This is a genomic window from Arthrobacter sp. BE255, from assembly GCF_031457335.1.
Taxonomy (GTDB): domain Bacteria; phylum Actinomycetota; class Actinomycetes; order Actinomycetales; family Micrococcaceae; genus Arthrobacter.
Genome location: NZ_JAVDWK010000007.1, coordinates 1 through 57,671, shown reverse-complemented (window position 1 = coordinate 57,671; position 57,671 = coordinate 1). Strand labels below are relative to the sequence as shown.

Here is a 57,671-nt window from a genome sequence, read left to right as displayed (position 1 = left end):
CCAAGTCCCAGGGAGGCAGTCACCCGCCCGACGGCGTCGCGCGCGTCCGCGCACAGGTGACAGTCGGTTTTGGTGATGAGGACAACCTGCGGTCTTGCCATGCATTAACCGTATCGCCCTTTGGGGGCGGACAGCGCGGCGCACAGGTCCGCGACAGTTGGGGCCTCCTGCATTGGCTAGACTCGGGGACATGCCCCAGGAGAAGTACGTCGCTGTTGTCACGCAGCCGGTTGCGGCGCCGCAGACCGGCGAGGCGGCGTTCTTCGACGTGGACAACACCCTGATGAAGGGCGCCAGCCTGTTCCATGTGGCACGCAAGATGCACCAGCGCGGCGCATTTACGCTGACGCAGGCGGCAGGGTTCGCCTGGAAGCAGTTCAAGTTTGTGACACGCGGCGAGAACATGGACGACGTCCATGCGGTACGCGATTCGGCGCTGAACCTGGCCGCCGGGATTACGGTGGAAGACGTCAAGGCCCTCGGCGAGGAAGTCTACGACGAGATGATCGCGTCCAGGATCTGGCCCGGCGCCAAAGCCCTGGCACAGCAGCACCTGCGCGTGGGCCGCAGGGTCTGGCTGGTCACGGCCACCCCCATCGAAGTGGCAACCGTCATCGCTACGCGGCTCGGATTGACCGGCGCCCTGGGCACCGTGGGCGAGATAGCCGACGGGATGTACACCGGGCGGCTGGTGGGCGACATCCTGCACGGTTCGGCCAAGGCGGTGGCTGTCCAGGGCATCGCCGACGCCGAAGGTCTGGACCTCAAGCGCTGCTGGGCCTACAGCGACTCGTACAACGACATCCCGCTGCTGACCCTCGTGGGCCACCCGGTGGCCATCAACCCGGACGCCAGGCTCCGCCGGCACGCCCGCGACAACAACTGGCCTGTCTACGACTTCCGCTCCGGCCGCCGCGCCGCCACACTCGGTTTGAAGTGGGCCACGGTCGGCGGCGCCATCTACGGCCTGTGGCGGGGCTTCGCCCGCATCCGCGGCCCGCGGGCATAACCTGCCGCCACAACTGTCGCCGTCGGGGTTTCACGTAGGAGCGCATCGCCGCCGATCGCGGGACAGAGGTCGCCCAGCGACCGCCGGACCGCCTATCGGTGGTGTCTAAGCGACGGTGAAACGTCGATGGCGACCTCACCCGACAAAACAAAATGCCCGCTGCCGGGAAGGCAACGGGCATTTCACGCAGTTCGAAGTATCTCTACTTCTTATTGCGGCGCTGGTGGCGCGTCTTGCGAAGCAGCTTACGGTGCTTCTTCTTGGCCATACGCTTGCGACGCTTCTTAATAACTGAACCCACGAAAGTTCCTCACAAACTAGATGCAGTACCTGTCTGCTGGAAAGGTCCGTGGACAGAGCTACAGACTGAAACAACCGACAGATTCTTACAATGACGTAAAACGTTCCTTAACAGGGTACCGCTTATCCGGGGCACCCACTGACAGTGCGGTTCAGGCGGTCTCGGAATGGCCGTCCACAACAGCGCCCTTGAGGTACTGGTCGACGGCGCTTTCCGGCACCCGGTATGAACGGCCGAACCGCACTGCAGGCATTTCACCTGAGTGGACCAGCCTGTACACGGTCATTTTGGAGACGCGCATGACCTCGGCCACTTCGGCCACGGTCAGGAACTTCGCGTTTGAGAAGTTCTGTTCTGCGGACATTTCCCTATTCCTTTGCTGACGGATGGACAACATGACCCCAGGTTTATGCCATTGCGGTGTGCCGATGCTGAGCCATCCACCAACCATGTGCTAGATACTCTAGAGGTTCATGGGGCTATTGTGAAAGTCATCGCGGGTAATCATTTCGCCGTGCGGCGCTTGCGTGCCGAGGACGCGAGCTGGTCCAGGACCGACACCGAGACATCCCATTCCATGCAGGCATCAGTGACGCTCTGGCCGTAGACGAGTTCCGAGCGTCCGGCGGCGTGCTCGGCGACATCCAGGTTCTGCGCGCCGCCCACCAGGAAGCTCTCCAGCATGACCCCGGCGATGGCGTCGGCGGAGCGGCCCCCGTCCTCCAGCTGCGCACCGATTTCCAGCGCAACTTCGGCCTGCCGGTGGTGGCTCTTGCCGCTGTTGGCGTGGCTGGCGTCCACGATCAGCCGCGGGTTCAGGCCTTTGCCTGCCAGCTTTGCCGAGGCGCTTTCGACGTCGGCCGCCGAGTAGTTGGGCCCCTTGCGTCCGCCGCGGAGGATGACGTGGGTGTCCGGGTTGCCGGCGGTGGCCACCAGCGATGCCCGGCCGTCGCCGTCGATGCCCAGGAACGCCTGTGCGGCCGCGGCCGCACCGCAGGCGTCCACGGCGACCTGGAGGTCGCCGTCGGTCCCGTTCTTGAAGCCGATAGGCATGGACAGGCCGGAGGCCAGCTGGCGGTGGATCTGGCTTTCGGTGGTGCGTGCCCCGATGGCGCCCCAGGAAATCAGGTCCGCCATGTACTGCGGGCTGATGGGTTCCAGGAACTCAGTGGCGGTGGGGAGGCCCAGTGCGGTGACCTGCTGCAGGAACTGGCGGGCGGTCCGGAGCCCGGTGGCCATATCGTGGCTGCCATCCAGCCGCGGGTCGTTGATGAGGCCCTTCCAGCCGACCGTGGTGCGCGGCTTTTCGAAGTAGGCCCGCATCACGACCAGCAGGTCTTCCTTGTGCTTCTCAGCCTGGCTCACCAGCCGGCGGGCGTATTCCAGGCCGGCCTTGGGGTCGTGGATGGAGCAGGGGCCCACGATGACCAGGAGGCGGTCGTCCACGCCGTCCATGATGGCTCGGACTTCATCGCGTCCGCGTTCGACGACGTCGGTCACCCGGGCGTCCAGGGGCAGCTCGGCGATGAGTTCCTGGGGCGTGGGCAGCGCGGTGAATTCGCTGACGCGCAGGTTTGACGTGGATTTTGCGGCCGGTGTGGCTGTGGCGGCTGTTGCGGTGCTCATGTTTGGGTCCTGTTCCGGGAGTGGAAGCGGGCCCAAATCAGAACCCGCCGGGAAATGGCGAAGGGCAGAGAATGATCTCTGCCCTGTTGGCTCTGAAGGAAAGTTGGATGCGTGTCAGTTAGACGCGGGCCCCTCCAGAGCCAACGAAAAATACGCATACCAACGGTTAGTCATAGCCAAGACCATAACCGCGGCATCGCTCCGGACGCAAATCCGCCCTTAACCTCGGCGCGAACTGGCAGCTAATGACCCCAGAATCCGTCCGGAGGCGTCATTATCTGCCAGTTCGCGCGGTGCTGTTGGCCCGGATGGGCCGGCAGGTCAGCCCGCGAGCTTGCGCAGGAACTGCAGCTGCTTGATCCAGTGGTACTCCTGGCCGCCTTCGTGGTTGTTGAAGCGGTAGACCTCGATGTCTTTGGCGGCCCCCGTGCCGGAGGCGTCCGCGGTGCCCGAACCGTAGGCGTTGAAGCTGGCGAAAACCGTCGACGGCGGGCAGATGTCGTCCATCTGGGCGGCCGAGTACAGCGCCGGGGCAGTGGCCGACCGGGCAAGGTTGACGCCGTCGAAATAGTTCAGGACCGAAAGCATGTGCTCGTACCGGTCCCGGTGCCGGCCCAGGAAAGCGGCGATCTCCGGGTAGGGCCCGCGGGGCGTGATGTCGATGGCGCGGGGGAAGTCCTGCAGGAACGGGACGTCCGGCAGCGCGGCGATGACGCCGTCGAGCCTTCCTGCCACCAGGCCGGCGACGGCCACCACAATGCCGCCGCCCTGGCTGACGCCGGCGAGGACCACCCGGGAGGGATTCACCTCGGGGTGGGACTGGGCAGCCTCCACGGCCCGGAAGGCGTCAACGTACACGCGGCGGTAGTAGTAGTCCTCGCGGCTGCCCGCTCCCCTGGTCATCAGCCCGGCGTGGGCCACCTCGCCTGCGGACGGGTGCGGATCCGCCGTCTCCCCCAGCGTCCCGCCATAGCCCTGGCCGCGGGTGTCCATGATGAAGTGCGCGTAGCCCGCCTGGGCCCATTTGGTGTCCTGGTTGACCAGTCCGCGGCCGCCGGAATAGCCGATGTACTGCACAACGACGGGCAGCCGGCTTCCCTCCGGACGGTTCGCCGGGAGGTGCAGCCAGCCCTTGATGGGAGCCCCTCCGTACCCGGCGAACGTCACGTCGAACGTGTCGATGACCATCAGGTAGTTTTCCACGGGCTCGAACGTGGCGTTGAGCGGAAAGGCCCGGGCTTCGTCAATGGTGGCGTCCCAGAAGTCCTGGAAGTCGGCCGGCGGCGTGGCCGCGGACGTGTAGCCGCGGAGCTGGGCAAGGGGGAGGTCAAAAAGCGGCATGGTGCGGTCCTGTCAGATCTGGTGTGGCTGGAAGCTCCGGGAACTTTCGGTGATCCTATGTCATGCGGAAGCCCCCGCCGGGCTAAATAACGCGAGGTTCAGAACTGTTGCCCGAAGCGGCTCCAGGTGAAGGTCCTGGACGGCGCCGCCGTAGCGGATGCGCACGTTCCTGGCCGTCGCCGAGGTCAGGGTGGCGCCGGCCAGCTGGCCGTCCTTCCACTCCAGGTCCACCTCCACGCCCGGGCGGGCGCGCAGGCGGTGCGCGGCGCCGTCGGGCAGTTCCCGTGGCAGGGCCGGCAACAGTTCGATCTCGGGCACACCGCCGGACGTACGGTGGCTCTGCAGCAGGCATTCAGCCAGGCCGGCCACAAAGCCGAGGTTGCTGTCGATCTGGAACGGCGGGTGCGCCCCGAACAGGTTGGGATACAGTCCGCCGCTTTGGCCGCCTCGGTCCGTGGCCATGTCCCGGAAGTAGAGCCGGAGGAGGTCGCTGACCTTCCCGGGCTGGCGGAGGCGGGCCCGGAGCAGGATTTTCCATGTGAGTGACCACCCGGTGGATTCGTCGCCGCGGCCGTCCAGGCTGGCGCTGACGGCGGCCTCAAGTTCGGGCGTCAGGGGCGCGTCGCCGGGGTAGGCGAGGTAGAGATGGCTGACGTGGCGGTGCGTCGGCTCCCACTCCTCCGGGTCTGCCAGCCACTCGCGGAGCCTGCCGTTCCGGCCAGGTGTTGGCTCCGGGATCCGCGGAAGGGCCGCCTGGGCCTCGGCCACCACCGGGTCCGTTTCCAGTCCCAGCTCCCCGGCGAGGGAGCCCAGCATGAGGAACACGTCGCGGATGAGGGTGAGGTCCATGGTGGACGATTCGGCGGCGGCGGCCCGGCTGGTGCCTCCACCGGGGAGCGGCGCCGTGAAACTGTTTTCCGGCGACGTCGAAGGGCTGGTTCCCAGCGTTCCGTCCGGGAACTCCACCAGCAGGTCCAGGGCAAATTCGGCCGCGCCGCGGATGGCGGGCCAGGCAGTGTCGCGGGCGAAGCCCCGTGCGGACTCCGTGCCGTGCGCGCCGAACTGGAGGTGCTCCCACAGGTGGCGGACGAGCCACAGCCCGGCCACGGGCCAGTAGGACCATTCCGGCGAGTGCGCGCCGTGGCCCACGGGCTTGCTGTAACCCCAGATATCCGAGTTGTGGTGAACGGCCCAGCCGCGGGCACCGTAGTACTCCCGGGCAGTGGCCGCGCCGGTTTCCTGCAGGGCCCCGATGAGCGCGAACAGGGGCCCCGCGCACGCGGCCAGGCCTGTGGGCTCGGCTCCCCAGTAATTCATCTGCAGGTTGATGTTGGTGGTGAAGTTGGAGCTCCACGGTGCCTGCAGCTGGTCATTCCAGATGCCCTGCAGGTTTGCCGGCGTCCCGAGCCAGGCGCTTCCTTCACGGGAGCCCGGAGCCCCGGTCCGCGAGCTGGAAATCAGCAGGTAGCGCCCGTAGTTGAAGAGCAGTGCCGCCAGTCCCGGGTCCGCGGCGAGCGGCCCGTCCGGATGGGTGTTGGCCGCCTCCAGGCGGCGTGCGGTGTTGGCGCCCAGCCATGCCGGCGTGTCCACGGTGATGCTGCAGCTGTCGTAGAGCTCAGCATGGCTGTGTTCGTGGCGGGCGAGAAGCGCCTCCTGCCCGGCGGCCCTGGCGGCGGCCAGGGTGCCGCGGGCGGAGTTGGCCGCTGTTGCCACTGTTCCCCCGGGCTGCCGGCCCGGCCCGCGGAAGGTGGTCTCCGTGGTGACGTACACGACGGCGCGGCGGACGCCCGTGGCGGCCAGGCCGGCGTCGTCCGCTTCCGCCTCGGTGCCGTTATGCTCCCAGGCCGCCGCAACGGCGCCCTGCAGGCTGAGGGAATCGTCGTCGGAATACTCCACTGCGCCGCCGTCGTGCGAGGGTGGCACATCGCTGGGCAGCTTCAGTTCAAGGACGGCCGACGACGGGCCGGATGCGGGTGCTCCGGTGCGGCGGAGGATGCGCAGCTGCGAGTCGAGGCGGACGGCGAGGTCAAGGCCCTGCGGCGCGTCGGTTTCCACCGAAATCACCAGGACCGACGGCTCGTGGGACGCGAAGGCGTGCACGCTGACGGGGTGGCCGTCCACCTCATAGCGGGTGGAATTGACGGCGCGGGCGAAGTCAAGGGAACGGCTGTAGGCCGGATCCCCGTTGGTTGCGGGCCTCGCGGCTGCTGCACTGCCGGAGGGGGCAATGGTGAGGAAGAGGTCGGCGAACGGCAGGTAGGACTGCGAATGCCGGTGCTGCAGCTCCTTGAGGGCCTCGTGGGCAGCGGCGTAGTCGCCGTCGCGGATCAGGCGCCGGGATTCGGCGAGGATGCCGTCGGCCCGTTCTCGGCTGAAGTGTGGTTCGAGGTCCTGGCTGCGCGGCGAACCTGACCAGGCGGACCCGTCGTTGAGCTGGAAGCGGTGCTCGCGCGCCGGACTTCCCGGGAGCGCCCTCCCGCCGAAAACCATGGCTCCCAGCCTCCCGTTTCCGAGCGGCAGGGCCTCCAGCCAGTCGGCGGCAGGGGCATCGTAGACGAGGGTATGTTCTGTGCGCACGGGATTAGATCCTAGGGGAATAGACCAGCTGAAAACAGGGGTTTCGGGAAGCGATTTCCCGCCGCCGCTCCATGGCCCCGCGCATCCAACATTCCGGCGCCGGCCTTAACGCGCGAACGTACACTTGGCGCCCTGCGATGAGGGCGCCAAGTGTACGTTCGCGCCAAAATGGAGCGGTGTCCAAGGACCTACAGGCGCGAGAGCTCCGGGGTGAAAACCTGCAGCCCGTGCGAACCTGCCACGAGGCTTCGCAGTTCCGTGAGGCCTCCGGTGACCTGGCCGGCGGCGCGGGCCTGGACCAGGACGTTGCCGAGGGCGGTGGCTTCCACCGGACCGGCGATGACGCGTTTGCCGGTGGCGTCGGCCGTGAGCTGGCACAGCAGCCTGTTCTGCGAGCCGCCGCCCACCACGTGGACCACGTCAACGGTGCGGTCCGCGAGGCGTTCGGCGTCGCGGATGGTGCGGGCGTAGCCGGTGGCCAGGCTGTCCATGATGCAGCGGGTGATCGCGGCGGGGTCGTCCGGCAGGACGTCCCCGGTGCGGCGGACCGCGGCGCGGATGCGGTCAGGCATGTTGTCCGGGGCGATGAAGTACGAATCGTCCGGATTGATCTGCGGCCCGCCCGGTGGCAGAGCCGCAGCGGCCGTGAGGAGCGCCGTTAGTTCCGGGGTGAACCCTTCCGCGGCCCAGGTCCGCTGGCATTCGCTGAGCAGCCAGAGGCCGCCCATGTTGCGCAGGTAGCGGATGGTGCCGTCCACGCCGCGTTCGTTGGTGAAGTTCGCTTCCCGGCTGGCCTCGGTCAGGACCGGATGCTTCAGTTCCAGTCCCACGAGGGACCAGGTGCCGGAGGAGATGTAGGCGAAGTTCTCCTCCTGCGCAGGGACGGCGGCGACGGCGGACGCGGTGTCGTGCGAGCCGACGGCCACCACCTTGGTGCCGGCCGGCAGGCCCACCTGGGAGGCGACCGCCGGCAGGAGCGTGCCGACGGTTTCACCCGGCTGCACCAGCGGCGGGAACAGCTTTTTGGGCAGCCCCAGGGCGGTGAGGAACTCGGTGGCCCACTCCCCCGCGACGGCGTCGAACAGGCCGGTGGTGGAGGCGTTGGTCGCTTCCGTCCGGCGCTGTCCGGTCAGGAGGAACGCGATCAGGTCCGGGATGAGCAGCGCCTGCACACCGTCCAGGTCCGGCTCGGTGGCCAGCTGGTACAGCGTGTTGAACTGCAGGAACTGCAGGCCGGTGGTTCCGTAGAGCCGGGCCGGGTCCAGTTTCTGATGGACGGGCGCGACGGCGGCACGGCTGCGGTCATCCCGGTAGCTGTACGGCTGGGCCGTCAGCTCGCCGGCCTTGTTGACCAGGCCGTAGTCCACCGCCCACGTGTCGATACCGATGCTGGTGATGGTTTCGTCCTGCGCGGCAGCCACGGTGGCGGCGGCCGCGAGGCCTTTGAGCACTTCGGCGAACAGGGCGTCGAAATCCCAGCGGAGGCCGCCGTCGATCTCCACCACACCGTTGGGGAACCGGTGCACCACTTCCAGCTCCACGCTCCCGGCCGCGGCGGCACCGCCGTCGAGGACCCGGCCGAGGATGACCCGGCCGGAGGAGGCGCCGATGTCGACTGCGGCGAACACCGCCCCGGCGGTGGCCGGGGCGGTGTTCTGTGCTGCTGGGTCGGTCATCGCAGGAAGGCTGCTGCCACACCGGCGTCCACGGGGATGTGGAGTCCGGTGGTGTGGGACAGCTCTGCGCTGGTCAGGACCGCGGCGGCGTTGGCCACGTGCTCGGGCAGGACCTCGCGCTTGAGGAGGGTGCGCTGGGCGTAGTACTTGCCCAGTTCCTGCTCGTCCACGCCGTAGACCGCGGCGCGCTTGGCGCCCCAGCCGCCGGCGAAGATACCGGAGCCGCGGACCACCCCGTCGGGGTTGATGCCGTTGACGCGGATGCCGTATTCGCCCAGTTCGGCCGCGAGGAGCCGGACCTGGTGGGCCTGGTCTGCCTTGGTGGCGGAGTAGGCGATGTTGTTCGGCCCGGCGAACACGGAGTTCTTGGAGGAGATGTAGATGACGTCCCCGCCCATGTCCTGGGCAATCATGACCCTGGCCGCGGCCTTGGCCACCAGGAACGAGCCCTTGGCCATGACGTTGTGCTGCAGGTCCCAGTCCTTTTCCGTGGTCTCCAGAAGCGGCTTGGAGATGGACAGGCCGGCGTTGTTGACCACCAGGTCAAGACCGCCGAACGCCAGCACCGCGGCGTCGATGGCCGCGATGACCTGGGCCTCGTCCGTGACGTCGGCCTGGACGCCGATGGCGACGTCGGAGCCGCCGAGCTCCTCGGCGACGGCCTGGGCGTTCTCCAGGTTCAGGTCCGCGATGACCACGCAGGCGCCTTCCGCGGCGAGGCGGGTGGCGATGGCCTTGCCGATGCCCGACGCCGCACCGGTCACCAGGGCGATGCGGGTGGCGTGCGACTTGGGCTTGGGCAGGCGTGCCAGCTTGGCTTCCTCCAGCGACCAGTACTCGATCCGGAACTTCTCGGATTCCTCGATCGGTGCGTAGGTGGAGATCGCCTCGGCACCGCGCATGACGTTGATGGCGTTGATGTAGAACTCGCCGGCAACGCGGGCGGTCTGCTTGTTGGCGCCGAAGGAGAACATGCCCACGCCCGGGACCAGCACGATGGCCGGGTCCGCGCCGCGCAGCGCCGGGGACTCAGCGTCAGCGTGGCGGTCGTAGTAGGCCTGGTAGTCCTCGCGGTAGGCAGTGTGGAGTTCCTGCAGCCGGGCGACGGAGTCCTCGATCGAGGCATCGGCCGGCAGGTCCAGGATCAGGGGCTTGACCTTGGTGCGCAGGAAGTGGTCCGGGCAGGACGTGCCCAGCGCACCCAGGCGCGGGTGCTCGGCGGCTTCGAGGAAGTCCAGGACGACGGCGTCATCGCTGAAGTGCCCCAGCTGCGGCTTGTCCGTGGAGGCCAGGCCGCGGATCACCGGTGCGAGTGCGGCGGCTTTGGCCTTCCGCTCCGCTTCCGGCAGCGCGCCGAAGCCGGGCAGCTTGGGGCCGAAGGGTTCGGCCTTGCCGTTTTCGCGGAGGTACTTCTCGGCCTCGTCGATGATCCACAGTGAGTTCTGCTCTGCTTCTTCGGACGTGTCGCCCCAGGCGGTGATGCCGTGGCCGCCCAGGATGGTGCCGATGGCCTGCGGGTTGGCGTCCTTGATCGCGGCGATGTCCAGGCCAAGCTGGAAACCGGGCCGGCGCCAGGGCACCCAGACCACCTTGTTGCCGAAGATCTTGGTGGTCAGGGCCTCGCCGTCCACCGCGGTGGCAATGGCGATCCCGGAGTCCGGGTGCAGGTGGTCCACGTGGGCGGCGTCCACCAGGCCATGCATGGCGGTATCGATCGACGGCGCAGCGCCGCCCTTGCCGTGCAGGCAGTAATCAAAAGCGGCAACCATTTCGTCTTCGCGTTCAACGCCCGGGTAGACGTTCTTCAGGGCGTTCAGCCGGTCCAGGCGCAGCACCGCGAGGTTCCCCGCCTTCAGCGTGCCAAGGTCTCCGCCGGAGCCTTTGACCCACAACAGCTGGACGTCCTCGCCCGTCACCGGGTCCTTCTCCGTGCCCTTGGCCGAGGTGTTGCCGCCGGCGAAGTTGGTGTTCCGCTTGTCCGCGCCCAGGCGGTTGGAGCGGGAAATCAGGTCTTCAACAGTCTTGTTAGTCATGCTCTTATGCGCCCCATCCGGCTTGCTGGCCGCCGACGCGGTCCTCGTTGATCTGTTTCTGGTATCCGCTGGCCTTGAAGGCGGCCATCGGGTCCGCGGGCAGGCCGCGGGATTCACGCCATTCGGCCAGGATGGGCCGCACGTCGGTGTAGAAGGCATCGTTGAACACACCATTCGCGGCCAGGACGTCACCGGACCGCTGGGCTTCCGTCAGCGCAGCGGTGTCCACCAGCATGGCGCGGGCCGTCATTTCCTGGACGTTCAGGACCGAGCGGATCTGGCCCGGGATCTTCTCCTCCAGGTTGTGGCACTGGTCCAGCATGAGGGCCACACCGGAGTCCCTGCCGAAGCCGCCCCCGCGGATGACCTCGTACATGATGCGGAACAGCTGGAACGGGTCGGCTGCGCCCACGATCAGGTCATCGTCCGCGTAGAAGCGGGAGTTGAAGTCAAAGGAGCCGAGCTTGCCCAGGCGCAGCAGCTGCATCACGATGAACTCGATGTTGGTGCCCGGCGCGTGGTGGCCCGTGTCCAGGCAGACCATCGCCTTCTCGCCCAGGGCGAGGGTCTGTGCGTAGGAGGTGCCCCAGTCCGGAACATCGGTGTGGTAGAAAGCCGGCTCGAAGAACTTGTATTCCAGGACCAGGCGCTGCTCATCCCCCAGCGCTGCGTAGATCTCCTGCAGCGACTCAGCGAGCCGGTCCTGGCGTCCGCGCATATCATCCTGGCCCGGGTAGTTGGTCCCGTCCGCCAGCCAGACCTTCAGGTCCTTCGAACCCGTGGCGTGCATGATCTCGATGCAGTCCAGGTGGTGCGCGACCGCCCGGCGGCGCACTGTCTCGTTGGAGGACGTCAGCGAACCGAACTTGTACTCGTCATCCTGGAAGGTGTTGGAGTTGATCGTGCCAAGGCCAACGCCCAGGCCCGCCGCGTATTCCTTCAGGGCGGCGTAGTCGTCCACCTTGTCCCACGGAATGTGCAGGGCAACGGTGGGGGCGAGGCCGGTCAGCTCGTGCACCTTGGCGGCGTCCGCGATCTTCTCCTGCACCGTCCGCGGGGTACCCGGCGTGCCAAACACCTTAAAACGCGTGCCTGAATTTCCATAAGCCCACGAAGGGACCTCGATGGCAAGCTCCCCGAGCCTGCCCAGCGCCGTTGCTACGTCATTCATGATGGGTTCTTTCCGGTCTTTTGTTACTGCGGTATGGGTGGTGTTGCTGCGGCCCCGCTGCTGGAGCCTGTGGTCTCAGCTGGCGGTGGACTCCGCCGCCGCCAGCTGGTCGTCAAGGTTGAAGACTTCCTCGAGGACCTGGAACCCTTCGTCGGGTGCCTGGTCCGGGTTGTTGAACAGGGTGGCCATCTCGGCCTGCCAGCGGGCGTTGACCTCGGTCAGCGCCATCCGGGCCCGCACGGCGTCGAAATCGTCGCATTCGACGTAGCCCACCAGGAGCCCGTCCCCGCCCAGGAACAGCGAGTAGTTGGTCCAGCCGGCGTCCTTCAACGCACGGAGCATCTCCGGCCACACGGCGGCATGGCGTCGCTTGTATTCTTCGATCAGCCCTGGCTGGACCGAGGAGCGGAAACACACCCTCATCTGCGACTCTCCTGAACTTTCCAAACTTTGAATCGTTTCATTGTTACGATTCAAAGTACTCTTGAAGTCAAGTAGGTGTCAAGCAATTTCCAAACCACGATCCGGGACCGCGGAAAAGTGCTTCACACGGCATATAAGCCATGGAGAATTATGAATCGCTCAGCAAGCATCAAAGACGTCGCCAACCACGCCAGCGTTGCCGTGGGCACGGTCTCCAATGTCCTGAACTATCCGGACCGGGTGTCCCAGCGGACCAAGGAGCGGGTGCTGCGGGCCATCGATGAGCTGGGCTTCGTCCGCAACGATGCCGCCCGCCAGCTGCGCGCAGGCCAGAGCCGGACCATCGGGCTGATCGTCCTGGACGTGGGCAACCCGTTCTTCACGTCAGTGGTGCGGGCCGCCGAAGACGCCGCGGCCCTCCAGGGCAGCGCGGTGCTGCTGGGCGACAGCGGCCACAACGCCAGCCGCGAATCAAACTACATCGACCTGTTCCAGGAACAGCGCGTGCAGGGACTTCTCATTTCCCCCGTGGGTGACATCACCGATCGGCTGGATCTGCTCCGTGAGCGCGGCGTTCCCACCGTCCTGGTGGACCGGCTGGCCGACGAGAGCAAATACAGTTCCGTGTCAGTGGACGACGACGCCGGCGGTTACCTGGCTGCCCGGCACCTGCTGGACACCGGCCGCCGTCGGCTCGCCTTTGTGGGAGGCCCCACGTCCATCCGCCAGGTGGCGGACCGTCTGCAGGGCGCGCAGCGCGCCGTGAAGGAGGAACACGACGCCACCCTGGAGGTCCTTGATTCGGACGGACAGACGGTGCTGGCGGGCCGCAGCGTGGGCAACATGCTGGTGGAGCGCGGGGACCTGCCGGACGGCATCTTCTGCGCCAACGACCTCCTGGCCCTGGGCGTCATGCAGTCGCTGACCATGACGCACACCCTGAGAATTCCCGAAGACATTGCACTGATTGGCTACGACGACATCGATTTTGCCGTCTCCGCCGTGGTGCCGCTTTCCTCCATCCGCCAGCCCACCGAGGCGTTGGGGCGCACCGCCATTGAACTGCTGGCCGAAGAAGTGGAGTCCGAGAACCCGCGGCACCGCGCGGTGGTGTTCACGCCGGAGCTGGTGGTCCGCCAAAGCACAGGCCCGGCGAAGGGATCCTCCGCCGGCTGAGGTTCAACTTCGAGCAGTTCTGGAGAAGCCGCCGCGACGCACGGACACTAGCGTGGTTCCCATCAGACCATGACGGAAGGAACGCGCAATGACGGAGAAGCCAGCCTCCAACACCAAGTCCTACGAGGGATTCGATGCGGACGAACGCGCCGCAATGAAGGAACGGGCCCAGGAACTCAAGTCCGCATCGCGAAAAAGTGCCGGCGCCGCCAAGCCGGATGGCGAAAGCGATGTGCTGGGGAAGATCGCCGAGATGTCGGACTCGGACCGCGCCATTGCCGAACGGCTGCACGCCATCATCAAGGACAATGCGCCGGAGCTCGCGCCGAAGACCTGGTACGGGATGCCTGCCTACGCCAAGGACGGCAAGGTGGTCTGCTTCTTCCAGCCCGCGGACAAGTTCAAGGCACGGTACTCGACGCTCGGATTCAGCGACCCCGCGAACCTCGACGACGGCACCATGTGGCCCACTTCCTACGCCCTGACCAGATTGACGGCAGCCGATGAAGCGAAAATCATTGAGCTCGTGAAGAAGGCAGCCAGCTAGCGGCCCGCGCCTGGACGGGGCGCCCGGGCGCGATTTCCCCTTGCCAGTTCGCGCCAACGGTGGGACTCTGCTGGAAGAGCGAGAGGTCCGGGAGTCCCATGGCACAAAGCACCGAGATCGACGGCGTTGCTGTCGATGAGCTGCAGACATCGTTTCGGGGCGACCTCGTCCGCCCGGATGACGCTGGCTACGACCAGCATCGCAAGGTGTGGAACGGATCGATTGACCGCCGTCCGGCCCTGATTGCCCGCTGCACCGGCGTCGCAGATATTCGCGCCGCGCTCCGCCTCGCGCGCTCGCAGGACCAGCTGGTCGCCGTGCGGGCAGGCGGACACAGCTTCCCCGGATTGTCAGTGTGCGACGGCGGCATGGTCATAGACCTGGGACCCATGAAAGGGATCAGGGTGGACCCCGAGGCGCGCACGGTACGCGTCCAGGCCGGCGTCCTGCTCGGCGAGCTCGATCGCGAGACGCAGGAGTTCGGCCTCGCCGTTCCGTCCGGGATCGTCACCCATACCGGGGTGGCGGGCCTTGCCCTGGGCGGCGGCATCGGCTGGGTCATGCGCAAGTACGGACTCACCATTGACCAGCTGCTGTCCGTAGACGTGGTCACCGCCGACGGCGAACTGGTCAGGGCAAGCGAGGACCAGAACGCCGACCTCTTTTGGGGTGTGCGGGGCGGTGGCGGGAACTTCGGCATCGTCACCGACTTCGAGTTCCGGCTCTGCCCGGTGGGCCCGTACGTGATGGCGGGTCCGGTCTTCTGGGCGATGGAAGATGCCCCGGAAGTGCTGCGGTTTTACCGGGACTGGATCGGGGACTGCCCCGACGAGCTGATGACCATCGCCGTGCAGCGTAGGGCGCCGGCGCTGCCGATCGTACCGCCGGAGCTTGTGGGCAAACTCGTCCTGGCTATCACGGCCTGCTACACAGGCCCGGTTGAGGAGGGCGAGCGGGCCCTCCGCCCGCTCAAGGAATTCGGTTCGCCGGTGCTCGATTTTTGCCGGCCCAAGCCGTTTCTGGAGCATCAGCGGACGTTCGATCCGGCCTTCCCGCACGGCTGGCATTATTATGTCAGGTCCTGTGACGTGGCGGCCCTGAGCGACGAGGTCATCGACATCGTGGCCGAGCACGGCAGCCGCATCAGCTCGCCGGTCACCAGCATCGCCCTGTGGCAAATGGGCGGTGCCGTGGGGCGGATCGACGATGGTGCCACGGCCTTCAATGGCCGCCAGGCCGGGTTCACGTTCAACATCAACGGCAACAGCAAGACCGCCGAGGGCTTCGATGCTGAGCGGCAATGGGCGCGGGACTACTGGTCTGCCCTCGCGCCCCACCACACCAGCGTCTACGTGAACTTCCTGATGGAAGAGGGCGAGGAGCGGGTCAGGCAGGCCTACGGTGCTGCCAAATACGACCGGCTCAAGGCACTCAAGAACAAATACGACCCCACGAACTTCTTCACCCTGAACCAGAACATCAAGCCGGGCTGACCACTACTTCGCGGTGAGCTCCGCGTAGAGCTTCTGCACCCGGGCCCTGATGTCGTCCCGGACCAGGTGCATGCGTTCCATGCCCTCAATCCCCCGTTCGGAGGGTTCATCCGTTTTCCAGACCTCGTAGCGGGTGCCGTCGCGCGGTTCGAGCTTCGCCTCGGTACCCAGGACGATGACGGCGTCCACGGTGTCCAGGACCTCGTCAGTGACGGGCTTGGGGTGTTCGCCGCCGATGTCGATGCCCAGTTCGGCCAGGGACTCCACGGCCTGGGGATTGAGTGAGCTTCCCGGCGTAGTGCCTGCGGAGTAGACCCTGACGGTTCCACCGGCCAGCTGGCTCATGAGGCCGGCCGCGAGCTGGGATTTGCCGCCGTTTTTGCTGCAGACGAAAAGCACAGACGGTGCGTTGGAGGTGCTTCCGGTTTCCTGGGACATCACTGTGCTTTCTTGTGTACGACTGTTCAGTTGCTGCCGGATCGTCCGTGGGACAGCCCGGTGGGGAAGCCTACCAGCACAGGTTCCGGAGCGGAGCAGCAACCGGCCTCGGCGGATTTTGGCGTGGACGCTGCCGGGATGTCGCAGCTGGTGCCGGCGTCGGTGGAGCAGACGCCGGTCTCAGGGAGTTCGAGGTGGACGGCATCGGCTGATTCCTGGTCGCCGGCAAGGGCGGCCACGACGGAGCGGACCTGTTCATAGCCTGTGGCCAGCAGGAAGGTCGGGGCCCTGCCGTAGGACTTCATGCCCACGATGAAGAAGTCCTTGTCCGGGTGGGCCAGGACTTTCGCGCCGTGCGGCGGGACGGTTCCACAGGAGTGGAATTCGGGGTCGATCAGAGGGCCGAGCTCCACGGGAGCCTCGACGGCCGGGTCAAGGTTGAGCCGGAGCTCGCGCAGGATCTCCAAGTCCGGACGGAAACCTGTACAAGGCACGACGACGTCCGCGTCCAGGGTGCGGCCGTCAACGGCTTCAACGGTCACGCCGGAATCCAACGTCTTGAGCGAAGCGATGCCGAAGCCGGTGTGCAGTTCGACGGTGCCGGCCTCCACGAGGCGGCGGACCCGGCCGCCGAGCTGGCCCCGTGCGGGAAGCCCGTCGGCGTCGCCGCCGCCGAAAACCTTCTCTGCGGACGCGCCGCGGACCGCCCAGAGGATCCGGGTGTCCGGCTCGTCCCTGGCGAGGTCGGCGAGGCCGATCAGGGTGTTGGCGGCGGAGTGTCCCGCTCCGACCACCAGGACCCGGCGGCCGGCGAAGGCTGCCCGGTCCCGGCCGGCGACGTCGGGAAGCGGCGCGGAGATCCGCTCTGCTGCTGCTTCCTCGCCGATGGCAGGCAGCCCGGAGGTGCCCAGCGGGTTTCGGCGGGACCAGGTGCCCGAGGCGTCGATGACCGCTGCGACAATGTGGTCGCGCGTTTCTCCGTCCTGATGTTCGACGCGGACGACGAACGGTGTGGTGTCGCGGTTCCGGACGTGGGTCTTGTCCAGGCCCTCCCGCGTCACGGCGGCCACGCGGGCGCCGGTCTGCAGCCGGGTCGCGATCCCGGGAAGGGCGGCCAGCGGCGCCAGGTAATTGTCGATGAGTTCCCCGCCGTACGGAAGGGCGGTGGGCCGTGGCGCTGCCCAACCGGCCGCTTCAAGCAGGCGGGTGGCCGCGGCGTCGAGGTTGAACCGCCAAGGTGAGAACAGCCGGATGTGGCGCCATTGCTCAATGGCCGCGCCCGCCGTCGTGCCTGCTTCGAAGATCAGCGGCTCGAGGCCGCGCTCAAGCAGGTGCGCCGCGGCGGCCAGGCCGACAGGGCCGGCGCCGATCACTGCAACAGGAAGGTTCTTCGCTGGCTCCATGGTTGTCCTTTGTTCCATCTGTCGGTCTGGCCGTTCTGGCAGGGAGGGTGTGTCAGCAGCAGTCTTGCTCGTCGTCGCAGCAGCCATCGCCGCAGCATCCGGTGTTCATTCAGCTCGCCTCCTCCCCCGCTTGGGCCTTTGCTTGGTCGGGTTACCTGGCCGCAGGGATGAGGGAGGCGATCAGGCCTTCGATGCGGGCCTTGATCTCGTCGCGGATGGGGCGGACGGCGTCCACGCCCTGGCCGGCCGGATCTTCCAGGACCCAGTCCTCATAGCGTTTGCCGGGAAAGTACGGGCATTCATCGCCGCAGCCCATGGTGATCACCACGTCCGATTCCTGCACGGCCTCGGTGGTGAGGACCTTGGGGATCTCGGCGGACATATCGATGCCAAGCTCGGCCATTGCCTCGACGGCGGCCGGGTTGACCCTGTCGGCGGGCTGGGACCCGGCGGAGCGGACGTCGATGTTACCCGCGGCGAGCGTGGTCAGGAAGGCGGCCGCCATCTGGGAGCGTCCGGCATTGTGGACGCAGACGAAAAGAACGGAGGGCTTCTTGGCCGTTTCGGTGCTCACGTGGTTTCTCCTGGGATCAGTCTGGTGACGGCATGCTGGGCTGCCTGAGGCCGAACATTGATAATGATCGATACAAAGAAGTATCGGACTAAAGATTGATGATTGTCAATATTATGAAAGGGCAAGGACGCGTCAATTTTGACGCCGTCCATTCTTCGATCAAGCTGTTGCCATGCCCTCACTGCAGCCACCCCTGTGGCGTCGTGCCGTCTCGGAACTTCTCGGCACCTGCCTGCTCGTAGCCATCGTCGTTGGCTCCGGAATCGCCGCACAGCAACTCTCCCCTCACGACGTCGGCCTGCAGCTCCTGCAGAACAGCACCGCCACAGTGCTGGGCCTGACGGTCCTGATCCTGGTGTTCGGCCCCGTCAGCGGCGCCCACTTCAACCCCGTGGTCTCGCTTGTCGACTGGGTCCTGGGCCGGCGCAGCGGTTCCGGGCTGACCCTGCCGGAGCTCGGCACCTACGTGGCAGCACAGACCGTGGGTGCAATCAGCGGCAGCGTCCTGGCCAATGCCATGTTTGAGGTGGGCACGTCCATCTCCGCAAAAGACCGGGCCACCACCGGACACCTCCTCGGCGAAGTCGTCGCGACCGCTGGCCTCGTCCTCCTGATCTTCGCCCTGGCCGCCACCAAACGCGGCGTCCTCGCAGCCCCGGCGGTGGGCGCCTACATCGGCGCCGCCTATTGGTTCACGTCCTCGACGTCGTTCGCGAATCCGGCCGTGACCGTCGGCCGCATCTTCAGTGATACCTTCGCCGGCATTGCACCGGCATCCGTTCCCGGCTTCGTGGCGGCGCAGCTGGTGGGCGCCGCCGTCGGCCTTGGCCTCCTCCTGATCCTGTTCCCTTCCGCCGCCAACGCCGCGGACGACGTCGTCCTTCCGCACCATTCCGGCACGGCCGGTCCATAGCCTTCGTCGTTGCCCTTCCCCGACTACATTGATGACTGTCAATGTCAGGGCATAATGGATATATGAAACTGCTGCCCGTACTGGACCAGGCCACGGATGAAGCCTGCTGCACTCCCTCAGGAGTCCCTGCCCTGGGCGCCGAGGAAGCGAAGCAAAAAGCCCTGGTGTTCAAGGCGCTGGCCGATCCGAACCGGCTGCGGCTGCTGTCCATCGTCAAGGCGGACGCCTCCGGCGAATCCTGCGTGTGCGACCTGACGGAGCCGCTGGACCTGGGCCAGCCCACGGTCTCCCACCACCTGAAGATCCTGGTGGAGGCCGGGCTCCTGCACCGCGAAAAGCGCGGCACCTGGGCCTACTACTCCCTGGTACCCGGGGCCCTGGACGAGGCGGCCGGACTTCTGGCCACGCTGTGACCATGCCGCGACAGTCAGCTGTGGCCATACGTCCCATGCTCGACAGCGACTGGCCGGCGGTCCAGCGGATCTACGCCGAAGGAATCGCCACCGGACACGCAACCTTCGAATCGGAGGCGCCCGGCTGGGAACAGTTCAATGCGTCCAGGCTCCCCCGCCACCGGCTCGTCGCAGAAACAGCCGACGGCGCAATCCTTGGCTGGGCCGCCGTCTCCCCCGTCTCCGCCCGACCCGCCTACTCAGGCGTGGTGGAACACTCTGTCTATGTCGCGGCCGAAGCGCGCGGGCTCGGCATGGGCGCAAAGCTGCTGCAGGCCTTGGCTGATTCCACGGAACGTGACGGGATCTGGACCATCCAGGCGAGCGTCTTTCCCGAAAATGAGGCCAGCCTCAAACTCCACCTCGCTAACGGATACGTTGAGGTGGGCCGCCGACACCGCATCGCCAGGATGGCCCACGGACCGCTCACTGGGCGGTGGCGCGACACCGTCCTGATCGAACGCCGCTCCCCCGCAATCTGAATGGTTGGGACAGTGCTGCCGGGCCCCTAGATCTTCTCCACGCTGAGGTTCCGGTAGGCCGCCCTGAGCGGTGCCATCTGGCGGAAGCCGATGCGGCCGCCGCCCAGCACGTTGTCCGACGGGTCCGACCACTCAAAGAGAGTCAGTCCGTTGATGGAGAACGCCACGCGCGGCCCGTCCTTCACCACTTCCATCCGGTAGAAATCCACGGCATCCCCGGTGGGCGGCAGCGGGTCGGCGCCCTGGGCCACCAGTTCAAAGCCGGCGCTTTTCCGGAGGTTGCAGGTGCGGAAGGCGCGCTCAGACTCGTACTTGTGCCGGAAGTAGGAGATGTGGAGGGCGTCGATATCGCCGGAGTGGTACTGCGGGTAGTACCCGGTCCTCGGCGCCAGGCCGGCGGAGAACAGGTCCCGTCCTTCGTGGCCCACGGCTGAGAAGAACAGCATCGCCAGGCCCGGTTCGGCGAGGGGCAGGAACTCCCAGCTGATCCGGATGCCGTCCGGGAATTCCTCCGGGCACCAGAACGTCCAGTGCGCATGGTCCCCGAACTCTTCGTCGTCCAGCGAGCCGGACAGCTCCAGCGCACCGTCGTGGCTGGCCAGGCTCAGCGGTCCTTCCGCCACCCAGCCGGCCACGTCCGCCGGGCCTGCAAGCGGGTTGCTGTACAGCAGGCCGGTGCTGCCGCGCGGCGCACCCACCTAGCCCCGCCCCGCCGTCGTGCTTACCCCCAACGCGGGGTCACTTCCGGCCCTATTTTCGCCGTTTATTGGGCTTGATGTGACCCCGCGTTGCTTGGGGCCGAAGCCGAGCATGCTCAGCCGGGCGGCAACTTCCTCCGCGACGAGGGCCGCTCCAGTCTGGGAGAAGTGCGTGTTATCCGCCAGCCCGGCAGGCCAGAAGGCGTGCTCACCGGGCCCGAAATGGCAGAACAGGGACTGGGATTCCTCAACCCCCAGCTCCTCATACAGCGCACGGGTCCAGGCGTTGAGGTCGACGGCGGGCAGCTGCAGTTCAAGTGCGATTTCGCGGACCACTTCGGGGTAGTCCTCCAGGCTTTCTTCCAGGACAGCGTCCGACGCCGGCCCGGCCAGGAAGTGCCGGCGCTCCACCGAGGTGCAGAGCACCGGCACCGCTCCCCGGGCACGCACGTCCGCCACCATGGTGCGGAGGTTGGCGGCGTACCCGGTCCTGGCCGCGAGGTGGACCTTTTTCTGGTCGTTGTGCCCAAACTGGATCAGGACGAGGTCGCCCTCCGCGGCGGTGTCCAGCAGCTGCCCCCAAAGCCCTTCCTCCCGAAAGGACTCCGTGCTGGCCCCGCCCTTGGCGAAGTTGTGCACGGCGGCCCACGTGTACGTGTGCCGGGGCAGGTGCGCTCCCCAGCCGCTCATGGGGTACTCGTGGGTGGGACAGTTGGCCACCGTGGAATCTCCGGCGAGCAGGATTTTCATACTGTGCTTTCTGTTGTTTTTGGCGCGGTCAGCCCTTGACGGAGCCGATCAGCATGCCCTTGGCGAAGTGCTTCTGCAGGAAGGGGTAGAAGACCAGGATGGGCAGGGTGGCGACGACGATGACCGCGAACTTGATGCCCTGTTCAGGCGGGATGTAGTTCGGGTCCACGTTTCCGGTGCCGAGGAGATCCGAGGAGGCCGTCACTTGGCGCAGGTACATCTGCAGCGTCCATTTGGAGTTGTCACTCAGGTAGAGCAGGGGTGACATGAAGTCGTTCCAGATTCCCACGGCGTAGAACAGCGCGAACGTTGCCAGCACCGGTTTGGAGAGCGGCAGCAGGATCCGCCAGAGGATCCCGACTTCGGTGGCGCCGTCCATTTTGGCGGATTCCTCCAGCTCGGCGGGGAGTTCCTGGAAGAAGTTCTTGATGATGATCAGGCTGAACGGGTTGATGGCCGCGGGCAGGATCAGGGCCCAGTAGCTGTTGAGCAGGCCGAGGTCCTTGATCAGCAGGAAGGTGGGGATCATGCCGCCGGAGAAGACCATGGCGAAGACCACCAGGGACAGGATGAGCTGGCGGCCGCGGAGGTTCCGTTTGGCCAGCGGGTAGGCCATGGTTACGGTCAGGATCAGCTGGACCACGGTGCCCACCGCGGTGACCAGGACGGTGGTGACCAGGGCGCGGATGAACGCCGGGGTGGAGAAGATGTATTCGTAGGAGCCCAGGCTGAACTGTTCGGGCCAGACGAAGAAGGCCCGCCGGGTGATTTCTGCTTCGGTGGCGAAGGAGCCGGCGAAGACGTAGACGAACGGCAGCAGCGTGATGATGCCGATCAGGGTCAGGAAGACGTAGTTGGCGGCATCGAAGATCCGCCCGCCGGTGGTGTTGTGAATCTTCATTAGAACAGTCCGCTCTGGTTGAACCGCTTGGCCAGGGCGTTGGTGCCGAAGATCAGCACGATGCCCACCAGGGATTTGAACAGTCCCACCGCGGTGGAGTAGGAGTAGGCGCCCTGGGTGATGCCCACGAAGTAGACGTACGTGTCGAAGACGTCGGCGACATCGCGGTTCAGGGCGTTGGTCATGAGGTAGATCTGCTCGAAGCCGGTGTTGAGCATCTGCCCGATCGCGAGGATGAGCATCACGATGATGGTGGAGCGGATCCCGGGCAGGGTGATGTGCCAGACCCGGCGGAACCGGCCGGCGCCGTCGATGATCGCGGCCTCGTACTGGTCCTGGTCCACGGTGGCCAGGGCGGCGAGGAAGATGATGGTTCCCCAGCCGGTGTTCTTCCAGATTTCCTGCAGCACGATCAGCGGCCGGAACCAGGCGGGGTCGGAGAGGAAGTCGATGTCCGTGCCCAGCACGTTGTTGATAAACAGGAACAGGGGCCCGAAGTCCAGGGCGAACAACAGGAAGCTCAGCGACGCCACAATGGTCCAGGACAGGAAGTGCGGGATGTAGACCAGGGTCTGGACGGTGCGTTTGAGAATGCTCAGGCGGACCTCGTTCAGGAGCAGCGCGAGCACGATGGTCAGCGGGAACGCCACGCCCAGGTTCAGGAAGGCCAGGATCAGGGTGTTGCCCAGCAGCCGGCCGAAGTCCGGGTTGGAGAAGAAGTCCTGGAAATGGGTGAACCCCACCCACGGGCTGGCATTCACGCCCAGGAACGGGACGTAATCCTTGAAGGCAATGCTGACGCCGTACATCGGGGCGTAGCGGAACACCGCGAAGTACAGCACGCCGGGCAGCAGGAGCAGGTAAAGCCACTTGTAGTGCGCGAAATGAACCGAGAACTTGCCGCGCGGGACTTTAGGGGGCTTGCCCGGCTTTTTGCTCCGTTTTCCGGCTTTGCCGTTCTCCGTGCCGGCATCGTCGCCGGCGCCGATGTTCGAGGCCAGTGCATCTGTCAGTTGCGACATTCAGGCCTCCTTTCTGGTGGTGGGGATCCGCCGCCGGCCGGCCCGCACGGTGTGCGGGTCCGGCCGGCGGCGCCGGGGGCTGTTACTTGCTGTCCTGCCAGAGCTTGTTGATCTCTTCCTGGACCTTGTCGCCGCCGCTGGACTTCCACAGCTTGATGGCGTCCTTCAGGCCCTGCTCATCGATCTGGCCGGCCAGGTACTTGATCCGGGCATCCGCCACGATGTTGTCCAGCTGCGCACCCTTGGCCACGTAGGTGGGCGAAACGAAGGCCGCGGCCGGGTTGTAGACGGCGCTCTTCAGGTCTTCTGCCATGACCTTAACTCGCTCGTCGTAGACTTTCTGCTCGTACTCAGAGGCCTGCTTGACGGGGTAGAAGTTGTTGCCGGTGACGTTGGTGCCTAGCTGCGCGTAGCTCTTGATGTCCGTGGCTACAGCCTTGCCCTCGGGTGTTTCGGGCTTGATGGTGGCCGCCTTGCCGTCCTCGACGGCGAAGTTCACGCCTTCGATGCCGTTGTTGAAGAGCGTGGCAACTTCCTTGCCGTTCATGGTGTTCAGGAATTCCAGGACGTTCTTCAGCTCAGCCTCGGTGCGGACGCTGGTCTTGGGGATGGCCAGGAAACCGGAGTAGCCGTCGGTGGGGTGGGCGTTGAGTTCGCCGTCCGGTCCTTTGAGGTTGCCGACGAAGCCCACCTTGTTTTCGAAATCGTTGGGGTTGGCCTGCTTGAACAGGTTGATCAGGACGCTGACGCGCGAGTCGACGTCGACGATGATGCCGCCCTTGCCGTTGAAGAACGGCTCGTTCCATTTGGTGCCGTCGAACGTTGCGAAGTCCGGGTTGATGAGCTTCTCGTCCACCATCTTCTTGACGAAGCGGTTGGCTTCGAGGAATTCCTCGGTTTCGAAGCTCGGGATCAGCTTTCCGTCCTTTTCGGTCCAGCGGTTCCCGGCGCCGTACCACTCCTCGATGATGTCGTAGGGGCTGTTGGAGCCCAGCGCGCCCCACTTCGGGATGGTGATGCCCCACGTGTCGTTCTGGCCGTTGCCGTCCGGATCCCGCTCGGTGAAGGCCTTGGCCACGTTGTAGAGGTCCTCGGTGGTTTCAGGTGCCTTCAGGCCCAGCTTGTCCAGCCAGTCCTGCCGGAACATCACGGCCGCGCGCATGGGTCCGCGGGCCCGGAAGACGCCGTAGACCTTGCCGTTGACGCTGGCGTTGTTCTGCACCTCGGGGAAGGTGGTCTTCAGGTTGGGGTACGCGTCCAGCTTGTCGGTCAGGTCCCAGAAGGCGCCCGCCTCGGCGTTCTTGACGAACCCGGGCGACTTGCTCTGCACCACCATGATCTGGGGGATCTCGGAGGACGCCAGCGTGATGTTCATTTTGTCTTCGTAGGATGCGTTGGGCGCCCAGGTGATGTTCACATCCTTGCCTGTGAGCTCTTCGAACTTCTGCTGCACGGCACCGTCGGCCGACGGCGGTTGCGCTTCCAGGAACGGCGCCATGATGCTGATTTTGGTGGTATCAACGGCGGGGGTTTCACCTGCTCCGCAGGCTGTCAGGGTCAGGGCCGTGGCGGTCACGACGGCGGCGGCCAGGCTGAGTTTTCTGGTGATCATGTTGTTCCTTTTCCACTTCTTCGGGGTTGGTTCCGGCAGGTCATCTCACCGGGTTCGTTGGGGCGGTTCAGGTGGTGCGGTTGGGTTGGTGCGGTTCAGGTGGCCATGCGGGCCAGGTCGCGGGGGTGGCTGGCCCAGCGGGGTTCCCCCGGCGGGCCGATCAGTTCCAGGCAGAGCATGGCGTTCAGGCCCCACTGGGAGGCCCAGTTGGTGGAGACGTTGGGATGTTCGACGACGGGCCGCCAGGTCTGTGCCTGCTGCAGCGATGCGGCGAAGGGGGTATTCAGTCCGCCGCCGGCGTTCTCCAGCAGGAAGTCCCAGGCCGTGGCAGCGAGTTCATCGTCGCGGTAGTACCAGGCGCCGTAGGCCATCATTCCGGTGGCCATGGACGGCCAGCTGAAGTGCGTGTCGTCCAGGGCGCCGCCGGTGAGGCGCTGCTTTTCGGCTTCGGGCAGGGCGTAGAAACGGCCGAAATCGGCGAGCATCCGGCGGAAACCGTCGTGGTCCAGCGCCTCGGCCACCTCCATCCACACCTGCGGGGCGCCGAAGGCGATGATCATGTGGAAGCCGCCCTCCGTGCCGGTGAACATGTGGTGCAGGTCCAGGGCTGCGGCGTCGAATTCCAGGGTGGGTCCGGAGAGCAGCCCGTGGGGCATGGCTTCAAGCTGGCCGATGCCCTTGGTGATCCGGTCCTTCCACTGGGTGTCGCCGGTGCGTTCCCATTCGCTGAACCAGTTGGATACCAGGGCCGACCAGTCGGGGCCGATCCGGAGGTGGGTCCGTTCCGGGGTCCGCTCGTAGAACTCGCGCATCGGGTCGAGCCGGTCCAGGGCGTGCTCGGCGTCGCGGACCTCGGCGAGGAGCTCGCCGATGCGTTCGTCGCCTGTGAGGAAGTAGTAGTAGCGGTGCAGGCCGGCCATGCTGATCCGGACTTCCTTGCAGCCGCAGCCCCAGTGGACCACGTTGTGCCGCGAGCCCAGCTGGGAGTACTCGCCGAAGTGGTGCCGGTCCACCTCTGCGCTGTGCCAGGTCATGGCCTCGGCCAGGCGGAACGCCCGGGCGTCGCCGGTGCGAAGGAACGACTGCCAGAGCCACATGTTCGGCGCCAGTTCGTTGTTGGCCCAGGCGAAGCCGCCCAGGTCATAGCGCCACTGGTGGCGGTACTGGTCGTAGCTGTGCATAAAGTCGCCGTAATTCCAGTAGCCGTACCAGCCGCGCTGTTCCACTTCCCGGGTGTAGAAGTCCACCAGCCCGTCGAGCCGCTGTTCGACGGCAGCGCCCGCGGGTTCCGCCGCCGGCAGCCCCCAGGTGGTGCCGGCGGCGCGGGAGGAGTAGTACAGCTCAGGGGCGCAGACGGGCTGCGCGGGCTGCTGGCGTTCGCAGGCAAGATCCCACAGCCAGTCGTTGGAAGGGGAGCCGTCCACGAGGTCAAAGGTGAGGTGGGAGGTGTTGGCTACGCCTTCGGGCGTGGAGCGCAGTTCGTCGAAACCTTCGTAGGCGCTGGCCACGTGGCATTCGTCCGTGTAGTGGCGCAGGTCCATGGGTTCCACGGACTCGGCCCAGGACCAGACCGTGAAGGAGGCGGAATCCCCGGCCAAGCCGTCCACTTCCAGGGCCGCAGGGTATTTCTGCCAGAAGCCGCGCAGGGTGATGGCCACCCCGCCTGTGGCGTCGCCGGCGTACAGCAGTCCCTGGCTGCGGTGGCCCTTGCCCATCCGGACGGGCAGCAGCTTGGCTTTGGTCTGCTTCTCCAGCCGGAAGTAGTCCTCGGATTCCTGCGTCACGCGGAAGCTGGACCAGACGGCGTTTATACGCCCGACGGTGAACAGTTCCGCTGTCTCCGGCGTCTCGGCGACGGCCTGGCCGGTGAGCTGGCGCGCGTAGTCCGGGTTGTCGCCGCTGAACGGCCGGGTGTAGAGGGATTGCACGGGTTCGGTGTAGACGGCGGTGTCCCCCGCGATGCTGACCCGGCGGTTGAGCAGGTCCCCGCTGAGGCTGCGGTCCAGCCGCAGTCCGATGCCCTTGATGATCCGGTCCTTGGCCGCGTCCTGGAACAGCAGTGTCTGGGTGACCTGCACGGTGGCCTGACCGGCGAAGAACGTGAGCCGGATGATGAACCGGAGCAGTTCGGTGCCACGGGCGGCGACAGATCCTTCGATCCGGACCACCGTCCGCACGGTGCCCGGGGTTTCGATCTCCGCGGACTCGACACTGGCCTCGGCATCCGGTGCACTCACCACGAGCCGCAGTGCGTCGCCGAGTTGGCGTCCGTCGGGTGAAGTAAACGGGCCGGTGAGCGCCGCCCCCGCCGTCTGGCTTCCAGCGGGGATGGCCACCGTAAAGGTTCCGGTGTCGACACGGATGGTCCGGCCGTCGGAGGCCGCCAGCAGCCGGGACGGCTTCGCGGGTGCAGGTGCCGGCGAAGCGGCCGGTGCCACGTCCGGGGCAAGCTTCGGTTCCAACGCCGCGGCGTCCGTGCCCGCCGGAACCACCACAGCATGGGCGGTCCATTTAACGGTGCCGTCCGGCCAATAGGCCAGCGGCCTGGCCTCATGGGCCAGCGCAGCATCAGCAAGCCTGATGCCTGGGACGCCCACGGCGTCCAGATCGCCCTGCGCCCACGGCCTGCCGAAGGACAGAGCGGTGTCCACTCGTGGTGCCTGCTCAAGCCATTTCACAGCGCGTGCTCCTCTTTGATGTCTTCCAGGACCAGGTAGTCGTAAGCGCCCAGGGTGTGGATGCCCGCGGGAAGTGTGACGGCGGGATGGCCGGGATGGCTGCCGCCTTCGGCGTGGACAGCCTGCTTGCCCAGCAGCCTGCGGGCGGGCCGCAGCAGCGTAAACGCGCTCGGTTCCCGGCCCATGTTGACCAGCCAGTGCTGCAGCCTGCCGTTGCGCCAGCGCGGATATTCGGCCACGGAGCCGCCCGCGGTGCGGACCGGCGGCAGCACCCCGGCGCAGGCGTGTTCGACGACGGCAGCCAGCGCCGCGCCGTCGTCGTCCGCGCCTGTGCCCGGGCCAGTCCCGGTGCCCGTCCCGGGGCCGGTGCCTGGATAGGAGCCGAGCAGGATCATCCGGCCGGCGCCGATCCGGCGTTCGGTGGCGAATTCAAGGCCTTCGGCCGGGCCTGCCGTGACGGTTCCGAGCGCAGTGGCGGCGCCAGGCAGGTCGGTTTCCGGCAGCCGGAAGAAGGTGCTCATCCGGGAGAGGACGACGTCGTGCCCCAGGATGGAGCCCCGGGAACCCGAGCCGGTGGCCGGGAACTGGAAGACGGACTCGACGCCGGCGGCGGACTCCAGCCCGCCGAGGGCGGAGTCGGCATGCCAGGTGTGGTGCTCCGTGCGGTCTCCGGTGCCGGGCCCGCACACCCAGGTGCCGCCGTCGTGGACCCAGTGGAGGATCCGCTCCCGGTCCTGCACGGACAGGTGGTGGACGAACGGGGTGAACAGGACCCGGTATCCCGCGAGGGAGGCCTCCACCGGAAGCAGGGACCGCTGGATGCCGGCCCGGACCAGTCCCGCATGGAATGCCGAGACCAGGCTCCGGTAGCCTGCGCCGCCGCCCGATTCTGTTGCGAGGAATGCCTTCGCGTGGTCCGAGTAGTGCACCGCGACGGCGGGCTGGGCCGGGCTGCTGTGCTCCAGCAGCGGCTTCACGGCGGGGAGCAGGCGGCCGATGGCGTCGGCGGCGGAGTAGCCGATGGTGGGCTGTCCCCAGGCGCTGAGCACCGAACCGTGCGCCTGTTCGCTGCCGCCGCGGTGCTGGCGGAAGTGCCAGAACAGGAATCCGGCGGATCCTGAGGCGTAGTTGGCGAAGGCCTCGGCTTCGACGAACCCGTGCGGGTGCGGCACGCCGTAGTGCTGCACCGAGCCGCCGTGGCTGGGACTGGTTTCCATCAGGACCGTCCGCCGGGTCTTTGCCAGCCGCGGGAAGTAGTCCAGGTTCATCAGGAAGGCGGAATGGTTGCTGGCCGACGGGTAGGTGTCGAAGCTGGAGAAGTCCAGGTCCGCGAAGAGTGCAGCGTTGTCCAGGTCGAAGCCGAAGCCGCTGTTGTGCGTCACGGGAAGGTTGCTGTGGGCGCGGATGATGTCCGCCTGTTCCCGGGCAAACCGGTTGATGAGCTCCTGGCTGAACTGCCTGAAATCGTTGACCAGCGACGTGTTGTGCAGGAAGGGCGTGGGGCCGGGAAGGGGCACCTGGGCAAAGTTTTGATACGTTTCACTCCAGACCGCGGAATGCCAGGCCTCGTTGAGCAGCCCAACCTCCTGATAGCGCTCGGCCAGCCAGCCGGCCCACAGATCACGGCAGGTGGCGCAGTGGCAGCCGCCCACATGGGACTTGAACTCGTTGTCGAGCTGCCAGGCCAGCACCCTGCGGTCATTCCCGACGGCGGCCGCGATGGCATGGGTGATCCGTGCGGCGCGGTCACGGAAAACGGGGTTGTTGGTGCAGATGTGCTGCCGGGAGCCGTGGCCCAGCGCAACGCCGTCGGCCGTGTGGTGCAGGCGTTCCGGGTGGCCGTGGGTGAGCCAGACCGGCGGCGTGGCGGTGGGTGTGCAGACGATGGCGTTGAGCCCGTTGGCGCCGAGAACATCGAGGGCGCGGTCCAGGACATCCAGGCGGATCCCGCCGTCGTCCGGCTCCAGGGCGGACCACATGAACTCGCCCAGCCTGGCCGTGTTCATGCCCAGCCGGCGCATGTGGGCGGCGTCGGATTCGAAAGTGGCGGCGTCCAGGACCTCGGGGTAGACGGCCGCGCCGTAGAGGAGCCGGCCGTCGAAGAGCTCACCCAACGGGTGCCCCCTGCCGGGCGGGGCGGGCGGCTGCGGTGCCGGACGGACGGGCGACGCCGGTGCTGCCGCCGGCGGGCATGTCAGCTTCCTGGAGCGCGGCCACGGCCGCCACGGACTCGTCGTTGGCGGTAAAGAACCGGTCGCACAGCCATCCGGTCACGTACAGCCAGGCGCCGATGCTGAAGAACGGAATGAGTCCGGGCAGCGCGCGGCTTGCGTGGACGGCTGCGGCCGTGACGAACAGCAGGATGACCGTGCCCGCCAGATGGCGGATGGCGAAACGGGAACTGGTCATCAGGTACTGGCCCAGCGGCAGTTCGTAGCGGGCATACATCGGGAAGAGGTAGCAGACCGCCCCGGCCAGGAAAATGGCGGCCACAAACGTGCCGGCCGCGATCAGCTGGGACATCAGGTCCCCGGCGCCGGACGAGTAGTTCCAGTTCAGGGCAAGTGCGACGGCCACAGCCATGACGGGAAGCGCCAGTGCGTTGGCCCGGACGAAGTTCGCAAAGTATTCACGGGTAAAGGACCTGAGCAGCGGGGCGGCTTCTCCGCGCGCCCTGCGCCGGACCAGGATCTGCGCTGCGGCCGTTGCCGGACCAGCACCCAGGACGCCCAAGCCCAGGAGGGTGAAGAGGATCCATAACAGGTTGAGGCAGGCGATCCACAGCAGGGTGTCAAAGAACGAGTAGGCCCGTGCACTGAAATTTCCAGCCAGCATGGCAAAGCTCCCTTCGGTTCTCCATCGTTGCAGAAACGCTTCCATGAGTGGCCGGCGTCACGTGAGTAATCGGTTTCTCGAAAATCTAGACCCCTCACGGCGGCAGGTCAAGCCCAATTTTGAATCGTTACATAGCTGGACTCTGCACCCGGTCGTACTCCACACTGGTTAATGGAAAGCGCTTGCTGGGTGAACAGCCTGCGTGCGCCCAGGGTGAAACAGCCCCGTCTCCGCCAGCCAACGCCGGCATGGCGGGCACGCCGCATCGACCGCTCCGCCGCCGTCACGTCGCCGCCGCCGGGGCCAAGCTTTTGTGCCTGCGGGCAGAAACGGAGATCCATTGGGAACGCCAGCCGGCACCGCCGCCGAGTCACAGTCCCGGAACGCTGATCAGGGCCAGGCCGACGGCCTTGCTGAGATCCCAGATCCCACCCATGCCGGAAATTCGGTCCATTCCCAAGATCCTGCGCAGTCCGAAGTCCGGGCGGCGGCACCCGCCCCGGCACAACAGCCGGCGCAAACCGGCCCGGCCCGTGTGGCGCTGGTAGGCGTCCACGGCTTTGGCACACACCACCTGCGCAACCTTGAGCGCCTCCAGGCTGCCGGCGTCGTCGAACTCGTTGCCGTGGCTGACCCGCAGCCGCCTGCACCGGGATCCGTGCCGGACACGGCCGCTGTTTTTCCCGGGCTTGCCGAACTCCTGGCAGCAACCCCGGACCTGGAACTGATCATTGTGGCCACGCCCATCCAGACCCACGCACCGCTCGGGCTCGCCGCCCTCACCACAAACGCCGACCTGTATCTGGAGAAGCCGCCGGTGGCGTCCCTTGCGGACTTCAACACCCTGTGCGAGGCCGCCGAGGCGTCGGGACGGAGCGTGCAGATCGGTTTCCAGAGCCTGGGATCGCACGCGCTGCAGGCCATCGAGGAACTCCTGGCCGGCGGCACCATCGGCACGCTGCAGGGCATCTCGGCCACCGGCCGCTGGGTCCGTGACAGGGCCTACTACAAGCGCTCCCGCTGGGCCGGAAAGCGGAGCATCGACGGCGTCGACGTGGTGGACGGCGTCGCCACCAATCCCCTGGCCCATGCGGTGGCCACCGCGCTTCGCATCGCCGGCGCCCGCACCGTCGACGATGTTGCTTCGGTGGAAACCGATCTCTACCGGGCCAACGACATCGAGTCCGACGACACCTCCGTCATCCGGATCCGCACCGCCACGGGACTTCCCGTCACCTGCGCCCTCACCATCTGCGCCACCGAATCCGTGGAACCCTACGTGACACTGCAGGGGTCCCTGGGCGAGGCCGTGTTCCATTACACCGAGGACCGCCTCACCGTGACCACCCCTGCCGGGCGGACCGAGCAGGTCCTCGGCCGGGACGACCTCACGGAGAACCTGCTTGCCCACCGCCGTGAGGGCAGGGAGCTCATCAGCCCGCTCCTGGACAGCGGTGCTTTTATGCTGGTGCTCGAAGCCATCCGCACCGCGCCGCTGCCGGCCCTGATCGACGGCGCCTACGTCCAGTGGGAGGGTGACGGAGAGGCCGCCCACGCCGTCGTCGTCGGGATCGAAGATGCTTTGGAACGTGCCGCCCGGGAGCACGCCACCTTCAGGGAACTCGGACTGCCCTGGGCCCTGCAGGCTCACGGATCTGCTTCCTGATGGGTGTCTCCCCCGCCCAGGAAGCCACCCGCACGCAGACCCGACAGGGCGAACTGCAGGCGGCCGGCTTACTGACGGATGGCCTGGCCCCGTGCCTTACGGCGTCGTTGCGCCCGGTGTTTGGCTGGCGGCTGATCCACCCGGAAGACGCCGATCCTGCCGCGGCCCGGCAGACCGGCTACGAAATCGCCGTCGAGGATTCGGCAGGCGCTGAGGTCTGGTACTCCGGGCCCGTCCCGTCGTCCGGCCAGTCCGGGATTCCTTACGACGGTCCGGAACTGGCCGGGGATGCAGACTACAGCTGGCGGGTCCGGGTCAGTGACGCCGGAGGGTTCCCCGGCCCTTGGTCCGAGGCCGAGCCGTTCAGCACCGGACTTCCGGACACCGGGTGGGGTGCCGACTGGATCCACCGCGCACCGGGTGGCCGGGCTCCGCTGGACGTCCTCGAGGGCGCCCTTCGTGTCGCCGGCTCGCCGTTCCTGCCCATCCCCTGCCCGCCGGTCCGCAGTTTCACCTTGAAAGCCCGCCTCCGGCCGGTCATGGGCTGGGCCGGCCTGCTCCTTCGCAGCAGCGGCCCCGGCACAGGACTGCTGCTGGAACTCAACACGGCGGGCAACGTGGTGCTCCGCCGCGCCCCCGCCTGGGACATCCCCGCCGCCGCCACTCCGGAGACCGAGGTCCTGGCCAGTGCCCGGCTTGACCGCAACGCCGTAGCCAGCCAGCAACGGCTCCCCGGCAAGGACCTGGTCCCCGGCACCTGGCAGGACCTGACAGTGTCCGACGACGGCACCACCATCACGGTTGCCCTTGACGGCGTTGAGCTGCTCACCGTGGCCGAGCCGCTCCCGGCAGGGTTCGAGGGTCACCTCGCCCTGCATCAGGGTCCCCGCAGCCAGGCCGAGTACGCCTCGCTGCGGATCACCGGCGCGGTTCCTGCCGGCAAGCCTGATGCCAGTGCTGTTCCTGCCAACGCCGATGATGCGGGCATTGATCCTGCCGACGCCGTTTTCCTGGACCACCGGTTCAGCGAAGGCCCGGAAGAGGCCCGCGCGTTCCTGGGCCACTGGGCGGGCACCACCGCGCACCGGCAGCCTGACGAATGGACGCTCTTCCGCACCACCGTGCGGCTCACCGGCACCGTTGCGCGGGCCCGCCTTTTCGCCGCGGCCAGCCACCACGCGCAGCTGGCCCTGGACGGCACGGCCTGCCTCAGCACCACCTCCTTCGGCTACCCCGGCGAGGGATATTACGACGCCGCCGACGTCACCGCACTGCTCGCCGCCTACACACCGGGCGGACCGGAACGGCCGGTTCGGACCGGACAGTCCGCCCACCGGGACGCGCCGGTCCCGGTTCCCCTGACGGCCCTGCTGCACTGGTACGGCCCCGGCCAGGGCAGGGCCGCCGGCGTTCCGGGCCTGCTGGTCCGGCTCAGCGTGGACTACACGGACGGCCGCCGGGAGGTCTTTGGCTCCGGTCCCGACTGGACGGCCGCCGAAGCCCCCTACCGGCAAGCCGGCTACCGGAACGATGAGGGCGACCCCGTGGAGCACCTCGACGGGCAGGCCGCGGCCGCACTGGATGCAGGCCAGGACATGCCCCCTGCGCTCAGCTACGGCCCCCACCCCGTCTCCGCGTTCCCGGCCCTGCACCCCCGGCGCACCTCCCTGTCCGAAACGTTCGTTGCTCCCCAGTCCTTCCAGACCGCAGCCGACGGCACGCTCGTGGCGGACTTCGGCCGGGTCATCCCGGCCCGCCCGGAAGTGGACTTCCGCACCGGCGTGGCCGGACGGACCCTGATGATCCGGGCAGGCTATGTCCTGGATGCGGACGGGCGGGTGGACCGGGGCAAAACAGCCAGCCAGAACACCGACATGTCCTTCCCTTACACCCAGGCGGAAGGCCCGCAGCAGTTCCGCGCCACAGTGCACCTGGGCTTCCGGTACCTGGAACTGCCCGGCGTGCAGGCGACCGACCTGTCCCGGGTAGGCGCCGTCGTCGTGCACGGCCGGCACCCGGACGAAGGGAGCTTCAGCAGCTCCGACCCCACCCTGGACGCCGTGTTCGGGCTCCTGCGCGACTCCGCGCTGTACGGCATCCAGGAGCAGTTCGTTGACACGCCCACCCGTGAGAAAGGCCAGTTCCTGGCCGACGCCGTCAACATCTCCTACGCCACCATGGCCCTGTTCGGCGAGCACGCCTACACGGCGCAGGCGCTGCGGGAGTTCGGCTGGTCGGCCGGCCGCTACTGGACCGCCGGCGAGGATCGTGGGCGCTACAACGCTGTCTACCCCAACGGCGACGGGAAACGGGACATCCCCGACTTTTCGCTCATGATGCCTGAGTGGGCCGAGGAATACCACCTCCGGACCGGGGACCTCGCCCTGGTCAGGGAACTCCTCCCGCACCTCCGCGACACAGCGGACTACGCGTTGCGGTACCTCGCCACGGAAGGCCCGACGGCGGGACTGGTCACCGAACTGGGCGGCGGCTCCGGCCCCTACCTGCACGGCATCGTGGACTGGCCGGCCCCCGGCCGGTACGGCTACGACATGGACTGCGCGGCCAAGAGCACCGTCAACGCCCAGGCCTACTCCGCCCTCATCTCCACGGCCCGGCTGTGCAGCCTCGCCGGCCAGGAGGACGCAGCCGTCCGGTACGCCGGCCACGCCGGGGCACTCGCGGAAACCATCCGCACCCGCCTCCGGGTGGACGGCGTGATGGTGGACGGCCTGCACGCCGACGGCACCCCCAGCAACCAGGCGTCCCAGCACGCCACCTCCTTCCCGCTTTCCCTCGGCATCACCGATCCGGCCTATGCATCTGCGGACGCGAAGCGGATCGCCGGCCAGGGCATGCGGCAGGGACCCATGACCGTGCACCGGCTGGTCCGCGCGCTGCTGGCCGAGGGCCTGACGGACGCCGTGCTGGACCTGCTCACGTCGGCGGACCAGCCGGGCTGGGCGCGTCTCCTCGAGTCCGGCGCCAGCTTCACCTGGGAAGCCTGGGACCTCGCGGAAGGAACGGACTACAGCCAGTCCCATGCGTGGTCCGCCTCCGTGGTGAAGGAAATCCTGGAGTCCCTGCTCGGCGTGCGCGTGACTGTTCCCGGAGGCAGCGAGCTGCTGATCGAACCGCCGGTGTGCCGGCTGGAGCATGCCAAGGGTACCGTCCCGCTGCCCAACGGCAGCGTAGCGGTCAGCTGGCGGCGGACGGCCGCGGGAACGCAGCTGGAATGCACCGTTCCGGCCGGCGTCACCGCAACGGTCCGGATGCCCGCCGGCACTTACGGAATCCAAGGGCCGACGGCGGGACCCGCCGTCGTGCGTTCACACGACTTCAGGATCCACCCAGGTACCTGGACCTTCACGCCGTCCGACGAATCCTGACAGGGACACCCAAAGCCAAACGACGCCGGATGCGGTTCGCATCCGGCGTCGTTCTTAGTTCGAAGACGTTCTTGGTTCGAAGACGTTCCTAGAGCAGCGCGCTCTTTGCCTCGTCCATGGCCTTCTTGGCGGCCTCGGCCGGGGACATGCGGTCGAAGTGGATCTCAAGGGCATAGCGGCCGATCACTTCCACCACTGCGCTGGAGCCCGCCGGCGGGACCGGGACGGCGTCGCCGAGTTCGCTGCTGATTTCGTCAATGAACTTCGCCGTCGCGGCGTCGGCGGGGCTCAGCTTGTCCGCAATGGCCGCGCGGACCTCCGAGTTGGCCGGGATGCCGCGGTCTGCCAGTCCGATTTTTCCCGCCTCGACGTTGTTGGCCAGGAAGTCGATGAACTTCTGGGCCTCGGCCGGATGCTTCGTCCGGGAACTGGCGGACCAGAACATGGAGGACTTGTAATACTGCTCGGCGTCAGCCGCACTGCCGTCAGTGCTCGGCGGGCGGTGGATCTCCAGCGCCTGGCCGGACGCCTTGCTCAGGGCACCGAGCTGGTTGGACCAGTACCAGGCCATGGCGTAACGGTTGGTGGAGAGTCCCTGCTGGTCGACCGAGGCTGTGGCATCCTCGGTGGTCACCGATGCCGGCGGGACTGCCTTGGAGTCCCGCATTTGTGCCTGGTACTCGTACCAGCCCCTGAGGTCGTTTTCGTCGAAGCCCAGTTTCCCGTCCCCGGTGAACAGCGTCTTGCCGTTCTGGCGGAGCCAGAGGTTGGTGGCAGCGTCGCCGGTGACTGCGCCGGTGCCGTACACGCCGTCTGCACTGGCCGCCGTGATGGCGGCCGCCGTCTTGTTGTAGTCCTCCCAGGTCCACGCGGAGTCATCGGGGATGCTGACCCCGCTGGCCGCCACGAGGGCCGGGTTGACCAGCACCACCTGGGCGTTGATGCCGCCGGTGACAGCAAATTGCTCACCCTCAACCTTGCCGGCATCGGCCACAGCCTGCTCGAACTTGGAGAGGTTCACGTCCTTGAGCTCGAGCAGCGCGCCCCGCCCGGCGTATTCGCCCAGGTAGGCAGCATCCATCTGGATGACGTCCGGGGCGTCCTGGGAGGCGACCTGGGTGGCCAGCTTGTCCCAGTAGCCGGACCAGTCACCGTATTCCCCCTCGATCTTGATGTTGGGATTCTCGGCTTCGAAGGCGTCGATCAGTTGCTGCGTCATCTTGTGCCGCACATCGGAGCCCCACCAGCTGAAACGCAGGGTGACGGGCCCGTCGGAGGCGGAAGGCGATCCTCCGCCGCAGCCGGTCAGGGCCATGGCGAGGACTGCTAAAACAGCCGCTGTTTTGGGGATAGTGGATTTTCGGGCGCTGAAAAGCATTCGTTGTCCTTTAGTCTCACAGTGGAAACGGTGATCAAGAAACCGCTTTCTCATACCTTAGGTGTGAGCCACCCCACACGTCAACAACGCACACAAAGTTACTTTTGCTCACAGGTGCGGTCAGTCGGCCTTGCGCCGTGAGGTTCTCCACAGCAGGAAACCGATGACCAGTGCTGAGAGCATACCCAGGGCACCGGTGACCACCAGCCCGGTCCGGACGCCGAACTGTTCCGTCAGCCAGCCTGCCAGCAGGCCGCCCAGGGCATGCCCGCCAAGAAGCAGCGGCAAGTACAGCGCCATGACCCTGCCACGGACGTCCGGCCCGGCCTCCAGCTGGACGGCGGTGGCGGCACTGGTCAGGAAGAGCAGTGTCATCAGTCCCACCACCACCAGCATCACGGTAAATGACGGCAGGTTCGGCATCAGCGCCGCCACGAGCTGGGCAAGGCCAAAAAGGCCCGCCGCGGCCACGATCCCTTTCCGGCCGAGTGTCCGCAGGCGGGCAGCCAGCAAGGCACCGGCCAGGGCGCCGACAGCGCTGACCGTGTTGAACATGCCAAATCCGGCAACGCCGTTATGCCAGACACGTTCGGCGAACGCCGCCAGGACCACGGGGCCGTTCATGCCGAACGCCCCCAGCAGCCCGGCCAGGGCAATCACCAGGAGCAGCGACGGCCGGTCCCGAACATACCGGAAGCCGGCCAGGAGCTGGCCCCGTCCCCGGACAGCCGGGGCATTCGCGTGCAGGAGCGCGGGCCGGATGCCTGCGATCATGCCCAGCACCAGCAGGCCAAGAAAGGCGTTGGACGCGAAAGCGGCCGCGGAGCCGGCGTGGGCAATGACCACTCCGCCCAGGGCGGGCCCGGCCATGGCGCCGAGCTGGCCAATGGCGTTGTTGAGGCCGATGGCCGGCCGGAGACCGGCGTCGCCCACCACTTCATTAACGAATACCTGGCGGGCGGGGCCGTCGATGGCGGAGGTGATCCCCAGCGCCATGCAGCTGGCGTAGACAATCCACACGGTAATCCCGCCGGTGGCGTCCCACGCCGCGAGGCCCACCGCAAGGAGGACGATCACGGACTGGCAGACCATCATGACGCTGCGCTTGGGGAAGATGTCCACCAGCAGGCCGCTGAGCGGGCCCACGATCAGCATGGGGAGAAACTGCAGCGCCACGGCAACGCCCACCGCAGCGGGACTGCCTGTCAGCTGGAGCACCAGCCAGTCCTGGGCCAGGCGCTGCATCCAGACGCCCATACTGCCGGCCAAGGTCATTCCCATGTACAGGCGGTAGTTGTGCTGCGTCAGCGGGTAGTACCAGCGGACCGGGCCTTTGGGGGTGTGGAGGGACTCTGCGGACTGGGGGCGGTCGGAAGACACGTCGGGCTCAACTCGGTAGTAACGGGGATTTGCAGAGAATTTCGAGGCGCGGATTCCCCGGGCGGGGACTTTCCTAGGCGCGGGTGGAGCGCATTTTGACCGACGCGGCGGCCAGGATCAGCATGCCGGGCACCACCACAAAGAGCGCCACAAGCATCCATACGAAGACGACGGCGGCGAACAGTGCCGTGACAAGGAGGAGGGAGCCGGTCCAGTCGCGCAGTGACAGAGTCTTGCCGGCTTCGAGGGCGGAGGACCAAGCGGCGGACTTCGAAACGGCCGACGGCGGGACGGCGCCGGTTGCGGAACCGGGTGCGTGCCGGTCGGCGTCGTCAGCAGGGCCGGCGACGTCGGACCAAGCGGCGGTGGTGCGCAGGAGCAGGACAGCACCGGCGGCTGCCAGGATGAGCGTGGCCGGAAGGACCACCGCGCTGCCCGGCAGCTGCCCGACTGTTGCGAGCAGAAGGTTCAGGACGATCACGACGGCGGCCACCGCCGTCGCAATGCCCAGTTTCCAGCTGCCCGGAAGGGCAGCCTTGAACGTTCCCCAGAGGCCACGGAGCGAGTCGTCCCGCCCGGAGAGGTGGCGTTCCAAGTGGGCGATGCCTGCCGCGTAGGCGGCGGGGATGGTGACAAGCGGGATGGACAGCACCAGCACCAGCAGTCCGGCCAGCAGGGTCTCGGAAAACAGTGCGAAGCGGTTGACCGGGATCGGTTCATTACGGCCGGATGCGGGTGTGGTGCTGTCCATGGTGCTCATTTTCTATTAGCCCTTAAGGCCCTGGGTGGAGACGCCTTCGACGATGTAGCGCTGGAAGACGAGGAAGAAGATCAGGACCGGGAGCAGGGCCAGGACGGACATGGCGATCATTGCTCCGTAGTCCGAGGACTGGGTCTGGTCCACGAAGAGCCGCAGTGCCAGGGGCAGCGGGTACTTTTCCGGGGTGTTCAGGTAGAGCAGCGGGCCCAGGAAGTCGTTCCAGCTCCAGATGAAGGAGAAGATCGAGGTGGAGATCAGGGCCGGTTTCATCAGCGGGAGCATGATGGAGGTGAAGATCCGCACGTGCCCGGCGCCGTCGATGCGGGCTGCTTCGTCCAGTTCGGCCGGGAGGTTGCGCATGAACTGGACCATGAGGAACACGAAGAACGCGTCCGCGGCGAGGAACTTGCCGATCAGCAGCGGGATGTAGGTGTCCACGAGCCCGAGCTGGTTGAAGATGATGTACTGCGGGATGATCACCACGTGGAAGGGCAGCAGCAAGGTGGCGATCATCATGCCGAAGAAGATGCTGCGGCCCGGGAACTTGATCCTCGCGAACGCGTACGCCGAGATGGACGCGGAGAGGATGGTGCCCACGACGGCGCCGATGGCCAGGATCAGGGAGTTGGTGAAGAACTGCAAGGTGGTGACCCCGCCGATCCCGTCCATCGCCGTGATGAAGTTATCGAAGCTGAAGTTATTGGACCACAGCGCGTTGTTGGCGCCGCCGATCTCGGAGTTCGGCTTGAACGACGAGGCGATCATCCACACGCCCGGGTACAGGACCACTGCCGTGAGGGCGAGGGCGACGACGTGGAAGGCCACGCTCTTGGCGCGCTTGGCCGTGACCGACTCGGACTTCGGGTTGTAGTGGGGCGCCTGCGCGTCCGGGGTGGACTGGGTGGGGGTTGCCATGGTTGTCATTTTGCGTCTCCGCTGTAGTGGACCCAGCCCTTGGAGGTCTTGAAGATGATCAGGGTGATGATGCCGACGACGATCAGGAGCAGCCAGGCCATCGCCGAGGCGTAGCCCATCCGGAAATCGGAGAAGCCGCGCAGGTACAGGTAGAGGGTGTAGAAGAGGGTGGAACCGGCCGGGCCGCCTTCACCGTTGGAAATGATGTACGCGGAGCTGAAGATCTGGAACGCGTGGATGGTTTCCATCAGCAGGTTAAAGAACACCACCGGGGAGAGCATGGGCCAGGTGATGTTGAAGAACTTCCGCACCGGCCCGGCACCGTCCATCGAGGCCGCTTCGTAGAGGTCCGCGGGGATCTGCTTGAGGCCGGCGAGGAAGATCACCATCGGGGCGCCGAACTGCCACACGGTCAGCAGGATGAACATCGGCATGGTCATGGACGGGTTGCCCACCCAGCCGCCGAGGTTGATCCCGAAGAAGGACAGGCCCTGGTCCACCGGCCCGGAATCGCCGAACATCGCCTTCCACACGATCGCGATCGAAACCGACGCGCCGATCAGGGACGGGGCGTAGAACGCGGACCGGTAAAAACCCTGGCCCTTGCGTGCACTGTTCAGCAGCATCGCCACAGCCAGCGCGGCGGCGAGCTTGAGCGGGGTACCGAAGACCACATAGCCCACGGTCACGCCCACCGACTGCATGAACCGCTCGTCCTGGAACATGGTGGTGTAGTTATCCAGCCCGATCCACTTGGGCGGATCGAACAGGTTGTAGTTGGTGAAGGACAGGTACAGCGAGGAAACCATCGGTCCTATGGTCAGGATGATGAATCCCAGCAGCCAGGGCAACAGGAACGTGTAGCCGGCGCGGGCATCCGCCCCCCGCTGCCGCGACTTGCGCGGCAGCGAGGGAGCGGACTGCGTCGAACGCCTGCTCAGGGTTGGGCTTTGAGTCACGAGTTCAATCCGTCAGTTAGTGATCGTCGGGCAGACAAAACGCTGCTCAGGCGTTCTGCTTGATGAGGTCTTCGGCTTCCTTGAACCACGCGTCAGCCGCGCCGTCCACGGTGACCTTGCCGTAGTTCAGCTCGGAGCTGATGCGCTTGAAGGAGGCTTCCAGCGTGCCGAAACCGACGATGGGCGGCTCGGGGGCGTCCTTGAGGTACTTCTCGATGGACTTCTCGTAATCGACCACGAGCTTGTCGGTGCCTTCGAAGGTGGTGCCGTCACGCTGGGTCTTCGAGGCGGGGACACCGCGGGAGGTCTTGAAGATCTGGCCAACTTCGGGGTCGTTGACCATGAAGTCGATGAACCGGGCAGCAGCATCCTTGTATTTGGTCTTCGCGCTGGCAACCATCAGCATGGACGGCTTCAGGAACAGGCCCAGGTTGTCCTTGTCATCCGACGGAACCGGAGCGAGCTTGAGCTCCTTGGCGCCGCTGTCCGCGAGGTAGCCGGCCATGAAGTTATCCCAGGTGACCTCCGTGGCGGTCACATTGGAACCAAACGGGGACTTGGGTGCGAGCTGCGTGGCCCGTTCCTCCGAGATGAGGGCCGGGGTGCCGCGAAGTGCACCAGCGGTATTCCACCACTTCTTCAAATCATCCTTGGTAAAGCCGAGCTTGCCGTCATCGGTGAAGGCCTCGATGTTGTTCTGGCGCAGCCAGACGTTGAACATCCACCACACACCGGTGTAGTCCGTGCCGCCGAAGAGCGTACCGCCGCCTTTGGCTCCAACTTCGCTCAGGAACGCGTTGAACTCCTTGTAGTTCCAGGTGCCATCCGGCTCCGCGATGCCGAGGGATGCGAGCTTGGCCGGGTCGTAGTAGACGGCGAAGGCGTTGGTGCTGGTGGGGATGCCATAGGTCTTGCCCCGGATCTGGCCCGAGGGCAGCAGGGTCTTGTCGAAGGCGTCCGTGTTGATCTTGACAGTGCCCAGGTCCAGGAGCTGGTTACGCTGGCCGTAATCGCGGAGGTAGGACAGGTCCCACTGCATGACGTCCGGAAGTCCGCCGCCTGCGGCCTCCGTGGCGCGCTTCTGCCAGTAGCCGGCGAAGTCGGTGAAGTTGCCGTTGACCTTGATGTCGGGGTTCTTGGATTCGAAGAGCTCAATAGCCTTGCGGGTGCGCGTCGCGCGGTCGTCGTTGCCCCACCAGGTGTAGTTGATGGTGACCGGCTTCTCCGCCGTGCCGGTTTCCCCGGCCGTCGTGCTGGAACCGGTACCGCAAGCCGCCAAAGCAGCGGCGGATGCGGTGCCGATTGCCACGGTGGTGAGGAAATGCCTTCTGTTGATCATGAGAGCCTCCTTGCTCGTTTTGCGTAAACCCGTACCCATTTATCTACAACGTGAGCAGTGAGCTGGCTTACACACCTTCTGAAACGATACAATAGCGTCATTCCCCGTCGCGGGCAAGCGTTTTCCAAACATCGATTTTCATGTACGTTTTTATCCAACCACCAGACAAAGGAGTCCCATGACTTTGCAGGAACAATCCGGCCCGGCGAGCGTCTGGGACGGGGTCCAGGGCATCGCCTATGGCGGAGACTACAACCCTGAGCAGTGGCCCGCCAGTGTCCGGCTGGAAGACCTGGAGCTGATGAAGGAAGCAGGCGTCACGTTCCTCAGCGTTGGGATCTTCTCCTGGGCCTTGCTGGAACCGGCCGAAGGCGAATACGACTTCGGCTGGCTGGATGAAGTCCTGGACAACCTCGCCGCCAACGGGATCAAAGTTGCCCTGGCAACGGCCACCGCCGCTCCCCCGGCCTGGCTGGTCCGCAAGCACCCCGGGATCCTGCCCGTCACGGCTGACGGAACGGTGCTGGGACCAGGCTCACGGCGGCACTACACACCGTCGTCGGCCGCTTTCCGGCGCTACGCAACGGGCATCACCCGGATCATCGCGGAACGGTACAAGGACCATCCTGCGCTGGCGCTGTGGCACGTGGACAATGAGCTCGGCTGCCACATTTCCGAGTACTACGGGCCGGAGGATGCCGCGGCCTTCCGCGGCTGGCTGAAACGCCGTTACGGCAGCATCCAGGCCCTAAACGCGGCCTGGGGAACGGCATTCTGGTCCCAGAGCTACGGCTCCTTCGAGGAAATCCTGCCGCCCGCCGTCGCCCCGTCGACGCTCAACCCGGGCCAGCAGCTGGACTTCCAGCGGTTCAACTCGTGGGCGCTGATGGACTACTACCGCGAGCTGGTGGCGGTCCTGCGGGAAGTCACTCCCGGGGTTCCCTGCACCACCAACCTGATGGCCTCCAGCGCCACCAAGTCGATGGACTACTTCGAGTGGGCCAAGGACCTTGACGTCATCGCCAACGACCACTACCTGGTGGCCGCAGATCCCGAGCGCCAGATCGAACTCGCGTTCAGCGCGGACCTCACCCGGGGAATTGCGGGCGGCGACCCGTGGATCCTGATGGAACATTCGACGTCGGCCGTCAACTGGCAGCCCCGCAACCAGCCCAAGATGCCCGGCGAAATGCTGCGGAATTCCCTCGCCCATGTGGCGCGCGGGGCTGACGCCGTGATGTTCTTCCAGTGGCGCCAGAGCTTTGCCGGGTCCGAGAAGTTCCACTCCGCCATGGTTCCGCACGGCGGCCGGGATACGCGTGTGTGGCGCGAAGTGGTGGAGCTGGGGTCTGCGCTGAAACGGCTTGCGCCGGTCCGGGGCTCCCGCGTGGAATCCAGGACTGCCATCGTGTTCGATTACGAGGCGTGGTGGGCCAGCGAGATCGATTCCAAGCCGAGCCAGGACGTGAAGTACCTGGACATGCTGCGGGCTTTCCACCGGTCGCTGTTCCTGCGCGGGATCTCTGTGGACATCGTCCATCCGTCCGCCTCGCTGGAGGGCTACGACCTGGTGCTGGTCTGCACCTTGTATTCGGTGTCCGACGACGCGGCAGCGAACATTGCGGCAGCCGCGCACGCCGGAGCCACCGTGCTGGTCACGTACTTCAGCGGCATTGCCGACGAACAGGACCACATCCGGCTGGGCGGCTACCCGGGCGCGTTCCGTGAGCTGCTGGGCATCCGGGTGGAGGAGTTCCACCCGCTGCTGGCCGGCACACAGCTGAAGTTGAGCGACGGCGGCGTCTCAACGATCTGGAGCGAGCACCTCCATCTGGCTGGCGCTGAGGCGGTCCAGGCATTCACCGAGTACCCGCTCGAGGGTGTGCCCTCCCTGACGCGTCATGGAGTTGGCTCCGGTACTGCCTGGTATCTGGCCACTTTCCCTGACCGCGACGGCATCGAGGCCGTTGTGGACCGGCTGCTGGCCGAATCCGGTGTTGCACCCGTTGCCCAGGCAGATGCCGGCGTGGAGCTCACGCGCCGCCGGACCGCCGACGGCAGCTCATTCCTCTTCGCCATCAACCACTCGCGCTCAACGGCATCCGTTCAGGCCGCTGGCACGGACCTGGTGAGCGGCGGCCGCTTCAGCGGCACCGTTGAGGCCGGGGCCGTGGCGGTGATCGCGGAGGACTGACGCTTTGGTGGTCCCGGTTTCCGGTTTAGCCCGGGGCCGGGACCGGCTGGGTGCTGACTCGCGCGGGGGCTTGTCGCGGGGCTTATTGCCGAGCTGAGCCTCACGGAGCGTTCGACGGCGGCACGCGGGTGAGTCGCCCGGCCCGCCGTGGGTTCCTGGGCTCCGGGATCGGTGCGACCTTAATTGTCGTACCCCTCTGGAAGAGTGTTCCCATGGAAGCTCTTAGGGTTCAGCGCGCAGGGCACGGCGGCCACGCCGGCCTGCGAAATCGTGCTGATTCGCCTGTTGGGGGCGCTTCCAAGAGTCTGACGTTCGACGGCAGCGCCCGGCCAGCCGCGGCCCGGTTGTTCGCTTCCCGCCGATTGGTTCTCCGGACCGGAAACGCAGCGGGGCTAAATTGTCGTACCCCGTTGAAAGAGTGTTCCTATGGAAGCTCTTAGGGTTCAGCGCGCGGGGCACGGCGGCCATGCCGGCGTGCGAAATCGTGCTGATTCGCCTGTTGGGGGCGCTTCCAGCGGCCGCGGTTTCGGCGGCGGTGCCCGGGCCGACCAGCCTGAACGGCTGGGCGTGAGCTGCACTCCTTTCACGGAGGCTGTCGGGCTTCAGGACACCGCCGAAGCCCCCGGTCTCCTTGAGGCTGTCAAAGCGGCCGGGCTCGTTGAGGCTGCCGCACCGGCCGCGAGTATTGCGGCCGCCGGAGCTTCCGGATCCGGCGGATACGGGGCCGGGGCCGCCGCACTCCTCCAGGCCATCGCGGTGGTGAACGCCGCGGCCATCGCGGCTCCCGGGGCGTTGGCGATGGCCGACTACGCCGAAGCCGCGCAATACGCCGGCATGGCCGAGGAACTCTCCCGGACCGTGGAATACCTGCAGATCCTCAGCGCCGGCGCCGTGGACCACACCCGCACCCAGGCCATCACCGACGCAGCAACCGCCCGCTCCAGATCCGCCCGGTCCTGGGTCACCGGCTGGGACAACGGCACTGAAACCCTGAACGAAACCGACACCGCGTGGCCCGCCGCCTCCGCGGATGGCAGGACGGCGCCGGTCCCTGCGCGCACCGTTCCGCCGTCACCGGCCGATGACGGGTGCAAGAACACCGAAGAATTCCTCCGCGTCCGGCTCCGGATCGGTGTCAGCGAAGCCCGCCGCCGCCTCCACCTCGCCCACTGCGTCCTGCCCGCCACCACCCTCACCGGCGACACCACACCCGCGCTCCGCGAACACCTCGCCGCAGGACTGGCACCAACAACCAGCACCACCTCCGACAGCGAAACGGCTACCGGCACGGACACCAGCACTGCCCCGGACACAAACACGGACGAAAGCGGGCCGGACGTTTCCTTCGCGAGCCCGGCTGTGTCATCCCGGGCCGGGACGATCATCAGCCTCACCCTGAACCGGCTCCAACACCAGACCACCCCCGAAACCCTCGCCCGGATCGAGCAGGACCTCACCCGCACCGCCGCCACCGCAGACCCGGACTTCCTCACCCGCGTCGCCCGCCGCTGGGCCGACACCCTCGACGCCGACGGCACCGAACCCAGCGAAGAAACCCTCCGCCACACACAGGGCGCATTCATCCGCAAACCCCGCCACGGCCTGCACCACCTCGAAATCTTCGCCACCACCGACCAATACGAACACCTCCTCACCGTCATGAACACCGCCACCAACCCCCGCACCACCAGCCCAGACACAAGCGGGGCTGACAAGGGCACTGTGACCGACTCCGGCGCCGGCGCCGGGGACATCTGGCAGGACAACGAGATAGACCTGGACCGCCGCACCCGGTCCCAGAAACAACTCGACGGCATCATCGGCGCCGTCAAAGCCGGCCTGAACACCAACACCCTGCCCACCACCGGCGGCAACCGCCCCCAAATCATCGCCACCATCAACTACCAAGACCTCTTCCCCGACCCCGGCACCGACGCCGCGCCTGAAGAAACAGCCACCGGGACCGGAACCTTCGTCTTCACCGGCCCCGTCGCCGCCACCACCCTGCGCAAAATCGCCTGCGATGCCGACATCATCCCCGCCCTCCTCGGCACCCACAGCGAAATCCTGGACCTCGGCCGTAAAACCCGGCTCTTCACCCCAGCCCAACGCACCGCCCTCACAGCACGCGACCAAGGCTGCACCTTCCCCAACTGCACCACCCCCGCGCCCTGGTGCGAAGCACACCACATCACCTACTGGTCCCACGACGGCCCCACCGATCTCAACAACGGCGCACTCCTATGCACCCACCACCATCACCTCGTCCACAAAGAACAATGGACCATCACCAACCAAAACGGCGTGCCCTGGTACACACCCCCACGCCACATCGACCCCACCCAAAAACCACAACAAAACCACTACTTCAAACCCCCACCGCCACCCCGCGAATAACCACCCACAGCAACAAACGGCAACGCCCGAACAAGAGTAGAACCGGGATGGGTAGACACCGGCCGGTGCCAGGCGTGCGACCCGTGCCCGGCGGGCGCGGGGCGCCTGACCGACGAACCGGCGGTGCCCGACGGGCGCGCGGCGCCTGACAGACGTGCGACCCGTGTCCGGCGGGCTCGCGGCGCCTGACAGACGTGCCACCCGTGCCAGGCGGGCGCGCGGCGCCCGACAGACGGACGGTCGATGCCCGACGGGGCGTTGATGGCCCGACACGCAAGGGCCAGGACCAGCAAGCCCCAAACGAAAATGACCCCGCGACGTGCGAAATGACCAGCAACCGTCCGACAGGCACCGAATCATGACCGACGCGGCCTTGCACAGAGTTGCAGGATGCAGGAATGCAGGAATGCAGGGGACGACACCGGACAGGTGATCAGGGCAGCACTACCAGACGACATCTCCGTAATCCGTGACATCGAGGCCGCGGCCGGAGAGCTCTTTCGCGAAATCGGGATGAACGCGATAGCGGACGATCCCCCTCCCGCTGAAGGCGATCTGGCACCCTACCTGGGCGGGGGCAGGGCATGGGTTGCCACCGACGCCGCCGACAATCCCATCGCCTACGTCCTTGTCGACGTCATTGACGACTGGGCCCACATCGAGCAGGTCACAGTCCACCCGCTTCACAGCCGCAAGGGTCACGGCAGTTCACTCATCGACCACGCGGAACGATGGGCCGCCGCACACAACCTGGATGGAATGACGTTGACAACTTTCCAGGACGTCCCTTGGAATGCTCCCTACTACGAGCGCCTCGGCTTCGTTCACGTCCCCGAACAGGCCTGGTCCGATGGTCTGCGCCAGATCGTGAGACAGGAAAACCATCACGGTCTGAATGCCTGGCCACGGGTCGTGATGAAGAGAAAGATCGACCACCAGAACCCATGACGCTGAGGCTGAAGCACCACCGAGTCCGGCAGGACGAATGGTTCCCAGCCCCGACCAAGCTTAAACAGCTCCGCCCCGGGGGAACCAATGGTTCCTGCCGGGGCGGAGCTGCCACCCGCCGTCGGACGTTCCTGAGAGGAGGCTAAGAACGTCCGGAGCCATTGTGGCGGTTGAGGACTGGATACTGCGAGGACTAGCTGCTGATGGCCGACTTCATTTCGTCGTGGGCCTTCTTGCCGGCCTCATCAGTCGAGAGCCTGTTGAAGAGGACCTCGGATGTGTACCGCTTGACGATCTCCTGGATTGCACCGGCGCCCTTCGGCGGCGGAGCCGGGGCCTCGCCGAGTTCACCCTTGATCTGGTCGATGAACTTGACCACCTTGATGTCAGCGGGGGTCAGCTTGGCCGCAATGGCTTCGCGAACTTCGGTGTTGGGGTAGACGCCGCGGTCTGCCAGGAGGGCCCCGCCGGCCTTCTCATTGTTGGCCAAAAAGTCAATGAACTTGGCCGTCTCCTTGGGGTGCTTGGTGCGTGAGGAAGCGGACCAGAACTGGGACGCCTTGTACCAAAGCTTCGTGTCGGCAGCCTTGCCGGTCTTCGACGGGAACCGCAGGATCTGGAGGTCGCTGCCCGCTGCCTTCTCGAGGGCCGGCAACTGATTGGACCACCAGAAGGCCAGCCCGTTCTTACCCGTGGCCAGGCCGCTCTGGTCGAGCGGGGCAGCCTCGGCTTCCACAACCTCGGAGGCGGACGGAACAGCCTTCTTCTCGCTGAGTTCCTTCAGGAACTTCCACCACTCGGCGATGTCGGCCGGCTCGAATCCCAGCTTGCCGTCCGAGGTGTAGAGGGACTTGCCGTTCTGCCGGAGCCAGACGGCCAGCGAAGCCTCGTCCGTACCGTAGGCGGCCGAGCCGTAGCTGCCCTTCGGGGACTTCTCGGTGAGTTCGGCGGAGATGCGGCCGAAGTCTTCCCAGGTCCAGGTCTTGTCATCCGGAAGCGGTACTCCGGCTGCCTGGAATACAGCAGGGTTGGCGATGATCGTGGCCGCGTTGATGCCTGCAGCGATACCGGTCAGTCCATCTTCGCTCTTGCCGGCATTCAGGGCGGCCTCGTCCAGCTTCGACGTGTCGATCTCATACTTGGAGAGGTCCAGCAGCGCGCCGCGGCTGGAGTACTCGGTGATGTACTTCTCGTCCATCTGAATGATGTCCGGGGCGTCGTTGGCGGCAACCTGGGTGGCCAGCTTGTCCCAGTAACCGCTCCAGTCGCCGTATTCGGGCTTGATCTTAATCTTGGGGTTCTCGGCCTCGAAGGCAGCGATGGCAGCCTGGGTCAGCTGGGCGCGCTTGTCGCTGCCCCACCAGGAGAAGCGAAGTTCGACGGTTCCGTCGGCACTCTGAGGGGAGGCTCCCCCGCCGCAGGCGCTCAGTGCGAGAACGGCGGCGGCTGCAGCGGCAACCACACCTGTCTTGCGGAACCGGCGCCGTGCGCCGTTGGAGGGTGTCTCTGCCGAATGATTCTGGGCAGCAGACTCAGAGCGGGGAAAAAGCGGCACTGGATACTCCGATCTTCTTTGATCTTGTTGCTGGGGATGTGAAAACGAGGAAGCGTTTTCTTAGATTTGATACTACAAGTTAGGAACTTGTATTACAAGAGGTTTTTTTGAATGACCGCAGGGCGCTCCGCCGCCGAAGGTTCGGCGCCTGGGGTCGTCCCCGTCGCAGGGCCGGCCGACGCCGGAGGTTCCGCAGGTGGGGCAGTCGCCCACGCGTTGCGCGCCGACGCCGGGGTACGGCGCGCGGACGCGACACCGCCACAGGGCCGGCCGACGCCGGGGTATGGCGCGCGGGCGCGTCACCACCACAGGGCCGGCCGACGCCGGAGGTACGGCGCGCGGGCGCGTCCCGTCCACAGGAGGTGCCGTCGTCGGGCATTCCGGGCGCAGAAGAGCCCGACTTGGGTCCGACCGGGCGCAGAAACGCCCGACTTGCGTCCGGCCGGGCGCAAAACGGCCGACGGCCCGTCCGGTGGGACGGGCCGTCGGTTTCGGGCGGTAAGCCCGAAGGATGAATCTGCGGGTTTGGCCTATTTGATGCCGGTGGTGGCGATGCCCTTGATGAGGAACCGCTGGCCGAAGAGGAACACCAGGAAGACCGGGAGCAGCGACACGATGGACATTGCAAACAGCGATCCCCAGCTGGTGGCGGACTGCGAGTCCACAAAGGCGCGCAGGGCGACCGGGACGGTGAACATATCGGGGTCCGTGAGGTAGATGAGGGCGCCGAAGAAGTCGTTCCAGGTCCAGATGAAGGTGAAGATGGTGGTGGTGGCCAGGGCCGGGACCATCAGGGGCAGGATGACGCGCAGGAAGATGCGGGGGTGGCCCGCGCCGTCGATGCGTGCGGCCTCGTCCAGGTCCTTCGGAATGCCGCGGATGAACTGGACCATCAGGAAGACGAAGAACGCATCCGTGGCCAGCAGCTTTGGCACGATCAGCGGCCAGAACGTGTTTACCCAGCCGATCTGGGAGAACAGGATGTACTGCGGGACGATCACCACGTGGAACGGCAGCATGATGGTCAGCAACATGATGCCGAAGAACAGCTTCTTGGCCGTGAACTGCAGCCGGGCGAAGGCGTACGCGGCCATCGAGCAGGAGATCAGGTTGCCCAGGATGGAGCCGATGACCACGATCGCGGAGTTGAGCATGTAGTGCCCGAAGGGGTGGGTCAGGGCTGACCACCCGTCGGTGTAGTTGGACATTTCCAGGCTGTTGAGCCAGAGTCCGGGTTCGCGGAAGATCAGCTCGTTGGCCCGGAGTGAGGACACCACCATCCACAGCAGCGGGTAGATCATCAGCCCGCCTGTCAGGATCAGGATGGCGTGCTTGATCAGGGCCCTGGTCCGCTGCGACCGGCTGAAGGCCAGGGTGCCGCGGGATTCCCGGGGCTTGCGGTGGTTCTTAGGCTTGCCGGCGCCGGAAGTCTTCCTGTCCGGGGCGGGCAGCGTCTGCAGCTTAGTCGTCATAGAAAACCCAATACTTGGAAGCGATGAAGTTGATGGCGGTGAACACACCGATGATGACCAGCAGGAACCAGGCCATGGCCGAGGCGTAGCCCATGTCGAACTGGCCGAAGCCCTTCTGGTAGAGGTACAGCGTGAAGAACATCGTGGAGTCCGACGGGCCGCCGTTGCCGCCCGAGACGATGAACGCCTGGGTGAAGGACTGGAACGAACCGATGATCTGCAGGACCAGGTTGAAGAAGATGATCGGGCTGAGCATCGGCATGGTGATCTTCCAGAACTGCTGAAGAGTGCTGGCACCGTCGACCTTTGCGGCCTCGTAGTACATCACCGGGATCTGCCGGAGGCCTGCCAGGAAGATGATCATCGGGGCGCCGAAGGTCCACACGTGGAGCAGGACGATGGAGCCGAGCGCGGTGCTGGGGTCCGAGATCCAGCCCGGTCCCTGGATGCCGAACATCGCCAGGACCTGGTTGACCAGGCCGGTGGTGCCAAAGATCTGCTTCCACAGGATGGCAACGGCCACCGAGCCGCCCAGCAGGGACGGCAGGTAGAACACGGAACGGTAGAATGGCAGGCCGCGCAGGCCCTTGTCCAGCACCAGTGCGATCAGCAGTGCGACCGCGAGCTGCAGCGGCACACCAATGAACACGTAGGTGAAGGTCACCCGGAGGGAGTTGTGCAGCCGGGCGTCGCTGAGCATCCGGGTGAAGTTGTCCAGGCCGGTCCATTCCGGCGGCTGGAGCAGGTTGTAGTCCGTGAAGGACAGGTAAAGGGACATCAGCATCGGGCCGATGGTGATGGCGACGAGGCCCACCAGCCACGGCAGGAGGAAGATGTAGGCGGCCTTGTTGTCCCGGCCGTTGGCTTTCTTCTCCTCAGCCGTCATCCGGCCTTTGCGGCGGGAGATTGTGCTGAGTTCACTGATGGCGCTCATTGCGGTGACTCCATTTCACGCAGCAGGCCCGCCGGTGCCGGCACGCATGCCGGCCGGGGCGTCCTGGGGATATGTTTAGCGGCCATGTGGTCTCCTTTGGTCATCGTGGCCCTCCACGTCTGGGGTTGATCGCCGGGGCGATCTGGATGCGTCCCGCCTCCGGTGGCGGATCCTGGTGCTGCAAGCAGCGGTTGATGCTGTTTCCGCGGTCCGGATCTGCCGCCGCCCGGCGGGACGATGAAAAAGCGGCTCCGTACCAAAGTAAACGGTTTCTTGACTCCTGTACAGCCCTTTGTTAGTTTTTGAGAAAGCGTTTTCTGTAACTGGAATCACTCTACCCATACTTCAACACCCAAGGGGCACAACAATGCGGTTTGGTCTCAACAAGTCTTCACTGGGCATCGCCGGAGCCGCTGCGGCCCTGGCGCTGGTTCTCACCGGCTGCGGCGGCGGCGGCCAGACTGCAAAAGTGGGTACTGTCGAGGACCCCGTAGTCCTCCGGTTCGCCTGGTGGGGAAATGACTCCCGCGCCAAAACCACCCTCGAAGTCATCAAGGACTTCGAAGCCGCCAACCCCACCATCAAGGTTCAGGGCGAAAACACCGAGTTCAGTTCCTACTGGGACAAGATGGCCACGCAGATCGCCGGCGGCACCACCCCCGACGTCTTCGCCATGAGCGGTTCGTATCCCAGCGAATACTCCAGCCGCGGCGTGCTGCTGGACCTGGCCAAGGTCAAGGACCAGCTGGACACCTCCAAGTTCGCGGAGGGAACCGTGGACCTGGGCAAGATCGACGGCAAGCAGTACACCATCACCGCCGGCGTGAACTCCATGTCCATGGTCGTCGATCCCGTGGTCTTCGAAAAAGCCGGCGTGAAACTCCCGGACGACGAGACCTGGACCTGGGACGACTTTGCTGACATCGCCGCGGAAATCACGAAGAAGTCCCCGCAGGGTACCTTCGGCACCACCCCCATGGCCAACGATTCCTTCCTGGCAGTCTGGGCCCGCCAGAACGGCGAGGACCTGTACACCGAAGACGGCAAGAAGATGGGCATCAGCGAAGACACCCTGACGAAGTGGTTCGAGCTGAACAAGAAGCTGATGGAAACCGGCGGGGCGCCGTCGGCATCCCAGACCGTGGAAGACGGCTCCGCCCAGCCTGAACTGACCCTGATGGGCCAGGGCAAGCAGGGCATGAAGATCTCCTGGAGCAACCAGATGACCTCCTACTCGGGTTCGCCCCTGGTCATGATGAAGTTGCCCGGCGAAAGCAAGGAGCCCGGCGCGTGGCTGCGGTCGTCCATGGAATACGCCATCTCCTCCAAGTCGGCCCAGCCCAAGGAAGCGGCCCTCTTCATCAACTACCTCGTGAACAACATGGACGCGGCCAAGAAGATCAAGAGTGACCGCGGCATGCCTGCCAACACGGAGCTGAAGGCCGGCATCACCCCGCTCCTGAAGGATTCCCAGCAAAAGGAAGCCGCATACCTGGACCGCATCGCCGAGCTCAAGATTGCAGCTCCGAAGCCGTTCCCCGCCGGTTCGTCGTCCACACTGGAGGTTTTGAACCGATACAACACGGATGTACTGTTCGGAAAGGTCTCCCCGCGTGACGCCGCCAAGGGCATGATTTCCGAGGTCAACCAGAACCTGGGCTGACCTGCAGCGACGCCGACCACCCCTTCGAACACAGGCAGGCCAGTGAGTACACCACAAGAGCCCATGCGGCCCAGCGCGATCGCCGGCTATGAGGACTGGCCCGGCTACGTCCGGAACCGGCCCCGCCACCAGGCAGCCACCCCGGCAGCGCAGGATCTCGCGGATGCCCTGGGCGTTCCGGCAGCCCTCCCCCAGCCGGACGTCACCGTCCACTGGGAGGAAACGTACGACGGCGTCACCACCTCCGAGCTCAGCTGGCAGTTGGGCTTCGGCCCGCGCACCGCTGGCTGGCTCATGCGCCCGGCGGGGGCTTCCGGGCCGCTGCCTGGCGTCCTGGCACTGCACTGCCACGGCGGAAACAAGTTTGGCGGAGCAGACCGGCTCGTCGAACTCCCGCAGTCCCACCCCTCCGCGGCAGCGGCCAGGGCCGGCCATTACGACGGGCGGGCCCTCGCAACCGAGGTGGCCCGGGCCGGCTTTGCCGTGCTGGCCCATGACACCTTTGCCTGGGGCAGCCGCCGGTTTGACCTCTCCGTGCCGCCGTGGCGGACTGCCTCCGCGCTGGAGGCGAGGAAGTCGCAGTGGCGGGAGGACGGCGTCGAACCAACCGATGCGGATCTGTACAACGCGGCAGCCGGTTTCCATGAGGACACCGTGGCCAAGGCGGCAGGCCTGCTCGGCACCAGCCTCGCCGGGATGGTGGCCCATGACGACCTCGCGGCACTGGACATCCTCGGCTCACTTCCCGGGGTGGATCCGGCGCGGCTGGGCTGCATCGGCTTCTCCGGCGGCGGCGGGCGGTCGCTCACGCTGGCGGCCCTGAGCCCGAGGATCAAGAGCTACGTGGTGACGTGCATGATGGCCACGTTCGGATCCCTTCTGCCCGCCTATCTGGACGCGCATTCCTGGCTGCTCCAGACGCCGGGGCTCTGGAAACTGGGCGACTGGCCGGAGCTTACCGCGAGATCGGGCGCTGACGGATTCCTGGTGCAGTACGCCCTGGCGGACCAGCTCTTTCCCGAGGAGGGCATGCGCGACGCCCACCGGATCCTGGAGTCGATCCACCCGGCCGGCTCCTACACCGGCAGCCTCTGGCCGGGCGGGCACGTCTTCACCGCAGAAATGCAAAATGAAGCCATCAGCTACCTCTCCAGGGCCCTGGGCGCCGGAAGCCCCGCGGTCCACCACTCAACCCGTTCCACCAATTAGGCACCGAGGACCATCGATGACTCAGCAATCAGCCTTCGCGGCACCAGACACCACAGCACCGCACTCTGGCGCGGGAACCGGCCCGGCCGCCACGCCGGCTGCCCGTCCGCGGATAGCCCTGGTGGGCGTCCACGGCTTCGGCGAGCGGCACCTGGCCAACCTTGCCCGGCTGGAGGCGGCCGGCGCCGTCGAACTCGTGGCGGTTGCGGATCCCAATCCTCCGCAGGACGGCAAGCTGGGCGGTTCCGTGGCGGTCTTCACCACGCTGGACGAACTGCTGGCCTCGGGAACGGCGCCCGATGTGGTCATCCTGGCCACCCCCATCCAGACGCACGCGCCCCTGGCGCTTGCGGCGCTGGCGGCGGGATGCGACGTTTATGTGGAAAAGCCTCCGGTGGCGTCCATGGCACAGTTCCGGGAGGTTTTGGCTGCGGCTGACGCATCGGGGAAGCTCGTCCAGGTGGGCTTCCAGAGCCTGGGTTCCCTCGCCCTGCCCGCGATCCGCGAATCGATCGTTTCCGGTGAGATCGGGGATGTCCTTGGCCTGAGTGCACAGGGCATGTGGCTGCGGACCAAGGGATACTTCAAGCGGTCCCGCTGGGCGGGCAAGCGCAGCCTCGAGGGAACCGACGTGGTGGACGGTGTAGCCACCAACGCGCTGGCGCATGCGGTGGCCACCGGACTGCACATGGCCGGCGCGCACACCCTGGCCGACGTCGAGTCCGTGGAGACCGACCTCTACCGGGCCAACGACACCCAGAGCGACGACACCTCCGTGATCCGCGTGCGTACTGAAGCCGGGCAGACCCTGCTGTGCGCACTGACCCTCTGTGCGCCGGACCAGCAGAACCCCTCGGTGACCGTTCACGGCACAAAGGGCGACATCACGTTCTTCTACACCGAGGACGAAGTGGTCACCACCACCGCGGCCGGCGAGCGCCGCAAGACGTTCGGGCGGACCGACCTGCTGGAGAACCTGATCGCGGCACGCAGCAGCGGCGCTCCCCTGCTCTGCGGCCTGGCGGATACGGGTGCGTTCACGTCCGTGCTGGAGGTCATCCGCACGGCTCCGGACCCGCAGGAGATTCCTGCCGCGCATATTACGTGGGCGGGCGACGCCGACGACGCCCACCCCATCGTCAACGGCATCCCAGAACTCATCGAACGCGCGGCCAAAGCGCAGGCGACGTTTGCCGAGCTTGGCGTCCCCTGGGCCCGCAGCCTCCCGCCCGTGCAGACCTTCGACCTTGCCGGGCATACCGTGGCGGACTACCAGGACGGCAGCCACATCCGGGCCGTGTCCTCGCCCCGCCCCTACCTCCACCCCGTCCGCACGCTGGCGGGCACGGTGGTCACCGACCACCAGCCGCTGGACCATGTGTGGCATCTGGGCGTGGGCGTTGCCCTGCAGGATGTGGACGGCGTTAACTTCTGGGGCGGCCGCACGTACACCCGCGCGGCCGGCGAATACGTCTGGCGCCCGGACCACGGCACCATCGTCCGCACCGGCGAACCGTCGCGGCAGGACGGCCGGCTGGCCGAGACCCTGTCCTGGAACGGACCCGACGGCGCTCCCGTCCTGACCGAGCAGCGCACCTGGACGTGGGCCGCAGCAGGCCCCTCCGTCTGGCGCCTCACCCTGGACTTTGAGCTCTCCCCCGCCGGCGATCAGCCCGTGAGCCTGGGCAGCCCCGGGTCCAACGGCCGCCACCAGGGCGGTTACGGCGGGTTCTTCTGGCGCCTTCCGGAATGCCTCGGGGCAACTGTGTGGACGCCTGCGGGCGCGGGTGAAGACGCGGTGCATGGAAGCGTCACGCCGTGGCTCGCCTGGTCCGGCAGCTTCAGCCCAGGAACGGACGACGGCGGCGCGGAAGACAGTGCCGCCGGCGGTGCCGCCACCCTGGTGTTCGTCGCCTCGGAAGGCTCCACGGACCCGTGGTTCGTCCGCGTTGACGGCTACCCGGGTGTTGGCCAGTCGCTGGCCTGGGACGCCCCCGTGATCGCTGAACCCGGCACCGCGGTACGCCGCAGCGTCACCGTGTTCATAGCCGACGGAATTTTGGGTACGCAAGACATCGAAACATTGATCAAGACGCAGGGGGACAACTCATGAGCCAGACCACCACCACACCAGGCCCACTCCTGGCGCCGCCCGCCGGCGCCCAGTCCACCGTCACGCGGACGGCACCCGCCTCCACAGCGGACCGCGAGATCAAGCGGCGCCGCGTCCTGGAAATCCTGGACGCCAAGGGGCAGGACTCCCTTCTGCTGACCACCCACACTGCCCTGACCTGGTACCTGGACGGCAGCCGGGTGCACATCAGCCTGGCGGGCGACCCCATCGCCGCGCTGCTCGTGGACCGGGACGGCGACCACCTGGTCACGTTCAACAACGAGGCCGGACGGATGGCGGCCGAGGAGCTCCCCGCCGGCGTCTCCCTGCACACCGTGCCCTGGCACGGGAACCTGCACGAGGCCGCTGCCGCCGTCGGACGTTCTTCCGGGCCCGCCGGATCGGCCGGCACACCTGCCGGAACCCCGCTGGCCGAGGCCGCAGTGGCCACCGAGCTCAGGGCCGCCCGGCAGCAGCTGCTTCCGGCCGAGAGCGCCCGCTACGCGCACCTCAGTGGCGAGCTCGCGGGCATCATGACCGACGTGCTGTCCACCGCCCGGCCGGACACCACGGAGTTCGAACTCGTGTCCGCCCTGGCCGGCCGTGTGGTTGCCGCGGGCGCGGAACCCCTGGTGCTCCTGTGCAACGGCAGTTCCCGCAGCGACTTCCGCCACCCGTTGGCCACGCACACCCCGCTCGGCCGCCGCGCCATGGCTGTGGTGTGTGCCCGCCGGGACGGCCTGGTTGCCAACATCACCCGCTGGGTCAGGTTCGACGCCGGCACCCCCGAAGAGCTCGACGCCGAGTCCCGGATCGCAGCTGTTGAGGCGGACATCTTCGACGCGACGGTCCCCGGCGCCCGGCTGGACCGCATCTTCGGCGAGATCAAGGCGGCCTACGTCCGCCACGGCTTCGGCGCGGAGCAGTGGGAGCAGCACCACCAGGGCGGCCCGGCGGGCTACGCCGGGCGGGATCCCCGCGTCACCGCGGCCGCCACGGACACCGTGGTGCTCAACCAGCCGTTCACCTGGAACCCGTCCGGACCCGGCGTCAAGATCGAGGACACGGTCCAGCTCACCGAGTCGGGCGTGAAGGTCCTGACGGTGGACGACCGCTGGCCCACCACCACCGTGAACGGCCTAAGGCGCCCGGTCACGCTGCAGCTCTAGGCCAAACGCTCGTTACCTTCTTCGTAGCCCCTTTCTGGTGCAGGATGTGGGGTGTGCTGGCCTGCCGGTCCCGGCATGATTGCGACGCTCTGTTGTTGAT

At 66.5% G+C, this 57,671-nt stretch carries 46 protein-coding genes (1 of these 46 running past the window's edge); 16 read left to right on the top strand and 30 right to left on the bottom strand.

The window, feature by feature from the left end:
* Positions 1 to 101: the 5' end (the start) of a glutaredoxin family protein gene (locus tag J2X42_RS13315; RefSeq protein ID WP_310165866.1), read on the bottom strand. The gene continues 154 nt to the left of window position 1, outside the view; the window shows 101 of its 255 coding nt (coding positions 1-101); it begins with the start codon at positions 99 to 101; its stop codon lies beyond the left edge, outside the window.
* An 89-nt stretch (positions 102 to 190) separates the two neighbouring features.
* Between J2X42_RS13315 and J2X42_RS13310 the strand changes: the two genes are divergently transcribed.
* Complete coding sequence (locus J2X42_RS13310) at positions 191 to 1,009, top strand: HAD-IB family hydrolase (protein WP_310165863.1); 819 nt, start codon at positions 191 to 193, stop codon at positions 1,007 to 1,009.
* Positions 1,010 to 1,211: 202 nt separating this feature from the next.
* On the opposite strand, the gene J2X42_RS13305 is transcribed toward J2X42_RS13310, so the two are convergent.
* The 9 genes from J2X42_RS13305 to J2X42_RS13265 all read right to left on the bottom strand — a co-directional run bounded on the left by J2X42_RS13305 (position 1,212) and on the right by J2X42_RS13265 (position 12,157).
* Positions 1,212 to 1,310: a 30S ribosomal protein bS22 gene (locus tag J2X42_RS13305; RefSeq protein WP_003792170.1), complete on the bottom strand. Its 99-nt coding sequence runs from the start codon at positions 1,308 to 1,310 to the stop codon at positions 1,212 to 1,214.
* Positions 1,311 to 1,461: 151 nt separating this feature from the next.
* The gene (locus J2X42_RS13300; RefSeq protein ID WP_131134902.1) at positions 1,462 to 1,674 is read right to left on the bottom strand and encodes a helix-turn-helix domain-containing protein; all 213 of its coding nucleotides are present in this window, start codon (positions 1,672 to 1,674) and stop codon (positions 1,462 to 1,464) included.
* A gap of 140 nt (positions 1,675 to 1,814) precedes the next feature.
* Positions 1,815 to 2,936, bottom strand: coding sequence for a 3-deoxy-7-phosphoheptulonate synthase (locus J2X42_RS13295; protein WP_310165860.1), 1,122 nt, complete (start codon positions 2,934 to 2,936; stop codon positions 1,815 to 1,817).
* 321 nt (positions 2,937 to 3,257) lie between these two features.
* Positions 3,258 to 4,277 carry an acetylxylan esterase gene (locus tag J2X42_RS13290; protein WP_310165858.1) on the bottom strand — a complete coding sequence of 340 codons (1,020 nt, stop codon included), beginning with the start codon at positions 4,275 to 4,277 and terminating at the stop codon, positions 3,258 to 3,260.
* A 60-nt stretch (positions 4,278 to 4,337) separates the two neighbouring features.
* Complete coding sequence (locus J2X42_RS13285; RefSeq protein WP_310165856.1) at positions 4,338 to 6,854, bottom strand: glycoside hydrolase family 95 protein; 2,517 nt, start codon at positions 6,852 to 6,854, stop codon at positions 4,338 to 4,340.
* Positions 6,855 to 7,042: 188 nt separating this feature from the next.
* A complete protein-coding gene (locus J2X42_RS13280; protein ID WP_310165854.1) occupies positions 7,043 to 8,530 on the bottom strand; it encodes a rhamnulokinase family protein in 1,488 nt (495 codons plus the stop codon).
* Positions 8,527 to 10,563 carry a bifunctional aldolase/short-chain dehydrogenase gene (locus J2X42_RS13275; RefSeq protein WP_310165852.1) on the bottom strand — a complete coding sequence of 679 codons (2,037 nt, stop codon included), beginning with the start codon at positions 10,561 to 10,563 and terminating at the stop codon, positions 8,527 to 8,529. The genes J2X42_RS13280 and J2X42_RS13275 overlap by 4 nt, the downstream gene beginning before the upstream one ends.
* Before the next feature lie 4 nt (positions 10,564 to 10,567).
* Positions 10,568 to 11,734 (bottom strand): L-rhamnose isomerase, encoded by a 1,167-nt coding sequence (rhaI, locus tag J2X42_RS13270; RefSeq protein ID WP_310165851.1) that lies wholly within the window; start codon positions 11,732 to 11,734, stop codon positions 10,568 to 10,570.
* A gap of 75 nt (positions 11,735 to 11,809) precedes the next feature.
* Entirely contained in the window at positions 11,810 to 12,157 is a 348-nt protein-coding gene (locus J2X42_RS13265; protein WP_310165849.1) for an L-rhamnose mutarotase, read from the bottom strand.
* Between the two features lie 150 nt (positions 12,158 to 12,307).
* Here J2X42_RS13265 and J2X42_RS13260 point away from each other — a divergent pair, with 150 nt between their 5' ends.
* The 3 genes from J2X42_RS13260 (at position 12,308) to J2X42_RS13250 (ending at position 15,373) form a co-directional block, all read left to right on the top strand.
* The gene (locus J2X42_RS13260) at positions 12,308 to 13,333 is read left to right on the top strand and encodes a LacI family DNA-binding transcriptional regulator (RefSeq protein ID WP_310165846.1); all 1,026 of its coding nucleotides are present in this window, start codon (positions 12,308 to 12,310) and stop codon (positions 13,331 to 13,333) included.
* A gap of 88 nt (positions 13,334 to 13,421) precedes the next feature.
* The gene (locus J2X42_RS13255; RefSeq protein ID WP_310165844.1) at positions 13,422 to 13,880 is read left to right on the top strand and encodes a DUF1801 domain-containing protein; all 459 of its coding nucleotides are present in this window, start codon (positions 13,422 to 13,424) and stop codon (positions 13,878 to 13,880) included.
* A 98-nt stretch (positions 13,881 to 13,978) separates the two neighbouring features.
* Positions 13,979 to 15,373 (top strand): FAD-binding oxidoreductase, encoded by a 1,395-nt coding sequence (locus J2X42_RS13250; RefSeq protein WP_310165842.1) that lies wholly within the window; start codon positions 13,979 to 13,981, stop codon positions 15,371 to 15,373.
* 3 nt (positions 15,374 to 15,376) lie between these two features.
* On the opposite strand, the gene J2X42_RS13245 is transcribed toward J2X42_RS13250, so the two are convergent.
* The 3 genes from J2X42_RS13245 to J2X42_RS13235 form a co-directional block, all read right to left on the bottom strand.
* The gene (locus J2X42_RS13245; protein ID WP_310165840.1) at positions 15,377 to 15,811 is read right to left on the bottom strand and encodes a low molecular weight phosphatase family protein; all 435 of its coding nucleotides are present in this window, start codon (positions 15,809 to 15,811) and stop codon (positions 15,377 to 15,379) included.
* Between the two features lie 26 nt (positions 15,812 to 15,837).
* On the bottom strand, positions 15,838 to 17,214 hold the full coding sequence (locus tag J2X42_RS13240; RefSeq protein WP_310165838.1) for an FAD-dependent oxidoreductase: 1,377 nt from the start codon (positions 17,212 to 17,214) through the stop codon (positions 15,838 to 15,840).
* Positions 17,215 to 17,365: 151 nt separating this feature from the next.
* On the bottom strand, positions 17,366 to 17,788 hold the full coding sequence (locus J2X42_RS13235) for an arsenate reductase ArsC (protein ID WP_310165836.1): 423 nt from the start codon (positions 17,786 to 17,788) through the stop codon (positions 17,366 to 17,368).
* 172 nt (positions 17,789 to 17,960) lie between these two features.
* On the opposite strand from J2X42_RS13235, the gene J2X42_RS13230 reads away from it, so the two are divergent.
* The 3 genes from J2X42_RS13230 (at position 17,961) to J2X42_RS13220 (ending at position 19,635) form a co-directional block, all read left to right on the top strand.
* On the top strand, positions 17,961 to 18,701 hold the full coding sequence (locus J2X42_RS13230) for an MIP/aquaporin family protein (RefSeq protein ID WP_310165835.1): 741 nt from the start codon (positions 17,961 to 17,963) through the stop codon (positions 18,699 to 18,701).
* A 62-nt stretch (positions 18,702 to 18,763) separates the two neighbouring features.
* Positions 18,764 to 19,114 (top strand): metalloregulator ArsR/SmtB family transcription factor, encoded by a 351-nt coding sequence (locus J2X42_RS13225; protein WP_310165833.1) that lies wholly within the window; start codon positions 18,764 to 18,766, stop codon positions 19,112 to 19,114.
* A gap of 2 nt (positions 19,115 to 19,116) precedes the next feature.
* Positions 19,117 to 19,635, top strand: a complete 519-nt coding sequence (locus J2X42_RS13220) for an N-acetyltransferase family protein (protein ID WP_310165831.1) — start codon at positions 19,117 to 19,119, stop codon at positions 19,633 to 19,635.
* A gap of 26 nt (positions 19,636 to 19,661) precedes the next feature.
* Here J2X42_RS13220 and J2X42_RS13215 read toward each other — a convergent pair whose 3' ends face one another.
* The 8 genes from J2X42_RS13215 to J2X42_RS13180 form a co-directional block, all read right to left on the bottom strand.
* The gene (locus J2X42_RS13215) at positions 19,662 to 20,333 is read right to left on the bottom strand and encodes a DUF1961 family protein (RefSeq protein WP_310165829.1); all 672 of its coding nucleotides are present in this window, start codon (positions 20,331 to 20,333) and stop codon (positions 19,662 to 19,664) included.
* Positions 20,334 to 21,083, bottom strand: a complete 750-nt coding sequence (locus tag J2X42_RS13210) for a rhamnogalacturonan acetylesterase (protein WP_310165828.1) — start codon at positions 21,081 to 21,083, stop codon at positions 20,334 to 20,336.
* A 28-nt stretch (positions 21,084 to 21,111) separates the two neighbouring features.
* Positions 21,112 to 21,984: a carbohydrate ABC transporter permease gene (locus J2X42_RS13205; RefSeq protein ID WP_310165826.1), complete on the bottom strand. Its 873-nt coding sequence runs from the start codon at positions 21,982 to 21,984 to the stop codon at positions 21,112 to 21,114.
* Entirely contained in the window at positions 21,984 to 23,006 is a 1,023-nt protein-coding gene (locus J2X42_RS13200; RefSeq protein ID WP_310165824.1) for an ABC transporter permease subunit, read from the bottom strand. Before J2X42_RS13200 ends, J2X42_RS13205 begins: the two co-directional genes overlap by 1 nt.
* A gap of 82 nt (positions 23,007 to 23,088) precedes the next feature.
* Positions 23,089 to 24,618 (bottom strand): extracellular solute-binding protein, encoded by a 1,530-nt coding sequence (locus tag J2X42_RS13195; protein WP_310165822.1) that lies wholly within the window; start codon positions 24,616 to 24,618, stop codon positions 23,089 to 23,091.
* A gap of 95 nt (positions 24,619 to 24,713) precedes the next feature.
* The gene (locus J2X42_RS13190) at positions 24,714 to 27,296 is read right to left on the bottom strand and encodes a hypothetical protein (protein ID WP_310165820.1); all 2,583 of its coding nucleotides are present in this window, start codon (positions 27,294 to 27,296) and stop codon (positions 24,714 to 24,716) included.
* Positions 27,293 to 29,410, bottom strand: coding sequence for a beta-galactosidase (locus J2X42_RS13185; protein ID WP_310165818.1), 2,118 nt, complete (start codon positions 29,408 to 29,410; stop codon positions 27,293 to 27,295). Before J2X42_RS13185 ends, J2X42_RS13190 begins: the two co-directional genes overlap by 4 nt.
* The gene (locus tag J2X42_RS13180) at positions 29,403 to 30,131 is read right to left on the bottom strand and encodes a DUF624 domain-containing protein (RefSeq protein WP_310165816.1); all 729 of its coding nucleotides are present in this window, start codon (positions 30,129 to 30,131) and stop codon (positions 29,403 to 29,405) included. The genes J2X42_RS13185 and J2X42_RS13180 overlap by 8 nt, the downstream gene beginning before the upstream one ends.
* A gap of 340 nt (positions 30,132 to 30,471) precedes the next feature.
* On the opposite strand from J2X42_RS13180, the gene J2X42_RS13175 reads away from it, so the two are divergent.
* The gene (locus J2X42_RS13175; protein WP_310165814.1) at positions 30,472 to 31,797 is read left to right on the top strand and encodes a Gfo/Idh/MocA family oxidoreductase; all 1,326 of its coding nucleotides are present in this window, start codon (positions 30,472 to 30,474) and stop codon (positions 31,795 to 31,797) included.
* Positions 31,797 to 35,186, top strand: a complete 3,390-nt coding sequence (locus J2X42_RS13170; protein WP_310165813.1) for a family 78 glycoside hydrolase catalytic domain — start codon at positions 31,797 to 31,799, stop codon at positions 35,184 to 35,186. Before J2X42_RS13175 ends, J2X42_RS13170 begins: the two co-directional genes overlap by 1 nt.
* Positions 35,187 to 35,274: 88 nt before the next feature.
* Here J2X42_RS13170 and J2X42_RS13165 read toward each other — a convergent pair whose 3' ends face one another.
* The 6 genes from J2X42_RS13165 to J2X42_RS13140 form a co-directional block, all read right to left on the bottom strand.
* Positions 35,275 to 36,564, bottom strand: coding sequence for an extracellular solute-binding protein (locus tag J2X42_RS13165; RefSeq protein WP_310165812.1), 1,290 nt, complete (start codon positions 36,562 to 36,564; stop codon positions 35,275 to 35,277).
* Between the two features lie 120 nt (positions 36,565 to 36,684).
* The gene (locus J2X42_RS13160; protein ID WP_310165811.1) at positions 36,685 to 37,944 is read right to left on the bottom strand and encodes an MFS transporter; all 1,260 of its coding nucleotides are present in this window, start codon (positions 37,942 to 37,944) and stop codon (positions 36,685 to 36,687) included.
* Positions 37,945 to 38,017: 73 nt separating this feature from the next.
* Positions 38,018 to 38,704, bottom strand: coding sequence for a Poxvirus protein I5 (locus tag J2X42_RS13155; protein WP_310165808.1), 687 nt, complete (start codon positions 38,702 to 38,704; stop codon positions 38,018 to 38,020).
* 6 nt (positions 38,705 to 38,710) lie between these two features.
* Positions 38,711 to 39,628: a carbohydrate ABC transporter permease gene (locus tag J2X42_RS13150; RefSeq protein WP_310165806.1), complete on the bottom strand. Its 918-nt coding sequence runs from the start codon at positions 39,626 to 39,628 to the stop codon at positions 38,711 to 38,713.
* Entirely contained in the window at positions 39,625 to 40,578 is a 954-nt protein-coding gene (locus J2X42_RS13145) for a sugar ABC transporter permease (RefSeq protein ID WP_310165804.1), read from the bottom strand. The genes J2X42_RS13150 and J2X42_RS13145 overlap by 4 nt, the downstream gene beginning before the upstream one ends.
* Positions 40,579 to 40,624: 46 nt before the next feature.
* Positions 40,625 to 41,917: an ABC transporter substrate-binding protein gene (locus J2X42_RS13140; protein ID WP_310165802.1), complete on the bottom strand. Its 1,293-nt coding sequence runs from the start codon at positions 41,915 to 41,917 to the stop codon at positions 40,625 to 40,627.
* Positions 41,918 to 42,095: 178 nt separating this feature from the next.
* Between J2X42_RS13140 and J2X42_RS13135 the strand changes: the two genes are divergently transcribed.
* The 3 genes from J2X42_RS13135 to J2X42_RS13125 all read left to right on the top strand — a co-directional run bounded on the left by J2X42_RS13135 (position 42,096) and on the right by J2X42_RS13125 (position 47,456).
* Entirely contained in the window at positions 42,096 to 44,111 is a 2,016-nt protein-coding gene (locus tag J2X42_RS13135; protein ID WP_310165800.1) for a beta-galactosidase, read from the top strand.
* Between the two features lie 426 nt (positions 44,112 to 44,537).
* On the top strand, positions 44,538 to 46,508 hold the full coding sequence (locus tag J2X42_RS13130) for a DUF222 domain-containing protein (RefSeq protein ID WP_310165797.1): 1,971 nt from the start codon (positions 44,538 to 44,540) through the stop codon (positions 46,506 to 46,508).
* Between the two features lie 390 nt (positions 46,509 to 46,898).
* On the top strand, positions 46,899 to 47,456 hold the full coding sequence (locus tag J2X42_RS13125; RefSeq protein WP_310165794.1) for a GNAT family N-acetyltransferase: 558 nt from the start codon (positions 46,899 to 46,901) through the stop codon (positions 47,454 to 47,456).
* Between the two features lie 193 nt (positions 47,457 to 47,649).
* Here J2X42_RS13125 and J2X42_RS13120 read toward each other — a convergent pair whose 3' ends face one another.
* From J2X42_RS13120 to J2X42_RS13110, 3 genes are all read right to left on the bottom strand, one after another.
* Positions 47,650 to 49,011 (bottom strand): extracellular solute-binding protein, encoded by a 1,362-nt coding sequence (locus tag J2X42_RS13120; RefSeq protein WP_310165792.1) that lies wholly within the window; start codon positions 49,009 to 49,011, stop codon positions 47,650 to 47,652.
* 530 nt (positions 49,012 to 49,541) lie between these two features.
* Positions 49,542 to 50,483 carry a carbohydrate ABC transporter permease gene (locus J2X42_RS13115; protein WP_310165790.1) on the bottom strand — a complete coding sequence of 314 codons (942 nt, stop codon included), beginning with the start codon at positions 50,481 to 50,483 and terminating at the stop codon, positions 49,542 to 49,544.
* Complete coding sequence (locus tag J2X42_RS13110) at positions 50,473 to 51,417, bottom strand: sugar ABC transporter permease (RefSeq protein WP_310165788.1); 945 nt, start codon at positions 51,415 to 51,417, stop codon at positions 50,473 to 50,475. Before J2X42_RS13110 ends, J2X42_RS13115 begins: the two co-directional genes overlap by 11 nt.
* Before the next feature lie 367 nt (positions 51,418 to 51,784).
* On the opposite strand from J2X42_RS13110, the gene J2X42_RS13105 reads away from it, so the two are divergent.
* The 4 genes from J2X42_RS13105 (at position 51,785) to J2X42_RS13090 (ending at position 57,571) form a co-directional block, all read left to right on the top strand.
* Positions 51,785 to 53,080 (top strand): sugar ABC transporter substrate-binding protein, encoded by a 1,296-nt coding sequence (locus J2X42_RS13105; RefSeq protein ID WP_310165787.1) that lies wholly within the window; start codon positions 51,785 to 51,787, stop codon positions 53,078 to 53,080.
* 63 nt (positions 53,081 to 53,143) lie between these two features.
* Positions 53,144 to 54,289 carry an acetylxylan esterase gene (locus J2X42_RS13100; RefSeq protein WP_310166129.1) on the top strand — a complete coding sequence of 382 codons (1,146 nt, stop codon included), beginning with the start codon at positions 53,144 to 53,146 and terminating at the stop codon, positions 54,287 to 54,289.
* A 16-nt stretch (positions 54,290 to 54,305) separates the two neighbouring features.
* The gene (locus tag J2X42_RS13095) at positions 54,306 to 56,402 is read left to right on the top strand and encodes a DUF6807 family protein (protein ID WP_310165785.1); all 2,097 of its coding nucleotides are present in this window, start codon (positions 54,306 to 54,308) and stop codon (positions 56,400 to 56,402) included.
* A complete protein-coding gene (locus tag J2X42_RS13090; protein ID WP_310165784.1) occupies positions 56,399 to 57,571 on the top strand; it encodes a M24 family metallopeptidase in 1,173 nt (390 codons plus the stop codon). Before J2X42_RS13095 ends, J2X42_RS13090 begins: the two co-directional genes overlap by 4 nt.
* The last annotated feature ends 100 nt before the right edge of the window (positions 57,572 to 57,671 follow it).

Coding starts and splice junctions, on each gene's coding strand:
- J2X42_RS13095 (WP_310165785.1), top strand. CDS start 54,306: ATGACTCAGCAATCAGCCTTCGCGGCACCAGACACCACAGCACCGCAC.
- J2X42_RS13280 (WP_310165854.1), bottom strand. CDS start 8,530: ATGACCGACCCAGCAGCACAGAACACCGCCCCGGCCACCGCCGGGGCG.
- J2X42_RS13225 (WP_310165833.1), top strand. CDS start 18,764: ATGAAACTGCTGCCCGTACTGGACCAGGCCACGGATGAAGCCTGCTGC.
- J2X42_RS13100 (WP_310166129.1), top strand. CDS start 53,144: ATGCGGCCCAGCGCGATCGCCGGCTATGAGGACTGGCCCGGCTACGTC.
- J2X42_RS13155 (WP_310165808.1), bottom strand. CDS start 38,704: ATGAGCACCATGGACAGCACCACACCCGCATCCGGCCGTAATGAACCG.
- J2X42_RS13295 (WP_310165860.1), bottom strand. CDS start 2,936: ATGAGCACCGCAACAGCCGCCACAGCCACACCGGCCGCAAAATCCACG.
- J2X42_RS13310 (WP_310165863.1), top strand. CDS start 191: ATGCCCCAGGAGAAGTACGTCGCTGTTGTCACGCAGCCGGTTGCGGCG.
- J2X42_RS13220 (WP_310165831.1), top strand. CDS start 19,117: ATGCCGCGACAGTCAGCTGTGGCCATACGTCCCATGCTCGACAGCGAC.
- J2X42_RS13135 (WP_310165800.1), top strand. CDS start 42,096: ATGACTTTGCAGGAACAATCCGGCCCGGCGAGCGTCTGGGACGGGGTC.
- J2X42_RS13290 (WP_310165858.1), bottom strand. CDS start 4,277: ATGCCGCTTTTTGACCTCCCCCTTGCCCAGCTCCGCGGCTACACGTCC.
- J2X42_RS13130 (WP_310165797.1), top strand. CDS start 44,538: ATGGAAGCTCTTAGGGTTCAGCGCGCGGGGCACGGCGGCCATGCCGGC.
- J2X42_RS13240 (WP_310165838.1), bottom strand. CDS start 17,214: ATGGAGCCAGCGAAGAACCTTCCTGTTGCAGTGATCGGCGCCGGCCCT.
- J2X42_RS13150 (WP_310165806.1), bottom strand. CDS start 39,628: ATGACAACCATGGCAACCCCCACCCAGTCCACCCCGGACGCGCAGGCG.
- J2X42_RS13090 (WP_310165784.1), top strand. CDS start 56,399: ATGAGCCAGACCACCACCACACCAGGCCCACTCCTGGCGCCGCCCGCC.
- J2X42_RS13245 (WP_310165840.1), bottom strand. CDS start 15,811: ATGTCCCAGGAAACCGGAAGCACCTCCAACGCACCGTCTGTGCTTTTC.
- J2X42_RS13105 (WP_310165787.1), top strand. CDS start 51,785: ATGCGGTTTGGTCTCAACAAGTCTTCACTGGGCATCGCCGGAGCCGCT.
- J2X42_RS13255 (WP_310165844.1), top strand. CDS start 13,422: ATGACGGAGAAGCCAGCCTCCAACACCAAGTCCTACGAGGGATTCGAT.
- J2X42_RS13265 (WP_310165849.1), bottom strand. CDS start 12,157: ATGAGGGTGTGTTTCCGCTCCTCGGTCCAGCCAGGGCTGATCGAAGAA.
- J2X42_RS13165 (WP_310165812.1), bottom strand. CDS start 36,564: ATGCTTTTCAGCGCCCGAAAATCCACTATCCCCAAAACAGCGGCTGTT.
- J2X42_RS13170 (WP_310165813.1), top strand. CDS start 31,797: ATGGGTGTCTCCCCCGCCCAGGAAGCCACCCGCACGCAGACCCGACAG.
- J2X42_RS13180 (WP_310165816.1), bottom strand. CDS start 30,131: ATGCTGGCTGGAAATTTCAGTGCACGGGCCTACTCGTTCTTTGACACC.
- J2X42_RS13200 (WP_310165824.1), bottom strand. CDS start 23,006: ATGTCGCAACTGACAGATGCACTGGCCTCGAACATCGGCGCCGGCGAC.
- J2X42_RS13195 (WP_310165822.1), bottom strand. CDS start 24,618: ATGATCACCAGAAAACTCAGCCTGGCCGCCGCCGTCGTGACCGCCACG.
- J2X42_RS13275 (WP_310165852.1), bottom strand. CDS start 10,563: ATGACTAACAAGACTGTTGAAGACCTGATTTCCCGCTCCAACCGCCTG.
- J2X42_RS13115 (WP_310165790.1), bottom strand. CDS start 50,483: ATGACGACTAAGCTGCAGACGCTGCCCGCCCCGGACAGGAAGACTTCC.
- J2X42_RS13230 (WP_310165835.1), top strand. CDS start 17,961: ATGCCCTCACTGCAGCCACCCCTGTGGCGTCGTGCCGTCTCGGAACTT.
- J2X42_RS13210 (WP_310165828.1), bottom strand. CDS start 21,083: ATGAAAATCCTGCTCGCCGGAGATTCCACGGTGGCCAACTGTCCCACC.
- J2X42_RS13300 (WP_131134902.1), bottom strand. CDS start 1,674: ATGTCCGCAGAACAGAACTTCTCAAACGCGAAGTTCCTGACCGTGGCC.
- J2X42_RS13260 (WP_310165846.1), top strand. CDS start 12,308: ATGAATCGCTCAGCAAGCATCAAAGACGTCGCCAACCACGCCAGCGTT.
- J2X42_RS13110 (WP_310165788.1), bottom strand. CDS start 51,417: ATGAGCGCCATCAGTGAACTCAGCACAATCTCCCGCCGCAAAGGCCGG.
- J2X42_RS13250 (WP_310165842.1), top strand. CDS start 13,979: ATGGCACAAAGCACCGAGATCGACGGCGTTGCTGTCGATGAGCTGCAG.
- J2X42_RS13140 (WP_310165802.1), bottom strand. CDS start 41,917: ATGATCAACAGAAGGCATTTCCTCACCACCGTGGCAATCGGCACCGCA.
- J2X42_RS13125 (WP_310165794.1), top strand. CDS start 46,899: ATGCAGGAATGCAGGAATGCAGGGGACGACACCGGACAGGTGATCAGG.
- J2X42_RS13205 (WP_310165826.1), bottom strand. CDS start 21,984: ATGAAGATTCACAACACCACCGGCGGGCGGATCTTCGATGCCGCCAAC.
- rhaI (WP_310165851.1), bottom strand. CDS start 11,734: ATGAATGACGTAGCAACGGCGCTGGGCAGGCTCGGGGAGCTTGCCATC.